Source organism: Commensalibacter papalotli (ex Botero et al. 2024) (genome assembly GCF_947179115.1).
In the GTDB taxonomy this organism is placed as follows: Bacteria; Pseudomonadota; Alphaproteobacteria; order Acetobacterales; family Acetobacteraceae; genus Commensalibacter; species Commensalibacter papalotli.
Map to the genome: position 1 here is coordinate 1 of NZ_CAMXCI010000004.1, position 57,671 is coordinate 57,671.

Genomic DNA, 57,671 nt, shown 5'->3' on the forward strand with positions numbered 1-57,671 from the left:
ATGGATATTCAATCCAATACATTCACAATCCAAGTGAAGCAGTGCAATTAGAGGCTGTGAAGAAAATTGGAGATTCAATCCAATACATTCACAATCCAAGTGAAGCAATAAAATCTGCTTCCAATTCTTTTTACTATTAACCCCACAAGGTAAACCATGACAGTGCCACGGTCTTAATCTTATTTACGGAGGAACTTATGATTAACAATAAAACAACCACAAAAGAAATTATCGAATTTTTGCTAAATAGACATTGTAGAGCTTTTATTGATGATTCAGCATCGATAAACGAACAAAAACTATTTTCCACGTTACAAGACGCTGATATGTACGCAGGACGATTATTGAAAGAATCCGACCCCACACAGGGCAGACCATGACAGAATCAATACAGCCACGGTCTTAATCTTATTTACGGGTCAAAGAACAGTTATTGATTAAATAATACTTAATAAGTATATTACTTGTCAAGTAGGAATTACTTATTGCATCATATTTTTTTTCATAGAAATAAAGGATAATTCATCAGGAGGAATCTTGATGAACAAAAACACAAAAAAAATGCTGGAAAATATTGAAAAATGGCGAAAGAAGAGAGGGTTAACTCAAAAACAAATTGCTGAAGCGATTGGTATAGAAGAGCCTAGCGTTTCAAGATTAATATCAGGTGTAAACAATATAAATCTTAGAAGATTGCAGGAAATAGCTGATCTTTTTAATATAAGCGTTATCAAACTTTTATCTGATCCAGAAGATATTGAAAGAAATTCAGAAATAACCGAATTACTTAAAAACATGGATCAAGAAACGTACAAAGCTTGGCTTCAAGTAGGTAATGTTATGAATAATAAGAAATAAAAATACTTAATAAGTAATATTTTTATTGACATAAAAATACTTAATAAGTAATAATTTAAACAATAAAAAGAGATGGAGCTACAACCTTCCATCCCCTTTTCCCCTCAATAAAGAAGGTATATTTCGCCATGAAATATAAACAACAGATATTCAATCCTCAGGCTTGGAGTCAAGAGGATTTACAAAAGAAAAAGAATTTAGAAGACGAAATCATTATGTTTGATCGTCTTGCTGGCCAAAGATTTGCCTTTGACGCATTAAATGACAATTACCATTATTATCGTCAACGGTCTATGGACGCACGAAATGAACTTAATTCCCTGATCGAATCTAATAACAATCTGGTTATCCCTGTGGAGATATTTCATGGAAGACAAGCAAACTCTCTTTGAAATCAACACTGCAATCATAGAGTTAATGAATATCAGGGATAAACATTTAAATAGCGCCCATGATTTCTCGTTTTTTGCAGGTTTGACAAAGCGTGTCAAGTTCCATCAAGACGAAGCAGAACATCTGCAAAACCGTATTGATAATTTGACAGAACAAAAATTCAAAACAAGCAAAGATACTTGAACAATGTGCATCAGGCCATTCATTTAAAGAATTTTTGAAGAAAAGGAGTAAATAAATGATTAAAATAACATTTTTAAATATCCTAAGAAATAAAGTTAAAGAATTAGGAGAAGACTTAAACACCTTGGTTATAGATGGGGATGTGTCAGAGGTTCAAAAGGAAGTCTGGTATGATACCAATAGTAAATGGTACGACAATGAAATAGATTGGACAAAATTTAAATTATTTACAGAAAATTACGTCTATTGGTTTGAATACTGTAATACAGATAGCTATCAAGTAATAGTGGCCATTCCAAGAAATCCCAACCTAATAACATCTATAAAGTTTGAGGATTTGAAACAATGAGCAACACCATACAAGAAATAACAAACTGGTTCAAAGCTGCTGTTCCAGAGCCAACAGATATTGGTAAGTTTGTGAGGGAATAATGAAAGCAAAAAAACAAAGCAAAAATAAACTAATTGAATTTAAAGAAGAGCTTGAAGCTCTCATAAAAAAATATAAGATTATACCAGACCCCATCATCGGTTTTGATCTGATTGCTTTTATGTCCAATTATAGCGAAAGAGAAATACGCAGGAAAGTTACAAGCGATCCCACCTTTCCGGATATATACGAATTATCTTATCATAATAAAGGTTGTAAACTCAGCGAAGTTGAAAAGTGGATTGAACTGCATAACAAAAAGCCCCTTACGATAAACGTTTTGGAATGTTTGCAAGTTCATCAATAGGCTTTAATTCTTTTGTGATAATTTGTTGCCACTCTATCATTAACTCTTTACGCCTATTAAAATGTGTTGTGCGATTATATGCCCCCTCCACCTGATCTTTGGGGGCATGAGCCAAAACCAAATCAATCACAAACCGATCTTGTGGAAAATGTTCGTTCATAATTGTAGAAAACATTGATCGAAACCCATGAGGAACATGACGTTGATAATAACCTGCACGGTTAATTAAATACCCTAAAGCATTTTCACTCATTGGTTTTCTAAAATGACGACTGTTTGGAAAAACAAATTCTAATCCAGCACTCCACTTACATACATGGCGTATAATATCCACCGCCATCGGACATAAAGGCACGATATGCTCGCGTTTCATTTTCATGCGGGTTGCTGGAATAACCCATACGGGATTATCACCTTCTAGCCCTTCAAACTCTTCCCAACGAGCATAACGCAACTCTCCTGGGCGAACAGCCGTTAATAATAAAAACCGCATTGCAAGCTTTGTTACTGGAAAAGATGGAGTATCATCTACGTGTTGAAGCATTTCAATAGCTTCATCTAACTCTATGATTGCAGGTTGTCGACCTCGTTTTACAGGAGAGAGATTAGACGCGACAATCTCTGCTGGGTTATGTTTACAAATCCCTTTTCCAATTGCAAAAACAAAGATTTCTCCCATCCGTTGACGTACACGATGCGCAGTTTCGATCGCCCCTCTTTGCTCTATTTTATATAAAACACTTAAAATAACATCAGGCTTATCTTCAATTTCATTGATAGGGATACCACCAAGGGCAGGAAATACATCCCGTTCCAAACTGTGAATCACGTCGTTTGCGTGCCGCTCTGTCCAAAATTTCTTTTTAATCTCGTGCCACTGATAAGTTATAATTTCAAAAGTGTTTTGATATTGTGTTGATATAATTTCTTTTCTCAACAACTTATCTGTTGAAGGATTGCGCCCAGCACGAATATTCTTTTTTACCTCAAGCAATGCAATACGAGCATCGCCCAAAGACATATCTGGGTAATGCCCCAAAACAATTTGTGATTCTTTATGATTAAACTTGTAACGAACACGCCAAGTCTTTGTACCAGATGTTGCGACATGAAGAAATAATCCCTTACCGTCTGTTAAGCGATAAGGTTTATCTTTTTTCTTGGCAGAACGAACTTGAGAATCAGTTAACATAACGTATGCGCCTTATGCCCAATCTTTCAAAAATTGTGACCGTTTTTATACCCACTTTTTATGTCATAGCTTGTCTGGATATGGCAAGATAAAAAGATTAAATAGACTAATTTTCGGGGAAATATAAGGGGGATGTCTATATATGGCAACATGATGTATAGATATATGGCGGAGGGGATGGGATTCGAACCCACGGTACGACTTACATCGTACAACGGTTTAGCAAACCGCCGCCTTCAGCCTCTCGGCCACCCCTCCGCAAGAAGAGTTGCTTAGTAACACGGCGTTTGCTCTGATATGGTTCTAATCGTTTATTAAGAAGCTGTCAATTTACTTTTTTACTTTTTTTAAGATAATTGTTTTTTCAAAAGATCATTCACAATGGCAGGGTTGGCTTTGCCTTGCATCACCTTCATGACTTGTCCAACAAAAAAACCAAATAATTTATCTTTACCTGATTTATATTGTTCAACTTTATCAGGATTAGCAGCTAAAATCTCTGTAATAACCTTTTCAATTGCGCCAGTATCGGTCACTTGCTTTAAGCCTTTGCGCTCAACGATATCGCCAGGCATATCCCCTGTTTCAACCATATCTTCAAATACTTCTTTGGCAATTTTACCATTAATGGTGTTGTCAGCAATCAAATCCAACAACGCACCTAGCGCATCTGCACTGATAGGGCTTTCATGAATTGTTAAACCTTGCTTATTTAAAACAGCAAATAACTCACCTGTAACCCAATTGGATGCCATACGACCATCACGTCCTTTGGCAACTTTTTCAAAGAAGTTCGCAATATCTTGCTCAGCAACCAAAACATTAGCATCATAGCGAGGTAATCCATAATCAGACTGGAAACGATTGCGTTTATCATCAGGCAATTCAGCCAAAGTTGATTTTAAATGATCAACATGAGATTGCTCGACAATCAAAGGCAATAAATCTGGATCTGGGAAATAACGATAATCATGCGCATTTTCTTTGCTACGCATCGTACGAGTTTCTCCGCGAGCCACATCAAAAAGACGAGTTTCTTGATCGACTTCACCACCATTTTCATAAATTTCAATATGGCGTTTTGCTTCGATCTCAATCGCTTGCATCACATAACGAATGGAGTTGATATTTTTTAATTCACAACGCGTGCGATAGTCTTCGCCTGGTTTGCGTACAGACACGTTCACGTCTGCACGCATAGAGCCTTCTTCCATATTTCCATCACACGTGCCAAGATAACGCACAATCGCACGGATTTTACGAAGATAAGCTCCAGCTTCTTCAGGTGAGCGCATATCAGGTTCACTGACGATTTCCATCAATGCCACGCCTGAACGGTTTAAATCAACAACGGTTTCTTTGGGGGTTAAATCATGAATGGATTTCCCCGCATCTTGCTCTAAATGCAAACGGGTAATGCCGATATTCTTAACGGAACCATCATCCAATTCAATTTCAATCGTGCCTTCACCTACAATCGGAAACTCGAATTGAGAAATCTGATAGCCTTGAGGCAAATCGGCATAGAAATAATTTTTACGGTCAAAACGGCTCATTAAGTTAATTTTGGCATTTAACCCAAGACCTGTGCGAATGGCTTGATCCACACATTCACGGTTTAATACAGGCAACATTCCTGGAAATGCAGCATCAACCAAGCTAACATGAGTATTTGGATCCGCACCAAAATGTGCTGATGCACCAGAGAATAATTTGGCTTTACTGATGACTTGGGCGTGAACTTCCAGCCCAATGACCACTTCCCAAGCACCCGTTGAACCTTCAATCATATAACTCATAGGGAACCTCCAGCACAAAGAGTGGGTTTATGGGTAAAGTTAGCTGCTTTTTCCATCGCAGAGCCAACCGCAAATAAAGTTTCTTCACCAAAAGGACGGCCTAATAACTGTAATCCCAAAGGCAATCCTTGGCTGCTTAATCCAGCAGGAATGGCAAGGCCAGGCACACCAGCCATGCTGGCGGGAACCGTAAAGATATCGTTCAGATACATTTGCACAGGATCGTCTAGATTTTCACCTTTGGCAAAGGCTGCGGTTGGTGCGGTTGGGGTTAATAACACATCCACTTTATCAAACACATTCATGAAATCTTGATTAATTAATTTACGCACTTTTTGCGCACGCAAATAATACGCATCATAATATCCCGCAGAAAGCACATAAGTTCCCATCAAGATACGACGTTTAACTTCATCACCAAAACCAGCACCACGCGTATTGGCATAAAGCTCATCAAGGCTTGCACCATCTACACGACGACCATAACGAACGCCATCATATCGAGCAAGGTTAGAAGAAGCCTCAGCAGGGGCAATAATATAATAAGTTGCTAACCCATATTTTGTATGAGGCAAAGACACATCAACAATTTCACAGCCTGCTTCTTTAAGCCAGTTAATCCCTTGCTGCCAAACAGCTTCAATTTCTGGGGATAAACCAGGTGCGCGATACTCCATCGGAATACCAACCTTCATCCCCTTTAAGGAACGATTGCACGCTGCACGATAATCAGGAACTTCTTTATCTACAGAAGTGCTGTCTTTTGGATCAAATCCAGCCATAGATTGTAACATAATCGCGCAATCTTCAACAGATTTCCCCATTGGGCCGGCTTGATCCAAAGAACTTGCATAAGCAATAATGCCCCAACGGCTGCAACGACCATAGGTTGGTTTAATCCCAGTAATCCCACAATAAGCCGCAGGCTGACGAATAGAGCCACCCGTATCCGTTCCAGTCGCACCCATTGCCATTTGTGCAGCCACCGCAGCAGCAGAACCACCAGAAGACCCACCAGGGACAAGGAAGGTATCCTCACCTTGACGTTTCCATGGATTTTCCACGGCACCAAAGGCAGAGTTTAAATTGCCAGAACCCATTGCAAATTCGTCAAGGTTCACTTTGCCCAAAAATACTGCACCATCACGCAATAAATTCGCGGTGACTGTGCTTTCATAAGGTGGCACAAAATTTTCCAAAATACGGCTGGCTGCGGTGGTTTTTACACCTTTGGTACAAAATAAATCTTTAATTGCCAAAGGAATACCCGTTAATGCAGGCGCATCCCCAGCTGCCAATTTTTGATCTGCTACTTTGGCTTGTTCAATCGCAGCGTCCGCAGTCACCGTAATATAGGCATTAATACGGTCATTCAGGGTATTAATTGCATTCACATGTGCTTTGGTTAATTCTTCGGCACTGAATTTCTTTTGACGCAATCCATCGACTGCCTCGGTAATTTTTATTCCCGTTAACATTATTCAACCACCTTTGGCACAGCATAAAAATCGGCAATCCGTTCAGGAGCATTGGAAAGAACATCTTCTTTACAATCCCCATCCGTCACCACATCTTCGCGCAAGCGTAATTGCGCAATTTCCGTGCCAACCATTGGCTGAACATTGCTTACGTCAACTTCGTTTAATTGTTCCATCCAATTGATAATTCCACCTAAATCCGTGGCATATATTGTCAATTCTTCTTCTTTGACTGCCAAAGAAGAAAGTTTGGCAACACGTTGGACAATTTTCTTATCCAATATTTTATCCGTCAATTCAGCCCCCATCGTTTCAATAGTGCTTTTGTTATAAGATCAAGAAATTAGTTTTATTCTATACCATATTATAAGATCAAAGAAATACAGGGTTATTTATTTTATTTATATTTTATGAAATAATAATTTCATTCTACGAACAAATCTCTGTCAGTTTTTTAATAACAGTAATTAATCGTTGTTGATATTCGAACAATACGGCTAATAAACTAAATTTATAAAAGAGCTAACCATAAATTCTTTAATTGTGGTAACTAAGAATACAAATTATTAAGACGTATCTTACACAGCTTAATTATTTTGTATTAAGAAATTATATTCTCTACACCCATCTTGACTTTTTAAATCGCAAGCTTGTTTAAAATATAATTTTGCCTTTTCTTTATCTGCAGAAACTCCAACACCCTCTTCATACATAAATCCCGAGTTATAAGCAGCATCCACATGGTTTTTCTTTGCCGCTTTTTTAAATAAATTCAACGCTTCACGATAATCTATAGGCATTCCCTGACCTTTATAATTCATCAATGCCAAATTATATTGTGCCTCAGGAAGACCTTGTTCTGCAGCTCTTTTATACCATAATGCCGCCTTTTGATCATTTTGCGGGACCCCTAAACCACGATCATACATCCGTGCAAGATTAAAATCAGCTTGGGGCATATATTGATAAGCTGCCATTTGAAAATATTGAATCGCCTTGGCATAGTCTTTGGAAACACCTTTGCCGTCAACGTACATTAATCCTAAATTATATTGAGCTTGAGCATCCCCTTGTTGAGCAGCTCTTTGAAAATATTCAACTGCTTTTTTGTCATCTTTTGGAACTTGTTTGCCTTCAAGATACAATACGCCAAGATTAAATTGATCTTTTATACTTCCTTGTTCTGCTTCTTTATGCATCTTTATCAAATCGGTATTAAGCTTATTTGGAAAAACAATAATATCAGTGTCAGCCATCACTGTACTAGCAAAAGAACATCCAGCTATAACAAAAAATAAACCTAAAGAGCGTTGCATACTTTATAAATCCTAACTCACCCACATCAAAAATATTCCAGGTTAAATGTTAACGCAAGTATATTTAATATCTATTTATTTTAAACTTTTCACATCAAAGAAACAAGATTTTACAGACTTTATTATCTTTATACAAAATGTTATAAACGATGACCATAGAACAACTTTAATTTATTTTACGAAACAATTAAGATGAATATTTTTCCTGCTACTGATCATGATCTCAATGCTATCTTAGCTATCCAAGATTTATGCTATCATGAAATAGAACCAGAATCCGCGGAATCAATGATATCTAAAATACATATTAGTCCTGAAACTTGTTTTGTTGCCAAAGATAGTCAAGACGACATTAAAGGTTATTTATTGTCCATTCCTGCGACATTAGGAAACCCTCCACAACTACACAGTGAGACACAAGTCATAGATCAGCATGCTGATTGTTTATATTTACATGATTTGGCCATTCATCCCAAAGCCAGAGGAATGGGTGTTGGTAAATTGTTGTTCCAACATTTCGCCAAAATAGCTTATCAAAAACAATTTCAACATGCTTCTTTAATTTCAATTCAAAATTCAGTATCTTTTTGGAAACAATATGGGTTTTCCCCTATTATTCCAGATAAAGTTTTACAAGAAAAATTGAAAACCTATGGTGATAATGCAACCTATATGGAGTGCTATTTACCTGATTTTTATTCTCATTAATTGATTACTAAATAATGTCTTTTGTATTTTATATCTTAGCCGCTTTTGCCGAAATTGCAGGATGCTTTTCATTTTGGGCTTGGGTCAAATTAGAAAAGTCCCCTTTGTGGTTATTCCCAGGGGCAATATCTCTTCTTTTCTTTGCTTGGATATTAACCAAAGTTGACATCGATATGGCAGGCAGAGCCTATGCTGTTTATGGCGGAATTTATATAATTTGCTCCCTTATCTGGTTATGGGTCATAGAGGATACTCGCCCTGATAAATGGGATATTATTGGTGCCATTATTTGCCTTATCGGTGCTAGTATTATTTTATTTACACCTAGAACATAGTTAAACATAAAGAAAAGCCTTACTTTAGAGTAAGGCTTTTCTAATTAAGCTACCAATTGATTAAGCAAATTGTTTTTGATCTTCGTCTTTACGATCTTCTAAGATATATGGGGCACCTTGTAAAATCTTTATAGATAAATAAATTGGCGTATCAAAATCACCTAATTGATCCAAAGGTAGCAAAGCATCATTTTTGGTCCAAGGATATACCTTTAACCGTTCCCATAGAGCCAATTAAGTTTACAATTCCAGCATTAAATTTTTTAAATCTCCATTTTTCTCTACTAAGATCACACTACTCAACTTAATTATATCTTCATCAGATCTTTCGCTACAACTTCAGCCATTTTAATTCCATCAATAGCCGCTGACATAATCCCCCCCGCATAACCTGCACCTTCACCAGCCGGATAAAGACCTTGAGTATTAATACTATTTCCATCTTCTCCCCTTGGGATACGAATAGGAGAAGAAGTTCTCGTTTCAACACCTGTCATCACTGCGTCTGCAAAACTGAACCCGGATAATTTACGGTTAAACGCTGGTAACGCCTCCTTAATCGCATCTACAACAAAATTAGGCAAAATTTCAATGAGGTTACTTGGAGTAACATCAGGTTTATAAGAGGGGATTACATCACCCAAGGTTTTACTGGCACGTCCTGCCAAAAAATCTTCTACTCTTTGCACGGGTGCTTTGTAATCAGACCCACCCAGCACAAAAGCCTTTCGTTCAAGCTTTCTTTGAAAATCTATCCCAGCCAATGGATCATCTGGATAGTCTTTTTGCGGGTCAACACTCACAACCAAAGCCGCATTAGCATTTCTTTCAGCACGAGAATATTGGCTCATCCCGTTTGTAACCACACCACCTTGCTCTGAAGCAGCAGCAACCACAGTTCCCCCTGGACACATACAGAAAGAATAAACTCCACGATCATTACCTGCGTGATGAACTAGTTTATAATCCGCAGCCCCTAGTTTCTTGTGCCCTGCTTGCGGTCCAAAACGAACTTGGTCAATCATAGACTGAGGATGCTCTATTCGCACACCGACAGAAAATGGCTTGGCTTGAACAGACACACCATCATTATACAAAGAAACCATCATATCTCTGGCGCTATGCCCTGTAGCCAAAATCACATGACGCGTTGCAATCTCTTCACCAGTCTTTAAACGCACCCCAACGACTTGGCGATCTTTATCCATTAAAATAGAGGTAACTTGGGTATTAAAACGATAGCTCCCACCACAGGATTCAATTTCAGAGCGGATATGTTCAACCATACTGACCAAACGAAACGTGCCAATATGTGGTTTGGAAACAAAAAGGATTTCCTCTGGTGCGCCTGCTTTCACAAATTCTGTTAGAACTTTATGCCCATAATGATGAGGATCACTAATCTGCGTATAAAGCTTGCCATCTGAAAACGTTCCAGCGCCACCCTCTCCGTATTGAACATTACTTTCTGGATTAAATTCTGATTTTCGCCAAAATGCAAAAGTATCCGCCGTACGTTCACGAACCTCTTTACCACGCTCTAAAATTAAAGGACGCAGTCCCATTTGGGCTAATAAAAGCCCCGCCATAAAACCACAAGGACCTGAACCAATAATCACAGGACGTTGGTAACTTGACTGACCAGCTAGTTTTTCACCTGTTATACGATCTACAACAAACTGGTACTTCACTTGTGGTGCTTTATGTAAATGCTTATCTTGAGCATGTAAATTTAAACAAACATCATCATCTTCAATTTCACAATCAATTGTATAGACTAGTAAAATATGCCCACGTTTACGTGCATCATATCCTCGCCTTACAATGTGATATTGTTTAATATCCGTTAAAAGACGTTGTTTTAAAGCTTCTTTTAGCTCTTCATCGCTATGATTAAGGGGTAGTTTCAGTTCAGTGATTCGTATCATCGTTTTATATAACTATTAACATATTAAGAGGAAAAATAAGTCTATGATATGCATAGCACATACCTTATTAAAACTATAGAAAACTATATATATTTATAACAAGAATCAGTATACAGTAAACACAAAGCGCATAAATGCGCATTTATCATTATAATTCAATATATACATAACTTAACATGATTGCCAAAGGATTGCCTGACCATGTCCGATCACTCTGCTCATCATCACGAACATGATCACAATCATGATGATCATCACCACGAACAAGAGTGCGGTGGGCACTCTCACAGTCATGGACATCACCATGTTCCGAAATCTTTTGGAAAGGCGTTTGCAATTGGCATCAGCCTTAATCTAATTTATGTTATTGCCGAAGCTGCTTGGGGGTTTTGGGGGAATTCACTGGCACTACTTGCAGATGCTGGTCACAATCTTTCAGATATCTTAGCACTGGCTTGCGCTTGGATCGCTGCAATTTTAAGCAAAAAAAGACCCACAGATAATTTTACCTATGGCTATCGCAGAACTTCTATTCTAGCTTCGTTAACCAATGCTGTTATTTTACTGATAGTAACAGGTGGTATTATATGGGAAGCCATTGAGCGCCTTTTTCATCCAGCCCCTGTTGCCGGATGGACAGTTATCATTGTTGCTGCGATTGGCGTTATTGTAAATGGTTTAACCGCCATGATGTTTGTCTCTGGTCATAAAGAGGATCTTAACATCAAAGGGGCTTTTTTACATATGGCATATGATGCCTTATTATCCTTGGCGGTCGTTATTACTGGTATTATTATCCTATTTACAGGGTTTAATATCCTAGACCCAATTATAAGTTTGGTTGTATCCATTATTATCATTATGGGAACATGGTCCTTATTAAAAGATTCAGTGGCCTTAGCTGTCGATGGCGTGCCAACCAATATTAATCGTAAAGAAGTCGAAAGTTACTTACGTGCTTTACCTAGCATTTTAGATCTGCACGATCTACATATATGGGCAATGAGTACAACTGAGACTGCATTAACCGTGCATTTAGTCAGTAATGTTGATCACCGTTTAGATGATTTTCTGTCGGTAACAGCTCAACAACTGCAAGATAAATTCAAAATCGGACATACAACAATCCAAATTGAATTACAAAACGAAGCTAAATCTTGCGTTTTAGCAAATGCAGAAGCAGTTTGATCTCTTTTTATCAAGACTGATCTTTTAATAATAGAAATTTATATTTATGATTCTTAGAGTTGTTCAGGACAAAAAGATATTGTTCAGTATTGGCAGTATCTTTGTCAGTATTCTTGTTTTATATTTAAAATATTTTGCTTGGTACACCACTAACAGTGTTGCCTTTTATTCTGATATGCTGGAAACACTCATAAATGTTGCAGCTGCAATCTTAGGATGTATTGCGTTAATTTTTGCTGCTCATCCTGCTGACAGACAACACCCTTATGGTCATCAAAAAGCCGAGTATATTTCGGCGGCTATTGAAGGGCTATTGGTTGTAACCACAGCTGGGTTAATCTTTTATGAATCTTTCTTAGCTTGGCAACATCCCAAACTCCCCACTGCTCCTTTTATTGGAATATTATTTAACGGCTCTGCGGGGATCGTTAATCTTATTTGGTGTATTGTTCTAATAAAAGTAGGAAAAAAATATTGCTCTCCTGCCCTTATCGCTGGAGGGCAACATATATTATCTGATGTTTGGACCACTGTTGGGCTGATTTGTGGGTTTATTTTAATCCCTTTCATCCAATGGGCTCTTCTTGATGCAATATTAGGATTTTGTATTGCCCTGAATGTTTTACGTATGGGATTTCAAGTTATAACAGAATCCTTTAACGGATTGATGGATCAGGCTCCACCTAAACAAGTCACAGAGCATATCTACGAGCTTATTAAAAAGAATGCTCCCGAAGCCCTTGATTTTCATATGGTCAGGTTTCGTCAAGTCGGTGCAATAACTTTTATTGATTTTCACTTGGTCGTTCCTGGCACAATGAATGTATATACAGCTCATAAAATCTGTGATCGCATTGAGCTTTCTATAAAAAATGCAATTGGATCTGTTTCAATCAATATTCATGTAGAACCAGAAGATGAATTAAAAAAAAATAATCTTATATGGTAAAAAAGATATAACTAATTTTTTAAAAAAAAAATGTTACCAACTCAAATTAAAAGGTGTTTTTTTTAATATAATTCGCATATTATATGCACAATATTGAATAACATGGTTAATAAAATGCAAATTCCTTCTCGTTGTGCTATTCTTCTTGATGCTGGATATATTGAATATATTACACGGCAAGAATTTCCAAATATACAAATTAACTATGAAAAACTAGTTAAAGAAATTACTGGTGAATATCGTTTATTTAGAACTTTTTACTATAATTGCCTACCTCATCTAGATTTTTCAACTTCAGAAGATGATAAAAATCTTTATGAAGGAAAAATGAATTTTTTTGAGGCTCTTAAATTTTTACCCCGCTTTGAAGTTCGCCTTGGTGCTTTATCACGCTATGAAGATCAAGATAGCAACGCACTTAGCTTTCATCAAAAACGTGTTGATATCCTTATGGTTGTTGACATGATGCAATTATCTATAACCAAACAAATCGATCATCTCATTATCGCCACAGGCGATGGTGATTTAATCCCCGCTGTTCAAGCAGTGAAACAAGCAGGGATTTTAGTTTCTCTGTGGCATGGATCTTTACGTGGGAAATCTGCGCCAAATAGAGAGCTTTTTCAACTTTGTGATGAGCGTCACGAACTTGGGCGCATTATTCATAAAATCCAAAAACAAGGTAGATAATTAATCATTACAGCATCAAAAACTATTCATTTGATGCTGATAAATCAACCAACCCTATGACACCTTTTTCTGTACCGAAAAATAATAAGCTTCCTGCCATATCGAAATTTAAAGCAGTAATTGATCCAAAATCTTTATCCTGCCCTAACGTAATGGGTAAGACCTTTTCACCATCAGGGCTAATCAGTAAAATACTGCCATCAATAAAACCTGCGGCTAATAAGTCTCCATAAACAGGATGAAATTTAACAATGGTGCAATACCCTCCTGGAATACCAGGTAACTCTGTAGGGGGTTTTCCCATTGGGCCACCATCAAAAAATGGCCACATCACCACAGATTCTGCACCACTTGTTGCAAGCCATTTCCCATCATTAGAAAAATTTAAAGATTGCACTTTTACAGGATACCCACTCATACGCATATTATGGGCGTCAGAAATACGCCACCCATGTAAATCATGATCTTGCATCGAAGTGACAATAGCTTCTTCTTTGGGGTGCAACGCAATAACAAGATGGCTGCCTTTCCATACAAAATCTTTAATTTTATCGGCTTTTTGATCTTTTATAGCCCATAATGTGGCGCCATTATAATAAGAAGTTGCCAAATTTTGACCATCTTTACTAAACGTTAAATCACTAACCGTAGAATCATGTTCCAAAACACAGAGTGGTTTATTAAAATGATCTTGATAAATATGAACTTGCTTTCCTTCTACGAAAGCAACCTTAGAAGAGGAACCTTCTTTATCAAACCAAGTAACCATATGCTCTACCCAGCGCTTCGTTTTGACTAATAACTCTGGCTCTTTCCCTGGGATTATTCGCACAATCTGATTATCATCCCCTGCTGTAATAAAACCAGATGGGGTTATATCTTGTGAAAGACATAAAATGCCCCCTTCATGGGGTTGAATTTTCTGCCATAATTCAGGTTGTTGGATGTTTTTGCGCTCAACAAGCCACAAATCTCCATCAGCTGTAGCAAAAGCAACATAGTGGCCGTTTTGTGAAACCACGCAACTAATAATATTCCCATCAGTTTGCTTGTATTTGCCTCGACTATCGATTAATTGTATTGGCGCTTGCATTTTTTTTCCTATATTAGCTTAGCGTGCGACACAATTTTTAAATCCATCGCGCAATTTTTTTTCATCTAAATGGCGACCAATAAAAACCAACCGAGAAGAACGTTTTTCTTGTGGTTTCCAAGAGCGAATAAAATCACCATCTGCCATCATATGAACAGCTTGAAAAGCATAACACTCATCAGAATTTGAAAAATTCAGTATTCCCTTGGTGCGCAATAATTCTGTACCAAATTGCTGTAAAACGGATCCAATCCAAAAATCAAATTTCTTAGCATCCAAAGGTTTATCCTCTAGCAAAGAAATACTTGTCACCCCATCCCCATGATGATGATGAACCGCATGACTATGATGATCGTGATCGTGATCGTGATCGTGATCGTGATCGTGATCGTGATCGTGATCGTGATTATCCTCAAGAAAATCAGGAGACAAAGTCAATGCTTTTTTAAGATCAAATCCACCTCGATCCAATATTTTATCCAAAGCAACCTGCCCTTTTTGTGTGTGATACAAAGCAACATAAGGGTTAATTGCTTTCAGTCGTTGCTCAACTTTTTTTAAAGCCTCTCTATCAACAAGATCAATTTTATTTAGTAAAATAACATCTGCAAAAGCAATTTGATTTACCGCTTCTTTACTCTCATCCAAAGTTTGCATCACATGCTGTGCATCCACCACAGCAATTACCGCATCCAACCTTGTTTTTTGTTTAACATCTTCATCAACAAAGAAAGTCTGAGCCACAGGTGCAGGGTCAGCAAGCCCCGTTGTTTCAACAATAACTCCATCAAATTTGGTGCGGCGTTTCATTAAGGTGCCTAAGATACGCACAAGGTCTCCACGGATGGTGCAACACACACATCCATTATTCATTTCAAAGATTTCTTCATCAGCATCAACAACTAAATCATTATCAATACCCAACTCTCCATATTCATTCACAATCACTGCATATTTTTTTCCATGCTGTTGCGTTAAAATATGATTGAGTAATGTTGTTTTTCCTGCGCCTAAATATCCCGTTAAAACGGTAACCGGAACTGTTTCTTTAATATCTGACATACTGATCTTCTCTTTCTTTTAATTTTATTTGATAATCCCAACTATAAGCTAAACCCATCCCCAGCAATAGGAAAAACCATCCTCCTAATGGCATGTTTACAAAATTACTGGTTGATGCAAAAGGCCATTCATGGATAAAAACTGCCGCAAACAATCCAACACACCAAGCTTTACGTATTGCTTCTGCTTTTGTTGTGACTGTAATATTCAACCCTTTACACAATTCAACAAGCGCACTGATAATTGTTAAGATAAATAAAATTAATCCAAGAATACCCGCATCAATAAACGCTTGTAAATAATGATTATGTGGATGAGTTAAACAAATAATTCCCCCACCTCCATTTCCCGAGTTTATATCCCAAAAAGGCCATCCATGAAAATATATTGCATTACCACATGCATGTTTAAATGCATCGTACCCTAGGCCAGCCCAAGGATTCATTGCTCCCATCACCACAGCTCTGGTATAAACCAACCCATAAGGGCTAGAAGAAAAATGAGACATTTGGTCGATAAAATGTGTAACTAAGTGATTGAAACTTTCAGGCGATATAAATGCTGTGATCAAAATAATAATTGGAACAACTCCAACCGTTACCAAGGCCAAAATACGCAATGGTTTTAACCAAATAACAGCTATTCCTAATCCCATAATAAATAAACCAAAAGGCATTCTTTGGCCCGCCATAACCATCATAGCTACAGCAAACAACAAAGTGAATAACGCATATAATTGCCCTTTATACCCTTTATATTGCCATATTAAATATGCGCAAACCGCCAACATCACTGGCAATAACATTCTAGATAACGGCGCCGCTGCTCTGGGGTGTTCGTAAGGTCCCGTTAAAGTGCCATCAAAATAACGCGGCATTCCCAAAATATTATAACCAATTATGAGTTGTGCCAACATATTCAAAAGAATATATAGAGTACAAAATGCAATTATATAGGCTAACCACCTACGATACTTATTTTCCTTTAAAACCCACTGTTGTAAAGCAATAACGAAAATAGGAAATCTGATGACACCCATTGCTTGCAACAAATTCCCATTCGAGGTTTCTCCAAAAAAAGATCCAAAAGGAATCGTACAAATTACTAACCATCCCCACCAGACCAAAGCAAACATTACCCAAAGTTGTTTACTCCACTCCCACTCTTTTTCAAGGAAACAGTGAAATAAGAAACAAATAGCAACATAGCTGATTAATCCATCCGCTATGCCTCGAAAGTGAGTTAAAAAAATAGGTAAAACCAAGACAGCGCTCAGGGTAGTATAGTGCAGAAATCGACGAATAAAATTCATAAAATTTTCTTACCGTTTTTTATAAATTACCCTGCAATTGAGGACAAATTTGTTTTCTAAAAGAGTTTAACGCTTGTAAAGCCTGCTCTGAATTATAACGAAACGCTTGTTCTTTTGCGTAAAGAGAAAGTTGCTCTCGTAAATCTTGATTTTTCACCAACCGTATTAGCTGTTGAAAAGCCTGCTCTATATTTGTTGGGTCCATTAACAAAGCACCATTTCCAACCACTTTTGGTAATGCACCAACCGCAGATACTAATAAAGGTGTTCCACAAGCCATTGCTTCCAAAGCTGTCATTCCAAACGGCTCAGGCCAACGACTAGGCATAATAACAATTGATGCCTCTGAGATTTTTTGTAATACCTGATCATAAGGTAAATAACCGACCATTTTAATCTGTGTCTGTCGCAATTGATGTCGTAATTTTTGAATAAAGGGCGTTTCTGGACTATTTGACTTAAAACGATCCGCACCAATAATTTCAATATTCCATGAGGGATCAACCTGTAGCAGCTTACAACAGAGTGCCACAAAGATATCTGCCCCTTTATCTGCGACAACTCGACCAACAAATAAAATATTTTTTTTTCGTTCGGGAATAGGGATATATTGAGGAAGCTTTTTACAGTCAATGTAATTAGGCAATATCGTAACGCTTCCTTTGACCTGACCTGATAAAAAGCGATCTTTTACCCACTCTGAGACTGCAACCACATGTAATTTTTCAACGATCTTATGACGTTCTATATTTTTTTTTAATCCCCTCATCGACAAAGGATCATTATGTAATGTCAGACTTACAGGAATATATGGATACTTTTGAGCAATGTATAATGCAATTTCTGGGCGATTATGAATTTCTACTAAACAAGGTCGATATTTTTGAACTAGACGAGAAACACCACAACGATATGCATTGCTTTGAATAAAAAGAGAATACCAACTTTTTGAAATTTCTAAATAATGCAAACCAACAAAAGGCAAACAATCCAGGGCTTTACCAACAATCAAATCTTGAGGTTGGGCCAAACATTGAACTAACAATCCAATTGCACCCACGCATCCAGGTGAAAACCCTTCTTTAGGGGGAAGAACCGTCATTATTCTTGATGTTTTACCCATCATGAGGGAACAGCTCCTCCGTTAATAACTATATAATATAATTATTTAATTTTGGCATCATTAATGAAGCTTGGATAAATATAAATTAAATAATCAGATAACACATTATTCATCACATTTAAACCACGTAAAAACAATCCAATTTGATTTAAGTATCCAGGTAAATGACGTGTAAAAATAAGGGATTGCTCTCTTTGTCCAAAATACTCTTTACCCTTTAATAAAGTCAGCGTGTCTTCTGGTGAAAGTTTTAATAATTGTGCAACACTAATAATATCTTGAGATTTAACCGTTAACTTATCTTTGTTTTGATTATATTCTTTAACCATTTTTAACGTAGCCTCAACAAAAGGCTGTAACCAATAGGGTTTCAACACAATCTCATTATCCATTACTACCCAAAAAGTATAAGTAGGACTTCCCCAATCTGCTACTTGTTGAGAAGTAACTAAAACATGACCATCTTTTTGGAAATGCAATAATGATATCCCATCCGCATAAACCCCATCAATTTCATGCTTTTTCCATGCATCCTCAATTTTATTGGCAGGCATATTTATTATCTGGACTTGATGAAAGTCTATTTTCCAATGCTCTAATGCTTTTAATAAACTATAATGAGCAGACGTTAAGAAAGGAACGGCAATTTTTTTACCAATCAGAGCCTCTGGCTTATCAATACCAGATTTGTTTTGTACAACTAATCCACTACTGTTTCCATATTGAAAGCTGATCGCAATAATACGTACCTGAACTCCTGCAGTAACGGCAGAAGTCAAAGGGATTAACCCTACAGGGGCAATATCTAAAGTCTCAACAGCTAAATCATGAATCATTTTAAATTCATCATCATATTGTTGCCAATCAACACGCTCTCCCAGTGCTTTACGATATGTCCCATTAACTTGAGCAAGTTTAGCCAAGTCTACTTGATCAGTCCAACCAATCCGCACAGCAGCATTAGCATATTGATAGCTAATACACCCAAAGAGTAACGTTAATAAAATTACAATATAAAAAAATTGTAATTTTATTTGTGTTAAAGATGATTTCAAAAACAATTGCGTCATCCAAATCTATAAAATTTAATTACTTACAACTAGAAAAGCTTTTCTAATGTATTTCCTGTAATACAACAGCACCATATAGAAGAAAAGAAAAATTATTACTTTAAAGATTTTAAGCCAAAGTAATAAATCCACCACCAAGCACTCTTGTGTCTTGATAGAATACACAAGCTTGACCTGGTGCTGGATTTGCCGTTTCATCTAACTCTACTTGTACACGTTGATCTGACAATATTCTAACCGTTGCGGAACGTTCTTGTTCACGCGCACGAATTTGCACATTACAACGCATTTCTTGCTCTGGAATAGGCATCAACCAATTTAAATCACGAAGGAAAAAAACTTTACGTCCAGCATCTTGTTTAGCACCAATAATAATCCGTCTTGTTTGCGGATCAATCCGCAACACCATTTGTTTATCCCCTTGGCGCATCGCCAAATTTCCCAAACGTTTGGATTGACCAACTGTATAATGCGCAATGCCTTCATGTTGCCCTAAAACAGCACCTGTTTCATCAACGATTTCGCCTTTTTCAAGACCTTCAGGGGATAATTTTTCTACAATCTGAATGTAAGATTTATCAGTTACGAAACAAATATCTTGGCTATCGGATTTTTGTGCAACCGTTAAACCAAATCGCTCTGCTTCTTGGCGAACAACATCTTTATTCGCCATATCACCCAAAGGAAAACGCAAAAAATCCAATTGATCCGAGGTTGTTGCAAATAAAAACCAAGACTGATCGCGGCTCATATCGACGGGACGATGCAACTCTGCACCATTTATTCCATCAACCCTACGCACATAATGACCTGTTGCCATCGCATCGGCACCAAGCTCTCTGGCCATATTCAAAAGGTCTGTAAATTTGACCCCTTGATTACACTCAATACATGGAACGGGTGTTTCCCCACGCGTGTATGATTGCGCAAAACGATCAATCACCGTTTGGTGGAAACGATCCTCAGCATCAATCACATAATGAGGGATTCCCAGTTGATCGGAAACACGGCGAGCATCACGAATATCTTGCCCTGCACAACAAGACCCTTTTTTAACCACACCACGCGCATCATAAAGTTGTAATGTAGCACCAAAGACATCATGTCCTTGTTCTTTTAAAAGGGCAGCTGTTACAGAACTGTCAACGCCACCAGACATGGCAACCATAATACGCATTGATTTATGACATTCTCGGCAAACGTACAACAAGACCGTCTAATTCTTCGGTCATAATAATTTGGCATCCAAGGCGAGAAGTTTTTTCCAATCCAAATGCCATATCCAACATATCTTCTTCTTCTTCAGCTGCGGTTTTTAATTTATCCCACCATACTTCATCGACAATAACATGACACGTCGCACAAGCCAAAGAGCCCTCACATGCACCTTCTAGATCTATGTCATTTTTATGTGCAATTTCTAAAACAGATAGTCCAACAGGCGCATCAACTTCGTGTGCTGTGCCATCACGTTCAATAAAAGTCATACGAGGCATTTTAATATTTCCTTAAACAAAAATGATTATCTTCCTGCCATAAGTTCACCATAAGCACAAGTCAAAGCATTAATAACTTGCTTTACTTGTGTATTTTTGGTCATACGTCCAAATGACAAACGAAAACTTTGCACAGCTTGTTCTGCCGAAATTCCCATTGCCGTTAAAACATAAGATGGCACCAAAGAAGATATCGTGCAAGCAGATCCTGTTGATAAATAAAGATGTGGAATCCTTTTGAAAAGATCAAGGGCTCTGATCCCAGGAAAATATAAATTTATACTACCTGGCAACGAATTTTCAATGGAACCATTCACTTGTATCCTTGGAAACTCAGACTGTAACGCTTGAAGCAATTGATTCTTATAATGCTGTAACCTTAATGCTTCTTGAGGTCCTTCCCTTTGTACAATTTCACACGCCTTGCCCAAACCAACAATCAAAGGCACGGGCAAAGTCCCTGAACGTAACCCTCTCTCTTGATACCCTCCATAAAATAAAGGAGACACCCTCACCCTTGGTTTTCTGCGGACATATAATGTACCAATCCCTTTGGGACCATAAAACTTGTGCCCTGATATAGAAGCAAGATCGATATATTCCATAGAAAACCGATCAACCGTTTTTCCGATGATCTGTGCCATGTCACAATGAAACAAAGCTCTATATTCATGCGCTAGTTGCGCTAGTCGTGTAATAGGCTGGAGCACACTGGTCTCATTATTCGCTGCCATAACACTGACCAATAATGTAGGGATTTCCAGAGATTTTCTAAGGTTTTCTTGGTCAACTATACCCTCTCGATTAACAGGCAAGGTGACAATTTCAATACCCAATTCAGCAAGGCTATTTACGACTTCCAAAACAGATTTATGCTCTGAAACAATAGTAATGACACGCCTTGCCGTTGCTCCTTGTTTTAGTAAATATCTAACTGTGCCTTGAATAGCAATATTATTCGCTTCTGTTGCACCCGAGGTAAAAACAATCTCTGATGGAGTAACTCCTAACAAATCAGCAACTTGCTGACGTGCATTTTCAACCCCTATACTCGCTTGTTGTCCCAAAGCATGCTCAGAATGTGCATTCCCAAAAAGGTTAGAAAAATATGGAAGCATTTCCTCTACGACTCGTGGGTCACAAGGCGTCGTCGCTTGATAATCAAGATATATCGCATGATCCAACAAGTTAATCCTTTGTCGCACTAGGCTACAATCATACGACAATACGCATCAATAAATTGTTCTGCGTCAGCTTCAGTAATATTCCAAGGCAATGATATACGAATACTATACCCTGCCAAATGCTCCAACCCCATCGCTGTTAAAACAGGTGATTTCCCTACTTTACCTGATGAACATGCAGAGCCTGTTGAAACACAAAAACCAGCCATATCCAACGCCATTAACTGGCGCTGTGCCACTATGCCTTCAAAAGCCAAGCAAGACGTATTATCTAATCGTGGCGCATCTTCACCACAAACCACCGCTCCTTTTTGCTTTGCTGCTGTCTCAATTAAATGACGCAGTTCCCCAATGATACGACGATCTTGTATGTAAGAGGATCTGACCGCCTCTGCCATCCCTGTTATCATTGGCAAAGCTTGAGTTCCTCCTCTACGACCTTGCTCTTGACCACCACCAATAAATAAAGGTTCCAGATGTTTTGCGCCTCGGATATTTCCTGCTGCCAATAACAAAGCACCAACACCTTTAGGGCCACCCATTTTATGAGCAGAAATCGCCAAACTATCCGCCCCTATTGTTGATAAATCGATCTTTATGCGTCCTGCTGCCTGCACAGCATCTATATGAAGCAAAGCCCCATATTCATGACATAGTTGCGCTGCTTGCTCTATAGGGTGGATAACCCCAGTTTCGCTATTGGCTAACATTAAACATACTAACGGTGGCGTTTCAGCTTGTTGTAAAAGCTGCTCTAAAAAGACCAGATCTATAACGCCCTCTTTGGTCACTGGCAAAATCGTTTTAGGCAAATCAACTTGGCTGATTGCGGGATGTTCGGTCGCACCAATCCACAAAGGTCGTTTTTGTATCTGTCCATATATCGCTAAAATATCTGCCTCTGTTCCCCCTGAGGTAAAAATACAATTTTGCACATCTCCCCCAAAATGGTCTGCAACGACTTCTCTTGCATCTTCAATCATATGATAACAACGCCGACCCATCGCATGCACTGAGGAGGGATTACCTGTTATTTGCAACGCTTTAACCATTTCAGATAACACAGAATCCCTGACAGGTTCACTGGCATTAGCGTCTAGATAAACAGGTTGTTTCATTTTAAATCTTTATCATTTCAATTTATTTGTAAAATCCCCTCGGATTTTAACAAAATATAAAGAATTAAAAAAAGATATTTTTATAATATGTTTTAAAATTCTATAATAATTCAATTATTGTGTATTTTTATCATACAGAGAGTATTAAATTCTAGAAAAATGCTTTTCCTTTATATAAAATGGTTTTATAGAGGTAAGTCTCTGTGATTATTTTTGAATACCCTAGATTAATCATTTTTCGTCAAACTAACGGATAACCATATGCCAGAGGTAATGTTTGCAGGTCCTGCAGGTCGTCTTGAAGGGCGGTATCATCATTCTCATGAACCCAATGCCCCTCTTGCGCTAATTCTTCACCCCCATCCTTTACAAGGGGGGACTATGAATAATCGTATTACCTATACGATGTATCAAACTTTTCAAAATTTGGGTTTTTCCGTATTACGTTATAATTCCCGGGGCGTTGGACGTTCTCAGGGAGAGTATGACGGTGGTATTGGCGAAATCTCTGATGCTGCTGCTGCACTGGATTGGTTGCAAATGGCTAATACAAACTCCAGAGAATTATGGATCAGTGGATATTCATTTGGAGCCTTTGTTGGAATGCAGCTTTTGATGCGTCGCCCTGAAATCCAGGGTTGGGTCAGCGTTGCTCCATTAGCTAATCATTATGACTTTAACTTTTTAGCACCCTGCCCTTGTGGTGGATTAATGATTGCTGGTGAGGCTGATACTGTGGTTCCTGTTGGGGAAATTGATAAACTCGTGGAAAAACTGAATGCGCAAAAAGGCATTTCTGTTGATTATCGCGTATTACCCAAAGCCAATCATATCTTTGCCAACGAAGCCGATAAAATTGGCCAAGCTATTGAAGAGCATGTCAAAGAAATCATCGAACGTCGAAAAGAAGCACCTTTAGATTAAGATTATTGAAGAATTTTCAATATCTTCTTTGATTTTATCCTTTTAATATTCTGCAAACCAACTATCAAAAGATAGTTGGTTTCTTTGCTGATTCGATCATTAAGTATGTCTCTTTTTTCAAAACGCAAATCTCTTGAACAAATTACCCAAGAAGCCAATTCACATGGTTTAAAACGTTGCCTGGGTCCTTGGCAATTAACGACTATTGGGGTAGGTGCTACAATTGGGGCTGGGATTTTCGTTATGACGGGAACTGCTGCTGCTAATTATGCGGGGCCTGCGGTTGTTTTATCATTTATTGTTGCGGCCATTGCTTGCCTTTTTACCGCTTTTTCCTATGGCGAGCTTTCTTCCACTATTCCTGTAGCAGGTTCTGCCTACAGTTATGCTTATACATCTTTGGGGGAAAAATTCGCATGGGCTGTTGGGTGGTTACTTTTACTGGAATATGGAGTAACTGCAATTTCTGTTGCCTCTGGTTTTTCCAGTTATAGTGCATCTTTACTTCAAAATTTTCACATTGAAATCCCTTCTTTTTTATACCACCCCATGTTTCAACCCTCACCAGAGGGATATAGCAAAGGGATTATCATCACAAAATCAATTGATCTTATAGGTGCTATTTCTGTTTTAATTGGCTCTGTTGCTTTACTCTTTGGGGTTTCTGAATCTACAACAATCAATGCAATTATTATTACGTTAAAAGTCAGTATTCTAATTCTCTTTATCGTAATTGGCTTTTTTTATATAAACCCAGCCAACTTAACCCCTTTCATCCCTGAATCCACTGGAACGATGAATTTTGGTGTTACGGGCATTTTTCGAGCGGCATCAACGATTTTCTTTGCTTATATTGGTTTTGAGGCCGTCTCTACAGCGGCATCAGAGGCCAAAAATCCCCAAAAAGATATCCCTTTTGGTATTATTGCATCTCTTGTTATTTCGACTTTGATTTATATCGGCGTGGCTTTGGTCTTAGTGGGGGTCGTTCCTTATAAACAGCTGAATGTTTCTGATCCTTTAGCTGTGGCAACTAATTTTATCAATATTCCGTTTTTAACATGGACCTTAAAAATAAGCGCTGTTATTGGTTTATGTTCTGTCATGTTGGTTTTGTTATATGGACAAACCCGTATTTTTTTTATTATGGCCAAAGATGGATTATTACCCCCCGCTTTTTGTAATTTACATCCTCGTTATAAAACACCTTGGCTTGGCACGCTCATTTTGGGAATATGCGTTTCCATTGCTACTGCCATTTTACCCATAGATATTGTCAGTGATTTGGTAAGCCTTGGAACGTCTACAGCCTTTGGCATTGTCTGTTTTACCGTTATTTGGCAGCGTAATGCGCATCCTGATTTACCCCGCCCATTCAAGGTACCCTTTGGTGGATTTAAAATCAAAGGGGTATGGATTGGGTATATTCCATTACTTGGAATTATTTGTTGCATGGCAATGATTGTTCCACTACTTTTTGATATGGTTGCCTCTATTTTTCACCATAACCCTATTCCAATAATTTTATTAATTATTTATGCACTTGTTGGTTTTTTTGGTTATTATTGCTATGGTCGCAAGCACTCTCTTTTAAATCAAACATCAGAAAAATCTGAATAACTCATCAAGAGAACAGCCAAAAGGAATATCTTTACTATGAAAAAAATAATCCCAGCAATAATTGGTATTCTTTTTCCTTTGGCTGCCCAAGCCGTTCCTGCACCTGTTGCGATGTTGCCTTTGACAATAAATACCGCGATTAAGCAATTCTCTCCTCCTTTTTGTCAAAAAGGACTACAGGGATTAGCTAGCGCTGTTGAAAAATGTTATGAAAATACCAAAGATACAAGTGTCACAATGGATATGTGTATTTTGGGTGATATTACGATTGCCAAAATTTTAATCCAAGAAAAAAAGGCTGATCTTTCTATTCTAGATAGAAAACCCTCCGAAATTATAATAGATAAATCTATTCCTGTTAGTGGCTTGGATTCTTACTTAAATTTTGCCTCTATTATCAAGCGCTTGCAAATGCTGGGGGATATGCCACGCTTTTATGTTTATAATGGCCCTCAAATCCTTGCTTATCTTCAACAAGGTGCTGATCCTGTTTATAAAGGCATTACAGAGAGTTGTAAGCAATAAAAATCATTCATTATGACTTTGCCAAAGCCTGAATTTATTCTGAACCGTTTAAACCATTCCTCTTTTCGCTCTCGTTTTACTTTGAAAGAGAAAGAGCTTTCTTATTTTCAACAACAAGGTATGGAAAAAATTATCTCTCATGGCAAGGATTTTATCACCCAACGCCTTGCCCCAGCAGAGCCTAAGAATGATGGTAAACAAACCCCATGGAAAGGCCATCCTATCTTTATCGCTCAGCACGCAACAGCAACTTGTTGTAGAGGATGTTTAGAAAAATGGTATAAAATACCTAAAAAACAACCTTTAACTCAAGAGGAACAAACTTATATCTTATCTGTTATTCAAGCTTGGCTGACACAAGATTTACAAAAACATCAATGATATTATTTATAATTTGAGAGTAATGCTTTTACCGCTTTGCCCAGCTGTTCTTGTTCAGTGAAATAATTTAATCCACGCTCACGACCTGCTTTTCCCATTACTTGACGCTCTTTAGGATTGTTAATCATCCAAAGCATAGCTTTTGCAAGCTCTTTTACAGAGCCCGCTGGCACTAACAAACCCGTTTTTTGATGATCTACCTGCTCTCTTGGACCACGAATATTCGTACTAATAACAGGTAATCCTGATAACATAGCCTCGGCAATTGACATGGGGAGCCCTTCAAAATGGCTGGGCAATACAAACACATCAGCAGCTTTCATCAGCTGATCAATATCCTCTCTATATCCCAAAAACCGTATTTGTTGACCAAGCTTCTCTTTGGCGACATCAAAAGCACGATCTAACGCATGCCCATGATCAGAAGGTAACCTTTCCCCGACAATCCATAATTCTATATTTTTATTACGAGCAGCAATCGCTATAAAAGCCGCTAAAAGCTCTGGATACCCCTTGTGACGTACTAAACGAGATACAATCAAAAAAACAGTCTTTCCTTGATCAATCTGCATAATACTACGCATTGTGGTTCGAATTTCATCATCAGGTGAAAATTTCAAATCATCCCTACCATTACCAATATAAACTGGAAAAGAATGAATTTTTAATCTCTTAGCATCTTTGGCTTCTTCCAAAGATACGGTCATATAAATATCAGTAACCTTACCTGCCGACCATTCCAAAGCAAAAGATAAAGCTCGCCTAACCCAAGATTTAAACCCTTGCCCTGATTGATTAAATAAATATCCATGACATGTATAAGCAATAATCGGAGTTTTGCATAAAAAAGCAGCAATACGCGTTAAAAACCCACTGATTGGCATATGGGCATGCACAATATCAGGCTTTTCCTGTTTGATAATTTTATAAATTGCAAATAAAGCACGTAACTGCCCCACTGGCGCATAAGAGCGCACAAAAGGCACTGTTCTTATTTGAAAACCCTCAGCTCTGACTTTTTGTAATAAGTCACCTTCCGCACAAACACCAATAACCTCGTGCTTTTCTGCCCTTAAGGCACGCATTAACGGTAATAAAAACTGGTATAACGAAAAATCAACATTGGTGACTTCAAGGATTTTCATTGATCAAACTTATAATTTACGGTGTAAAGCCCATCGAATGACTTGAGATTGATTTTCTTGTTGCACAAGATCCTCTTTTGGCTCAATTATATTTTCTTGCTCTTGGGCTTGCTTTACGTCGACTATTTGCGTGTCTTGTTGCACAATTGCTTGAGGCACAGTTTCAGAATATATAGCGCTATCGCTTTCTTCCCCAGATCCTTGACGATTGTCTTTACTATGAAAAATAGCCACATAATCAGAGCTCTCCTGTACTTGTTCACTTAATAACATGGTATCATCAGCCTTATTAGACTGTAACACATCCTCCTCTTTGGTTAGAGGTATTTCTTTTTTTACTTCTGGCAAAGACACATACAAAACTATTTGCTTACTGACAACTCGACTGCCACGACCAAAATAAACACTTTCTTCTATTTTTGCCTGTGCTCCTGAAAAACGAAACCACCAAATTTGCCGCCCTTCATGGGGATTATTAGCCATCAAGGCATATATTTTCTCAGGCTTACCTTTTGTAAATTCTATAAATTCTTCCTCAACACTAATAGAAGGATGCAAATGAAATCTTACTTTAAATGGAAACTGTTGAGGGCCATCAATACGCTCTTCACCTTTTAGATTCTGACCATTAGCAGATAAATACAAAGTGCGTTGATAAATAACACCAAATCGTTTTAACCAACCATTATGACCCATTTCCAGTAAATGAGCCCCTTCCTCACTGTGGCGTCGTGCAACAGCTTCAAAATCAGAACTCACTTTACCCTTAACGAACTCTACAGAGTCCGTGCCGTTTAAATCAAGCACAGAATGTGCTGCTGTACATCCCAAAATAGACTGCCAAGCCTTTGTTTCACCCGCTCCACAATTTACAAAAAGACGCTGTTTTCCAACAGAAAATTCCAAAGATAGGCACCCTGCATGTTTACTTCTGCGCCCAATATCAGCTGGGGTTCCACTATCGACTAGCAACGTCGCTCTGTTTGCGTAACAACGAACATATCCCCCTTTGGTCATATTTGTCATAGCAACCCGTTTTTGTGTTGCATGAAACAAAATACGATCAATCAACTCTGGATCAGATTCATTAGAACCATTAAACAGCGCAAGCCCCCCATCACCATGACGCAAAGCACGCAAAGCACGGCTGATATTATCCAATGCATTAACAAGATCATGAGGTGGACGACGATGTATCAATTGATACATTAATTTTATTTCCACCAAATCTTGTAATACCATCAGTTGGATTTCAGCATTACGTTCGATGTGGACACCGTCATCTAGGATCTGATTGGTCAATTCATCTTTTAAAAAACGTGTTACCTTTAACACTGAATCAAATTGTTCTGGCATGCACAATGAAACGGCCATCACACCTTTAAGCATTGCAAAAGCATAATAAATTTGTGGTTCAGGGGGCAGCATCGCGACGATATACCGTCCCTCTAACATTACACGATGCATAAATTGACGTTTAAATGCCTCATCGGCAGATGCGGCAAAAAAATCATAATGCCCCAACCAGTTTGCCAGCCTGCGACCCAAAACATCTCCTCGATAAGCAACTTTATGTTGTGCTTCGGGTGGGCGGCTAATCCAATCTACCATTAATGCACGAGCCGCTAATCTTGCATTATCTGTGCCCAGCTCTCGCATGTCACGAAGCCAAGAAAAATCATAAATTTTACATAATCCATCAATAGGAAGGCTGCGTTTACCCCATAATCCAGGTTGCAATGGTATAATATAATCCTTGTAGATTAACTCCCCTTTAACCAAATGCATGCCATAAATAGAATTACCTTTCCATAAATCTCGCAAAAAATACGCAGGGGTCAGTGGAAGCTTACCATACCCAACAGCAGGCAGACGTGCCAAAGAAAGCCGCATTTTACGTAGCATGCTTTGTAAAGCCATCCTGATCTGCCCCTTTCTTGCTTAACAGACATCAAATAATTATTTTTTATCTGTTCCACGCAGAGCATTCATTGCTTGACGATAATCTTGTTGGCCATACACAGACGTCCCAGCCACCAAAACATCTGCTCCAGCTTTGATAACTAATGGCGCAGTTTCCTTGGTAATTCCACCATCAACACTGACACGAATATCGCGGCCAGTTGCATCAGCCATTTGACGGATTTGTTTGATTTTTGGTAATTGGCTAGAAATAAATTTCTGTCCACCAAAGCCAGGATTGACCGTCATAATCAAAATCGTATCGACCATATCCAACAATTCAGATATCGCCTGTGCTGGTGTTGCAGGACACAAAACAATGCCTGCTTTGATTCCAAAAGATTTGATCGTTTGTAACGTGCGATGTGCGTGTGGACCTGCTTCTATATGAAATAAAATTTGATCTGCCCCTGCCTTCACAAACGGTTCAATAAACAAATCAACAGGCTCAATCATTAAATGAACATCAAAGCACAGTTTACTGTAAGGGCGCAAAGCTTTTACGATTACTGGTCCAAAAGTTATATTAGGAACAAAATGACCATCCATTACATCAAGATGAATCCAATCCGCACCTTGTTCATCAACCGCCTTGGTTTCTTCACCAAAACGAGCTGCATCTGCAGAAAGAATACTAGGAGCAATTAAAGGAACGGTTAAAGCTGGCATATACACTCCAATTTTATAAAATAAAAGGATCCAAACTATATCATAGTAAAATGACACTAAATCGAAGAAAAAGAAATATGATATTCCTGTAAATATACATTTTAATATGCAATTTATCAATTTTTACAGTAAAATATTACTTATATCACAATATATTCGTTATAATTTTTTAAATCTTGCCACAAAAAAACCATCCAAACCTCCTTTTTCAGACCACATAAAAGGTAATGTGCGGATCCATCCCTCTTCAGTCAGACTTTCTGGTAAAAAAGGAATATCTTCGGAAGTAAACGGTTGGGCAGCAACCCCTGGTAAGGTTGCAATATATCGTGCTTGCTCTTCAGCTTCTTGGGCTTGCAAAGAGCAAACGCTGTACATTAACCGTCCCCCAGGTTTTAAATATTGTAACGCTGCTTCGATAAGCTCACGTTGTATTTTCACCAAAGCGCCAACTTCTTTTAATTTTTTAATGTGTAAAACATCAGGGTGTCGGCGAAAAATACCCGTCGCAGAGCAAGGCGCATCTAATAATATTGCATCAAATTCTGCTTTGTAATTCAATTGTGCTGCATCAGATTGCACAATTTTTGCTTGTAATTGTAGACGATCCAAATTTTCTTTAAGACGTTTAATCCGTTTTGGGTCTTTCTCGACAGCAACGACTTGACCACCTGCAATAATCAGCTGTGCTGTTTTCCCTCCTGGAGCTGCGCATAAATCGGCAACCTTTTCACCGTTTTGAACACGTAATAAAAAAGCAGGTAAAGAGGCTGCCACATCTTGCACCCAAAATTGGCCATCATTAAAACCTGGTAGAGTATTAACTTTGGTACCAACAGGATAACGATAACTGTCCGCACATAAAAACGTTCCCCCTTCAGGAGGCGTTATCCCAGCCTTAACCGATAAATCTAAAGGCACTTCATAAGAAAGACATTGTGCCAGCTTTCTGGGATTAAAACCTGCTTTGTCCCATTCTTGCCAAAGCCAAGTTGGTAGATTAAGGCGTTCTTGGTCCAGCCCTTCCAAAGATTCTTGACCTTTATCAGCGACTTTTCTTAAAACCGCATTCACCAACCCTGTAAAACCAGAAAATCCATTTTTGCGTGTTAAATTAACCGTCGTATTAATCGCTGCATGTCTAGGGGTTTCAAGGAAAATAATTTGTGCCACCCCCAAAAGCAAAATCCACAAAACCTTTTGTGGGGGCGCTCGACGGAGCAAAGGCTCAATAATAGCTTCCAACACACCTTTTTGTCGCAAGCAACACACAATCAATCGATAAGCCGCAGCTTTGTCACGCGCATCAGCATGTCGTGACAGTAATTGGTCTAAAACCACATCCAAAGAGCGATTCTTTTCCAAAACTTGACTAATTGCTTCAAAAGCAATTTGACGTGTGTCATCTTTTTCTTTATTCATTATCTCGAACTTAAACTTAACAATTTATTATTGAACAGGATTTTCTTGTTTTACAATTTATATATTAATTTAAAATCATATATAATCTTAGATATGCCATATTTATGCGTATTATAGTATCTTTATTTTACCATTCTATCACAAGAAACGTTACTTGCTATAATGAAAAACTGGTCAATTATCCTTCCATATTATAATGAAGAAAAATTCCTTCCCGGCACCCTTGAATCAATTTGCGCTCAACATTTAAAAGATTTCACTCTTATTCTAGTTAACAATGCCTCGAATGATCAGTCCGAGGAAATCACAAAAAAAACTTTATCTCGTTATCCAGATATTGACGTTCTTTATCTATATGAGCCTAACCCTGGAAAAACAAATGCATTACAAACTGGGTTAAATGCAGTTACTACCCCGTATGTTGCAACGATTGATGCTGATACATATTATCCCCCTTATTATCTTTATTTTTGCAATTCTATTCTTGAAAAACGCCCAGAAATTCATGGGGTTATGGCGTGTGATATTTATGCACCTTATGAAGATCATAAAAGCCAAAAACGATGCCGAAAAATCTATAGAAAATCTCTTCTTTTCAGCAAACAATGCCATGCTGGTGGTTATGCTCAAACCTTCCGTACTAAAAGTTTGAGACAAGTCGGAGGGTTTGACCAAAATTTATGGCCTTATGTCTTGATGGATCATGAAATTGTTCATCGTTTATTAAGAGTTGGTAAAACTTATTACTCTTCTAAACATTGGTGTATGCCCTCTGAACGCAGAAGCGATAGAACAAAAGTACAGTGGAATAAACTTGAAAAAATACTTTATGAATTTAGTCCATATTTCCTCAAAGACTGGTTTTTTTATCGTTTCCTTAAAAAACGTTTTGAACAACGTAAAGCAACCATTACGCAATTACGTGAGCATAAATGGGAAAAAAACATAGATAAAGATGCTCATCTATCGTAATATAAAATATTCTTTTCATTTTGTACTGATAGCCTTTTATGAATAGTTTAGAAATTCAACAAAATCTATACAATATTAGACAGCGTATTGAAAAAGCAGCCAGTGTTTATGATCGTAATTCCAAAGAAATACAACTTGTTGCTGTTTCTAAATTTCATCCGATCACGGCGGTGCAAGCTGCTTTATCGCATAATCAATTCATATTCGGAGAAAATCGAATACAAGAAGCCAAAGAGAAATTTACACCTCTATTGGAGATAAATCCTGATATTCGTCTGCATATTATCGGCCCAATACAAACCAATAAAATTATTGATGCTGTGAAAATAGCCAACGTCATTGAAACCATTGACCGCGTTGCTTTATTAGATCCTTTGCAAAAAGCAATCGATAAAACAGGACGATGCCCTAAATTATTTATTCAAATCAATGTTGGCCAAGAACCTCAAAAAGCTGGGATAATGCCATCAGAGGCTAATGATTTTATTGAAACTTGCATAAAGAAATTTGGTAAAAAAATTCAAGGGATTATGGGAATCCCCCCTGTTGAACAAAACCCCACCCCTTATTTCCAACAACTGACAAGTTTTGCTCGTCAATATCATTTACCAGAAATCTCAATGGGTATGTCAGCTGATTTTGAGCAAGCTATTGCTTGTGGTGCAACTTTGGTAAGAGTAGGCTCTGCTATTTTTGGAAACCGTCCTCCTAAATTATAAAATAGTTCACCACACAAAAAACTTTTCAAAAATAACAAAAAGCTATATTTGTTTTCTATTTTAAATTAAAGCTGTTTTTGAATAATCAAGCAAAGATTATAAATAAACACGGAGTCCCCCTACATGACTGATTCTTCAAACGAGGAAGATACTCATAAAAAAGACGAACCTTCGTCTGAAAATACAGATACAACCACCTATGTATCCTCTATTCATGATAATACTGAACTTAAAAATGAAGAAGAAATGTTACAAGGCGGTGTTGCAGTTTTACCTTCATTAAGTGAAGAAAGCCCAATCACCGAATTTGGAACTGATCAACCTGAACATAAGATCAAACCTTTAAACGCAGCAATTTTAATGACTGTTCTTGGGGTTGTGTATGGCGATATCGGAACCAGTCCGATCTATGCATTCAAATCCACGATGTGGGTTATTTCTAATCATCATACAGACGTGCAACGCTGGGAAGTTTTCGGTATTGTCAGCCTTATTTTCTGGGCTTTGATATTAGTTGTTACTATTAAATATGTAATGTTAGTCATGCGTGCCGACCATAATGGTGAGGGTGGTATTCTAGCATTAATGTCGTTGGCACAACGTGTTACGAAAAATATCAGAGGCAAAGTCCTCTTAGGGATTGTCGGGATTGCAGGAACTTGCCTTTTCTTTGGCGATGGAATGATTACCCCTGCGGTCTCGGTGCTTTCTGCTATTGAGGGGCTTGAAGTTTCCATCCCTCAAACCCAAGAATTTATCGTGCCAATGGCTTTGATTATCTTGTTTGGCTTATTTAGTATGCAAAGCAAGGGAACAGAACGTATTGGTAAAATATTCGGACCCGTTATGTTTTTGTGGTTCGGCACCATCGGTGCCCTGGGATTATTACAAGTCATCCAACATCCCTTTATTTTGGCAGCCTTGTCTCCATATTATGCAATAACCTTTATTATTCAGCACGAATGGATGGCATTTCTGGCCCTTGGTTCTGTTGTTTTGGCCGTTACAGGTGCCGAAGCGTTATATGCAGATATGGGACATTTCGGCAGAAACCCAATTCGCTATGCGTGGATTTTCTTTGTATTGCCTTGTTTGACCTTAAACTATATGGGACAAGGTGCTTTGGTATTAAGCGATGCTAAGGCGCTAAGTAATCCTTTTTTCTACTTAGCACCTCATTGGTTTAATATTCCTTTGGTTATTTTATCAACCTTTGCCACAGTTATCGCCAGCCAAGCAGGAATCTCTGGTGGTTTTTCTTTAGCCAGACAACTAACATTACTGGGATATTTCCCAAGACTGCGTATATTACATACAAATGCCGAAGAAGAAGGGCAAATCTATGTGCCTGATGTTAATCATGCTTTAATGTTGGGATCTTTATTATTAATTGTAAGCTTTAGATCCTCTGAAGCTTTGGCTGCGGCTTATGGTATCGCAGTGACAGGAACTTTCCTTTGTACCACAACCTTATCCTGTGTTGTATTTAATAAACTTTATAAATGGCCAGTTTATAAAGTGGCTTTAATTTTTGGTATTTTCTTCTGTATCGATATTCCATTCTTTGCCGCAAACGCCTTGAAAATTCCTCAAGGAGGTTGGGTGCCATTACTCCTTGGTATTTGTTTAACGATTATGATGACCTCTTGGAACAAAGGGCGTAATATTATCATAAAAAAACGTGAACAAGGGGCTTTGCCTATTGCTTCTTTCCTAGCTCGTCTACCACAAGGAAAAATTACTCGCGTTTCTGGAACTGCTATTTTCATGACGCCAGACCCTATGTCTATTCCCAATTCTTTGATTCATAATTTGCGTCATAACAAAGTTTTACATGATCATGTGTTATTTGTAACGATTGAGAACTTAAAACAGCCAGAAGCAGAATACGGACATCGTATTGCTATGCGTAAACTTGCACCTAATATTTATCAAGTCATCGTGCGTTATGGCTTTATGGAAATGCCAAACTTACCTAAAGTCTTGGAGCTTTTGAAATCACAACCACAGCTGGGCTTTTTTGATCCTTTACAAGCATCTTATTTTACCACCAGAGAACAAATTGTTCCTGCTGCTATTCCTAAGATGAGCAGATGGAGATTAAATATCTACATGTTTATGAATAGAAACGCCAGTCCTGTCACCGACTTTTTGCGTATTCCCGCAGATCGTGTGGTTGAATTAGCCGTTCGTGTATCTATCTGATTGGTATGGAACCTACAATTGAACATCAACAACAAGGCATTGCACTTTATATTCATTGGCCATTTTGTTTGGCCAAATGCCCTTATTGCGATTTTAATAGCCACGTTGCCCAACAAATTCCTCAAGAGGCATATGCCAATGCCCTTGTTCAGGAATTAATAACTTCACTGACAGATATTCCTAAAAAACCCCTCACCTCTATTTTCTTTGGTGGGGGAACTCCTTCCTTAATGCTTCCCTCAACGGTGCAGACTTTAATTGATACTGCAACCAGCTTGCTTCCTGTATCTAATGACATTGAAATTACCCTTGAGGCCAACCCTACCAGTGTTGAAAACCAAAAATTGAAAGATTTTCAAAAAGCAGGTGTTAACCGTGTATCTTTGGGTATTCAAAGCCTTAACCCCACCGCTTTGAAAGCTTTGGGTCGAGAACATTCTGTTGCTGGGGCGATTGAAGCATTAAGTTTAGCCAAAAAAATATTTAGTCGTATTTCATTTGATCTGATTTATGCTCGTGAAGGACAAAGCGTTTATGAATGGGAAAATGAGTTAAAAGAAGCTCTATCATTGGCAAATGATCATTTATCCTTGTATCAATTAACTATTGAGCCTGGAACCCTGTTTGCCAAACAATATCAACAAGGTAAAATTACTTTACCTAATGAAGAAATCAGTACAACGCTTTTGAATATGACTGAAACCATAACAGGACAATATGGACTGCAAGCTTATGAAGTTTCTAATTATGCCAAAATAGGTGCACAGAGCAGGCATAATTTAACCTATTGGCGTTATCAAGACTATATCGGTATCGGCCCTGGGGCGCATGGGCGCGTAACGATAGATCAAACTTTATATGCCACTGAACGCCATAAAAACCCGCAAAAATGGTTGAAATCTGTACAAGAAAATGGGCATGCTTTATGTGTCAAAGAGGCTTTGACCTCAAAGGACAAAGCCCAAGAAATGTTACTTATGGGATTACGATTAACTGAAGGCGTTCAAGCCGAGGCTTTTGCGCAACGTTGTGGCGTTGATTTGATGGATGCTATTAACCAATCAATGCTCACAGCTTTACTTGAAGAAAATTATCTTTCTTGGGATAATAATTACCTTAAAACAACACCTCAAGGACGTTTACGTCTCAACGCAATACTGGACGTTTTACTTCAATAATATACTCTTAGATATAGAAAAGGATAATCCATGCTTCATATCATGAAAGTTGCAGTTGGTATTACAGATATTGAAGAGTTACAACAAGTAAATCTATTTTATGCCAAAGACAATCAAGGCTATCCGTATGTATACACACGTTATCCACCCAAAGAGGCAGAGAAAATTCTCAATGATGGTGGTTCTTTATACCGTGTAATCAAAGGGTCTTTGTGTTGTCGTCAAATTATCAAAGATTTTACACCCAGTATCCGAGAAAATGGAAACCCCTGCATCAAAATCTCGCTGGAACCTGAAATTATACGCACACAGTCCATTGCAATGCGTCCATTTCAAGGGTGGCGTTACCTTAAACCAGAGAATGCTCCTCAAGATCTAAACACAAGCAACATGCAGTTACTGGACTTACCCATTAAACTTCGTAAAGAACTTGAAGAGCTTGCTTTGCTCTGAGTATATAAAAGCTATTAAAACATAAAAATGATTTGAAGAAATATCTTTCTTTCTGGTATAAATAATAAGTTCAGTTCGTTATTATAAAGAGTCTCATAATGGTTATTATCAATAAAATTTTGACTACACATCCATTATACTTCGTCCGCTTTATTCCAGTGGCTGCTTTATTATTTTTTACCGCATGTGGTGGTGATGATTTTGCAAATAAACCGTTAACCGTCACCCCTAACGAACATGTCATTGCATCACCTGTTGCAAATGAACCCCCTATTATTATCCTCTCCCCCAACACAAGTAGTTCTGACGCTTACACACCAACAAAAAAAACATCAAAACCAATAAGAAAAAAAACTTCTTCCATCGATTATAATGCTTCAAATATAGTTGCTAATTCAGGAAACTATGCTGTACAAATTGGTGCTTTTTCATCTAACTCTATCGCCAACAAAGCAGCTAAACAAGCCCAACAACAAGCATCAAGTTTACTTGCCTCTGCAAAAACAGACATCGATACCATCCAAAAAAATGGGAAACCTTTATATCGCGTTAAACTGACAGGGCTTAGTGCCTATACGGCGGCACAAGCTTGTTCTGAACTAAAACAAAAACAGCTTTCTTGTATTATCACACAATAAACCAATTAAATAATCGCAAACTGTTCCCATTCCCTAGGCTTGTTGGGATAAAAGTTACCATTCCCTTGTAGGTCGACCTGAAAACAAAGCTTACGATCTTTACTGTAAATAATTGCTATATTTTCTTGCTTTTCGACTACAATAATATCTTCTTGTTGATCCTCAAAAACAAAAGGGGTAATCAATATTTCCCCTTTACGATAATGTAATTTAAACAATACATCTTCCCACACGCATACTAACCGATAACCAGACTGATCCCCATATAACCTTACTGGTAGACAATGCGTATTATATATAAAATCACGTACTGGGATAATTTTTTTCTTGGCCTGATCGTAAACTAAAATATAGTAATTATGTGCAATTAAATAAGGTAAGTGGGATAACGAGTTATTATCATCCATATTATGACGTGAATTAATTTGATCAGCCTCGTAAAAACTACATTTTAAATATGCTCTTAAAAAACACAACCTCAATAAATTACGGCTTTGTTGATGATGATTATTTTTGCATAGACTATAAATTAATAGTAAATTATTCTCGTTATCGTCAAATATGATATGATTATTTTTAACTGTTGAAAAAACTTTACTGGCAAGCAGTTTAAAAACAAGTAAAGGATAACGATGTCTTAACAGTTTAATCTTAGAATAAATATTATGAATATGATGTCTACGAATTTTAATAACTTGTTGTATAACATCCTGATCATTTCCTGTGATCAGCATATCAAGAATAGATTTAAATTCTTCAGAACCTTTTAAACTATTAATAACTAGATGATGAGCAAATAAAACAGGAACAAGAACTGTATTAGGCAGATTTTCTCTAATTTTATCAATATGTTCATGATCAGTTGCATTATATCCAACACTCCCTTGATAAGTATCATGAGCAATATATATCTTGCCCGAAACTTCATGAGATTGGATCGTTGTCTGCACGATAGAATGTGGGTCTAATCTATCTACGGTCCTTTGCATAATTCCACTGACCGAAGCAATATTTGCATCCAGCGTATAACGTGCACCCATCGCAAAAACAATATCTGCATTTAGCAATGCCGAGAATTTTAAAGCAGCATATGCAGCCATCGAAAGCCCTGTAACAAGTATCTTCTTATATTTTATGGCAATTTCATTACATAATGGAATAATATGATACATATCAGAATGCTGATAATAATTATCAAATTTGGTTGTAATCCCCAAGCAAGACAAATCATATTTCTCAACAATTGGTTTTAAAAAATAATTATTTTGCGCTTGTTCAGTCTGATCTGCGGATGTGAAAGTAATTAAAATATAATCACTTGTTCCTTCATGATAATGCAGTAACAACTCCTCACCTTCAAAAATAATCATCCTTGATCCTTAACCATACATCATTGCTTTAGATTACAAGTACAATATAGTTCTTTTTATAAAAAACTGTTACCAATATCTTAATAGACAGAATAACTCTTTATAAATATAGAGATTATGCCTTTAACAAAATAATATTCATCTGTTATAAATAAAAAACGCATTTAATCACTTCAGGATAAAAAAGTAATGAAAATCTATAAAAATATGAAAAAAGATTCATTCTTATATTTTTTACGTTTTTCTCCTGTCTTGATTTTATTATGCATGACTGCTTGTGGAGGTGGAGGAAGCAAAAATAAAGGTGGCGCTGTGGTCTCTTCTCGTTACAGTAATTATATGTCCAGCCATCCCAATTGGAAACCACCCGGACCTCCTGCTGATCCTTGGGGGCCTTATATTAATCAATCATCACAACGTTTTAATGTGCCTGACCAATGGATTCGTGCTGTGATGATGCAAGAATCTCGTGGATATCAATATTATAATAAACGTCCCATCACCTCTCCTCATGGGGCAAAAGGATTAATGCAACTTAAAACACCTGCATATAAAGATATGGCCAAACGTTATAAATTGGGTAAAGACCCTTATAATCCTTCGGATAATATCATGGCTGGAACAGCTTACATTCGTATTTTATACAACAAATTCGGAGCCCCAGGATTTGTTGCAGCCTATCATGGAGGGCCTGGAACATTAAGCAATCATTTAAATAAAGGTTCTTCATTACCTAAAGAAACCAAAAAATATCTAGCAGCTGTTTCACAAAAACTTGGTAATGATGTACCAATGAGTGGTCCTTTTGCAAAATATGCTAGTGGCTCTTCCAGACGTTCAAACTCCAAAACCCCTTTACCCTTAGAAGCCTATTATACCCCTAAATCATATGCACCAACGACTATGGTTGCACAAAATACTGCTCAACATAAACAAGTGAAAAATACTGTTGGTAAAAACGCTTATAAACCTATGACGCCTATTTATCCCGCGCAACGCCAAGTAACACCTGATATTGTGCAAGTTGCTTATGTACCTGACACCAATACGGGGGGAAATTGGGGAATACAAGTGGGTGCTTATTCCTCTGCCAGTTTAGCTCAACAAGCAACCTCCAGAGCACAACGTAATGCTGGGGGCTCTTTGTTATCTGCCAGCCAATCTATACAAACTGTTCATAAAAATGGATCAACTTTATACCGAGCACGATTAACTGGCGTTAACCAAATCGCCGCTATACAAGCTTGTCGTCAATTAAAACAAAAAGGAATGAATTGCGTTACAGTCCAATAAAATATGGCAAGTGCTTCATCAAGATTACTATTGTTATTTTGTTATTTTCCCTAACCCAAAGCACTCATATCAACCGTATTTTACCCCAAGAAGTTTATATTTGGCAGAAAAAATGGGTTGCTAGCTTAAAACCTGCAATAGAACAAACCACCCCTTATATTACAGGCTGGAGATTTTTAGCAGGAGAGTACGAACCCGATGGGCAAGTTATTTACTCTGTTATTTCATTTGAGTGGTTACAGCAATCGCACTTGCCTTTAACGGCAGTTTTTCGTTTTGATCGATTGCGTCCATTGCCATCTACTGATGAAATTTTATCTCTGATTCAGAAATCATCTGTTTATCAAAATAATCATATTCGCAATATAGAGCTGGATTTGGACTGGCCAACTGCAAAATTAAATCTTTATATTGCCCTGTTAAAATCACTCAGGGAAAAACTTCCTAAAAATATCCAACTCAACATTACCATGATACCAGATTGGCTGCGTTCACCTCAATTCCCAGAGCTAAGTGAACAGGTTCCTTATCTTGTTCTACAAGTTCACAGTGTAGATAATCCTCAAACAGGTTTATTCAATCCAAAGAATGCCATAGCCTATATTCATAAAATGAATCGTCTCAGTCACCATCCTTTTTATGTTGCTTTACCTACTTATGGTTTGAAAGTTCAAACATCGTCAACAGGAAGAATTTACGCAATAGAAGGAGAAAACAACTTTAAGTCAGGACAATTTGGCAAGGAATTATATAGCGACCCCCAACAGATAAGAAAGTTAATCCAAGAGCTACAACAAAATACCCCTGCGCATTTACAAGGAATAATCTGGTTTCGTTTACCCATAAGCAAAGATCAACGTAACTGGAGCAAAGATACATGGATAGCCATGTTGTGCCATCATCCTTTAAATGGAAAAATTATAACCCAAGAAATCCCTGCCCCCAACAATCCTGGAACCATTCAACTTATCTTGGTTAATAAAGGCAATATAACCTTACCTTTACCTAAAATCGTTCCATTACGATGTCCAACAGCTGATGGTTTTTATCCATACCAATTAACTATAAATGCTCATAATAAATACGAATTATCATTAACCCAACAAACAGCCCCTTTAAATACAAATCAACAACGTGCTATTGGTTGGATGCGCTGCAATTGAAACTTTTCTTTCTCTAAAACTCATCAGAAAGCACGTCTTTTTTATGCAACATCAGTTACAATCTGCCTCTATTGTTATACCCATCATTCTCATTTTAATATTTGGTTTTATTTCAGCCAAAAGAAATATATTTGGAAATAATGCAACAACAATCTCAACTTTAAGCAAGCTGGTTCTTACTATAACACTGCCACCACTTTTATTTGCTGGCACACTTAGTATATCTAAGGATCAATTACATAATGCGCTCTCATTATTTGGCGCATTATTATTTAGCAATATAGGATTATATTTAATTTGTTTTTTTATAGCTCGAATTTTCTTTAAACGAAATATCACCGAAGCCGCACTGGCTGGTTTAGCAGGCAGCTTTTCAGCAGGTCCTTTTTATGGCCCAGCATTGTTAGAGCCCCTTTACGGTAACAGCAGCAGTGTTTCAATCAGTATGATCGCAATTGTTATCAATATGGCCTTAATCCCTTTGGCAACGATCATGATTGAAATTGATCAAGAGAAAAAAAGCACAACTACTAATAAACCTATACATAAACTGTTATTGAGCTCAATATATCACGCGATTATAGATTGTCCTTATGTATGGGCACCTTTGTTGGCTATTATTCTGTTACTTTGTGGGGTTCAACTGCCTCAATTTATCAATAATACATGTTTATTAATCGGCAAAGCAACCTCTGGTATTGCTGTATTCGTGGCAGGAATGACAATTGCTGTAAATCGATTTAAATTGACCAAAGAATGTATCAGCTTTGCTTTAATTAAAGATATTGGTTTGCCTGCCCTGTTTTTTTGCACTGCGTCTTTATTCTTTCTAGAAAAAGGAACCCCTATTTTTAATGAAGGGCTTTTATTATGCGCTATGCCCTCGGGCCCTATGATTATTTTGTTCAGTAATCAATATAAACAATATCAGCAAGAAGCAGCTTCTATCTTAGCCATTTCAACTTTTTCAATGATTATCACTGTCACTATATTAATTGGATTATTGGGTTTATAAAGTGAAATAACTTTCCTCCCAGCATCTTTATTTAATCCGTAACCAATAAGCTGAATACCCAATCATTTCCCTTGGGACAGAGAAAAAATCTCGCCAAGAGGCATAAGATGGAGACGCCTGTCCAATCTCATTGATCCCTACTGCATGAAAAGCCAAGCGAATACGAGGAATATGATAGTATTGAGAAACAACAATAACTGATTTAAAATGATTGCTAACCATATATTGCCAAGTGTTTTTTGCTGTTGCCCTTGTATTAACACCCAACTCATCTTGAATAATTACTTGTTTAGGAATGCCATGCACAATTAAATAATCTGCCATAATTTGGGGTTCACTATACCCCTCTTTTCCCGTGCCACCACTCACCAAAATTAAAGGCGCATAACCCTGTCTATATACATTAATAGCTTCATTTAAACGTGCAGCCAAACCTACACTAGGGGTACCGTCCAGTTCCACTTTGGTTCCTAACACAACAATCAAATCTGCTTGAAATAAATGATTTTTTATTCCTCCTAAAACAATCATAAACATGACCATAAAATACAAAATAAATAGAAAAAACACCAACTTGATTTTATGAATATAAAAAAATTTCATCATTAAACTATTAAAACTCAACTATTTAAAAGCTATTTATTCGTAAAATACTCACTACTTCTTATATTTCTAAATATTAAGATAACCATGTAATATTTTACAGATCTTATGCTTACTCTTTAATTTTAGAATATTCAAATTAATCAATACATCAATCAATGGTGGTTTATCGCGTCTGTTGAATTTTACGAAATTATAATTTTTATGAAAAATTTATTCATTTAAAACGTATGCAGATTTATACATAAACAAAGTCAAAGGATTACAGTTTATATTTATAGTTTTATTCCATTGCTTTTTACTGTGAACATACCCATATCAGTGCTGTTTATATAGGAGATCAAAGATGGCACAGACAATTGTTACTGAAATCAGAACCATACATTTCAATACACAAAAACGACTTATTCCCTTTGTCGATGTCAATGTATGTGCTGGATTTCCATCCCCTGCATCTGATTATTTAGAGAAGCCACTGGATCTTACAGAACATCTGGTTGCCCATCCAGCAGCCACCTATTATATCCGAGTATCAGGGGATTCAATGATTGGTCATGGGATATATAACGGTGATTTACTTATCGTGGATCGATCCTTAGAGCCCCATCAAGGAGATATCGTTATCGTTGCGCTAGACGGGGAATTAACCTGCAAGCAGTTAGCTTTTAAAAACAATATCCCTTATCTAAAATCTGGTAACCCAGATTATCCCCCCATAGAAATGAAAGATAAAGAAACTTATATATGGGGTATCGTAATCCACAGGATACACTCTTTTAGAAAAAGATAGTCTTTGTCGCGCTCTGAGAAAATACTACAATATATCACTGCCCTTTTTTCTCAATATAATTCAAGCATAGAAACGACCTTGAATATCTCGCATCGTTTGCTACATCGACTTAAAAATAAATGTAACTACTCAAATTTAAAACTCTAAATTTATACCAAAAATAACGTATAACAGATTTGCATTTATATGGTTAAAACTTGATCACAATCAAATAACCTATTGACTATATTGCATAGTTAGGCATTAATATTTCTATATAAGAATTTTTACATAATCGAAAGGAATACTATATGTCTAAAAATATTAAAATCCCTTCTATGCCTAAAATTCGTGAACTTACGTTAATAGAAATCAAAAATGTGTCTGGTGGGCGAGTTAGCCTTGTTAGCGTCGGAAAAAATCCAAATATATCATACATATACCCTGGAAAAAAACAAAATAAACCCGTCCTCAGATCTTAATTTTAAAATTTTTTATATAAAAGGCGAGTAAGACTCATTCTTCCTCGCCAAATCCTCATTAACATATAAACAAATCCAACTAATCATAAATTATAATTTCATAGATTAGCTAAGAAGAATGTAAGAAACATTTGTTATAAGTTCATCAAGTTTCTCTATTATATTCAATAATTTTTCTCCACAAGCCATAAAGACGTATGGCAACAGTTAGAGAATGACCATTTCAGAACAAGAAAAGCTATATTTAAAAACGCTTATATATAATCTTTCTTACAAAAAGAAAATACTAAGCGGATATAAACGTCTTTCTTTCACTCAAAAATTATTGGACGCAAAGGCCATAGGACAATTAATCGTCAAATTAATTTTATTAAAATCCAATTCGAATTTAAAAACCTTTTCGCTTTACAAACCATCCAACTCGTCCAATAATCATAACCTCATTATTGACTTACAACATGCAAAGTTATTCTCTTATAACTCTTGTGCTAAGGGTTGAATAACGATATCTCTGATTGCAACATGACGTGGTCGTGTTAACATAAACAAAACAGCTTCTGCAACTTCAGATGGCTCCATAAGGCTGCCAAGCTCTTTTGCTTTTTTCAAGTTTTCTTCTGGCCAGTCTGCTAATAAGGCACTAATTACAGGACCAGGAGAAACAGAACCAATACGAATACCATGTTGACTGACTTGACGACGCATTGTCTGAACAAAAGAATTGGTTGCCCATTTTGATGCACAATAAACAGGTTCCCAGTGTATTGGTAAATGTCCCGCAATAGAACTGGTTACAATAATATCCCCTGTTTTTTGTTTAATCATATGGGGTATGACATCACGAATATTTTTCATAACAACAGATACGTTAAGGTCAATTAACCGATCAATATCATTATGATCTGAATCAATTAAATCACCCCCGATATAACATCCAGCATTGGCATGAAATATATCAATTTTACCTGTTTTTTCGATGATACTAGGAACCATTTGTGCACAACTAGCTGGATCGATAAGATTTGTAACACAAGGTATAATTTTATCTTTATATTTTGCTTGTATTTTTTCCATTGTTGCAACATCACGATCAACCATGACAACGGTCGCACCATTGGCAACTAAGATTTCTGTAGAAGCAAGTCCAATACCTGATGCTGCACCTGTGATGACAGCAACTTTATTTTGTAATGAGTTAGACATTTTATTAATCCTTTTAAAAATAAAAGAGGGAAACTTAATCGAGATGGCATGCTTTATGATAAGATTTCAGAACTTTTTGAACATACCAAATTATAACTTCTTCAGGATCAAAGCTTTTTTTAGAAAAATGTTCTGCTCCTGGTAAATATTGCATCATTAAAGGTGCTGGAACGGTTGCACCTTTAATTTTTGATAGTAATGTTTGAACATACTCGTTGGCTTTGGGATCTGCCCAATAATAACGAATACGATCAGATAAAGAATAATGACGCAATAAATAACATTCATGTGCGTTACCATGATAATGGCTATTCCAATAATTGGGTTTCGCTAGCATTAAATTTTCGAGACCATTTTGTAAATAACGGTACGAATAATCAGAAAAAACTTCACTTGCTATATGATCCAGAGCAAACAAACATTCTCTAACTGCAAAAGTTAATTCAGGGCCAACTTTTAAAATCGCATAGCCATCTTCAACTAATTGAGATAAATAATGCACCCCTTGATAATCCGTTGAATGCGCTTCAAAAACAAGATTAGACTCAGTATCTAATGAATTGGATAAAGATCTTGCTTTTTCTCGATCATAATAAACGATATCCCAATTTCCATATTCTACACCAGGTTGAACAACCAATCCAAGCAATCGATGCGTTACGTCTTCCAATCCTATTGCACATAAAGCATCTTGATGAATTTTTAATGTTTGTGCTGCTGCTTCTGCTTTTGTTGGTTCAAGAGAGGTAATCACATGATCTGCTCCACCTGGGGGGGGAACTTCTGTGCCTATAATATAAAGTGGTTTCTTTTTATCACTATCAGCCGCGACTTTTTCTGCTGCTTGAATTAAACGCACGGCACGTTGTGAAACAATCTGATCGTCCAATGCAGGTGGCTCACCTTTACATCCCATAGACGTATCAATATGAATTTTACGAAAACCTGCTTTGATATAAGCAATAACCATTTTTTCAGCCTCATCCATGGCCTCATTTGCAGATAAATGCTTCCAAGGATTTGGCCCTAAATGATCCCCACCAAGAGTAATTAAATCTTCGGGGCATTGTTCAGTTTTTGCTAGAGAGAATACCAAATGAGCAAAATCATCTGGTTTCATCCCAGTATATCCACCTTGATGGTTAACCTGATTACAAGTTGCCTCGATTAAGACACTACTTTGATGATCGCGCCCTAATCTTAACGCTGCTTTTAAAACCAGAGGATGGGCGGAACAGACGGACGTAATTCCTTTTGGATTTCCTTGCGTTCTATATTTCTTTAGTTCTTCAAGGGTTACTTTCATTATATTTTCCTAGGAGTGTTTTGAATAAACTTGTGAAGTTCTTTTAAGGTTGATGTTCCTTCCATAGGGCCAGTAAACTGCACGTTTCGAGCACCTGCTGCGTTTGCGAGTGTTAAAGACTCATTTAAACTCATTCCTAGCCGTCTACAGCTTACATAAGTTGCTCCAAAACAATCGCCAGCACCTGTAGGATCAATTTCTTTAATTTGAAAAGCTTGACCAGAGACAGTTTTACCATTGCGATGATAAGAGGTTGCCCCTTCTTTTCCTTGTTTTAAAACAATTTCAATGACACCTGCTGCAAATGTTTTTTTAACCGCATCCGTTAAATTAGAACTTTCGGTGATGGTTAGGATCTCTTCACCAGAAGGAAGAAGTAAGTCTGTTTTCCCTAATAAATATGCAAGACGTTGTGTAAACACATCATCTGTTATTAACTCTTTGCGAATATTAGGATCAAAGGAGAGAGTACCTCCTCGACTTTTAATTACATCTATTGCATATTCTGCCATTTCCCAAGCTCCAGGAATGGATAATAACGTGCCCATAATATGAATATGACCTGCTTTTGCAATTAATGTATCTGTATTTTGGTTTTTAACAATTTTTCCTGCAGCAGAGGCAACAATATTAAAGACAAAATCACGTTCACCATCATCTCGATATCTTACAAACGCACTTCCAGTGGGTAAATGCGTATCTACGGAGATAGCAGAGATATCCACGCCATCTTGTTGTAAACGACGTATATTAATTTCCCCAAAAGCATCTTTTCCAACGGTTGCAATGATCCCTGCATTATTTGTTAATTTTGCACATTGATCAATAAATATAGCTGGAGCACCACTTGGATATGGTCCTGTAAAAGTTAATGGTGGGGAAAACCCGTTTCCCGTTTCAGTCGCCATGATTTCAACCAAAATTTCACCAATCGTGATGGTGGGTCCTAAGTCATTAGATGCTAAAATATGATCAATAGACATAAAATATACTCCGAATAAGATGGATAGGCATATGACAAATGTTTATTAAGTTATAGACATAAATTTTTGATGTAATATACAAGCGGCTCCATATGCTGAACCTAACTCTGGATTTTGATTTAAAATAATCTCTGGAACTGGAAATGGTGTATCTCTATACAACTCGATATATGTATTAACCCGAGTAGAAATTAAGTCATATAATTTTGCCATTGATCCTCCTAAAATAACTTTATTAGGGTCAATCATGCGACAAGCTTGAACCAAAGCAAAACCCAAATATTTTGCCCATTCATCAGCCAAACTTACGGCCATTGGTTCACGATCATTTACATATTGAATGAACATATCAATGGTTATATTATCTTTGCCTGATAAATCATGATAACGAGACAATAGTTGTTCTAAACTAATAACCGCCTCTAGTGTTTTATGTTCTTTATGGTGATCTTGAATGGTCAAATGCCCGATTTCTCCAGCAAGTCCATTTCCACCACGAAATAACTTACCATCAATCACAATACCACCTCCAACACCGCTTTCTAGGACTAAAAAAAGAGTAACCCCTTCTGAGATATTTGATTGATAAATAGCGCCAATTGCAAAAGCATTTGCGTCATTTTCTATGGCTATTGGTAAGCTTGATAATAATTTACTTTTGGCGATCTCTAAGAAATCAACATTCGACCATTTAAGTAATGCTGCATCAAAAATATACCCTTTATCATTCATTTGTGCAGGAATTGAAAAACCAATTCCTTCAAGCTTATTCATGATGTCTTCATTACACATAGAATATGCTAATTTAATAGATTCATCTATTGCATTTTCAACACCCATTTCACTGCATGTAAATGCTTGATGGCGCATATCGACAATTGATGCAGTCAGATCAATAAGAATGGTCGTAATATATGTAACCCCGATTTCAATACCAAGAAAATACACAGCCTCAGGAACAAGCTCTAGTAATATCCCAGGACGCCCACGATTACTATTTTCAGCTATTTGATCATCAGATTTTCTAATTTCTCTAACAAAGCCACTATTAACTAAATTAACAATAATATGACCCGAAGACGAACGATTTAATCCCATTTGTCTGGCTATGTCCGCACGGCTAAGCGCACCAAACTGGTATAAAACCTGAAGGGCTATCTGACCATTACTTTGCCTGACTTGTTTATGAATATTAGAATATAAATTTAAATCGTTCATTAAATTGCTTTGATAGTTGATACACAACGTTAATATATTATAATTACACGCAACAAAATACCATTAATTTTATAGTTTTATACAGTTTATATAAAATTATCATATCTTAATTTTCAATTATTAATATAATTTGTTTTTCATTGCAACAAATTTATTATTGATTAATAATCACGAATATTTTACTGTATTTGTGATAAATTACTGTTTTTAATTTCGAATAAATAAATTATTTCTATACATAATATCAGTATATTCAGATAAAAAGTATTCTTTAATATAATTTTGTACAAAAGATTCGTTTTATCTAGAATATGTAATTTTTAAGATTATATTTAGTCAGTTATTTTCTGTATGAATATAAAATCAGGAGTGAGTTATGAAGTTTGGAACACTATATTCTTATTGGGGGAATGAATGGGATTGCAATTTAGAAGCATATATAAAGCTTATCCAAAAAGTATCTTCAATCGGTTTTGATATTCTTGAAGTAAGTGCTGATCATATTTATCAAATGTCTGAAACAGATCTGCAAACATTAAATGATGTTCGCAAACAAAATGGATTGGTTTTTACTTTAAATAGTGGTCCAACCAAAGAGTTCGATTTGGCATCTGCTGATGAATATATTCGTCAACAAGGCATTCACTATTACACTAAAATTATAGAGAAAATGCCTCTTGTAGAATCAAATATGCTGATTGGCGCGTTATATTCATACTGGCCAAGTGATTTTATCAGTATTAATAAAAAAAATGCATGGGAACGTAGTATAAATTGTTTAAAACAAATAGGAAAAGTTGCCGAATCCTTAAATATAACCATTGCTTTAGAAGTTTTAAATCGTAATGAAACTTATATCCTTACTAACTGTGAAGAAGCAGTAGAATATTGTAAAAAAATAAACAGCAGTGCTGTTAAAATTCTACTTGATACATATCACATGAATATTGAAGAGGATAATATTCCTGACGCCATTCGGTATGCTGGAGATTGGCTGGCTCATCTTCATGTTGGGGAGAACAATCGCAAACTTCCTGGGATGAATAATACAATAAATTGGCCAGCTATTGGTCAAGCTTTGCATGATATTGGATATGACAAAGGTGTTGTTATGGAACCATTTTTATTAAAGGGTGGTTCTGTTGGTAATGCCATTCGCGTGTGGCGAGATCTAAGCAATAATGCATCTCCTGCACAAATGGATGAGTATATTTCTCAATCTTTATCCTTTTTAAGAAATACGTTCTCTATCCAAAACTAGCCAATAAAAGATATTAAGCAATCAGACCCAAATCTCCGCATGCTTAATTCTATTAAACGCTTAATAAAATCATAATTATTCTGACAGAATAGGTTTTTTTTATGAAATCACAAAAACTATTATTTGGTTTTATGCCCTCTTCGTTGATTTGGGGATATATAGCTATTGCTATCTTTATGGCTGGTGACGGTTTTGAAGCTGCTTTTTTATCTAAATATATAACCGATATGGGTTATACAGAAGCTCAATCGGCTTTTATATTCACTGCATATGGATTGCTGGTCGCAATTTCGGCTTGGTGTTCGGGAGTAGTCGCAGAAATCATTACACCGCAAAAGGCAATGTGTATAGGATTCATATTATGGTCAGTTATGCATGTTTGCTTCATGATCTTTGGTATTGGAATGCATAATTATCCATTAATGGTTATTTGCTATGGTATTCGTGGGCTTGGCTATCCATTATTTTTATATTCTTTTGTAATCCTGATTATTCAAAATGTTTCTGAAAGTAAAGTCTCAACAGCAATGGGATGGTTTTGGGCAGCTTACTCCATTGGTTTCGGGGTATTAGGAGGTTATTTGCCAGGGTATATTAACCCAATTATTGGTGAATATCATACTTTATGGATGTCATTAATTTGGGTTATTGTGGGTGGTTTGATTTCGTTAATTACTTTACGCAATGTGAAAACAGACAGATCAAAGGCAAATCTTTCTTTTAGAGAAAAAACAGAAGAACTTACCAAAGCAGTTACTATTTTATTTTCAAATAAAAATATTTTTATGTCAGCTTTAGTACGTATTATTAACACAACACCAATTTTTGGATTTGCTGTAATTATGCCTTGGTTACTTGTTGGTACGAATGTCACAGATCAGGGTTTAGGGTTTTCAAAAACTGAATGGCAAAACATTTGGACCGTATTCATGGTGGTTACAATCTTTACCAATATTATGTGGGGAATCTTAGGGGACCATATTGGTTGGTTACGCCAAGCACGTTGGTTCGGCTGTATTGGTGGTGCAATTGCTTGTTTTGCTTTTTATTATATACCTGTATCTTTTGGTCATAACTATTTAATGGCAATGATCCCTGCTGTTATGTTTGGATTTACTGTTGCTGCATTTGTGCCAATGACTGCTGTTTTTGCTGCATTAGAGCCTAACCATAAAGGGGCTGCGATTTCTATTTATAACTTGTCTGCGGGTTTAAGTAATTTCGTTGGTCCAGCTATAGCAACAATTATGGTGCCTTTATTTGGTATTGTTGGGGCAATTTGGGCATATATTGCGTTATATATATTTGCTGCTATCTTAACTTTATTTATCAAAGTGGATCAAAAATAAAAATATACTCATTATTAAAACAATATTTGAAACATCAGATCTTGGATTTTATTATAATAACGAAAAATAAAATTTATAATCTTAACTTTTTAAATATTGTTTTCTTAATAGTTAAATCTATAAGCATTTTTAAAATACCCCACGGTTTTTTAAATATACCCTCAACTATCCCCCACTTTTCTTTTATTTAAATTGATTCTATTTAATACTATTTGAGTAGCAATCGTTATTTTCAGCTATTTATGGGTATTTTTAAAGTTTGTTTAACACTATTTTGATTGTTAATGGTGTCTACGGCGTCCACCAATATAGTGTTTCTTAATGTCTCATATTATATAATTTATACTATATAAATCAATAAGTTAAAAGTCTTTATTGTCTCTTGACGTTTCTATTGAACTCATATAATCTCATGATATAAGATGGGTTTTATGGTGGGTTATGATATGAGTCGCATGCCAGCTGGTCAATTGAATGTTCGTAAGATTGATGGTCTTTGTGATGGCGTTCATGGCGACGGTGGGAATCTTTATTTAACCATCAAAGGGCAAGCACGTCACTGGACTGTGCGTTATTTCAGTCCAACCACGAATAAACGTCGTGAGATCGGTATAGGATCAGCTTATATCCTTACTTTGGCCAAAGCACGTCAAATAGCCATTGATATAAGAAGGCAAGTTGCAGATGGTATTGACCCTTTGGAACTCAAAACCAAAGCAAAGAAACAAAAACAAATTCCAAATTTTGCAGAACTTGCCGAACGCTATATTGAGGAACAACAAGCAGGCTGGAAAGATCCTAGATCCGCACCGATTTGGAGAAGCTCTTTATCACGCATTGCTTATCCTACCATTGGTAGTAAAATCATCTCATCCATTGATACAGATGATATTCTAGCAATATTAAAGCCTATTTGGACAACCAAGACAGAAACCGCCGATCGTGTTCGTGGACGAATAGAACGTATTTTAGATTATGCAACAACGCACCATTATCGTGAAGGCGATAATCCTGCACGTTGGAAAGGGCATTTATCCAATATTCTCCCTAAGCCCTCCTCAGTAGCTAAAGTCCAGCATCACGCAGCCATTGAATGGCAAAAGATCCAACCTGTGATTGCTAACTTGCAAAAGTCTAATGGGATCAGTGCGCTGGCTGTGCAGTTTTTATGCCTATGTGCTTCGCGTTCCAGTGAAGTGCGTTTCGCACGATGGGAGGAGATTGATTGTGATCAAGCCATTTGGACAATTCCAGCCAATCGTATGAAGACAGGTAAAGAACATCGCGTGCCTTTATCAACTCCAACCATAACAATTTTAAAGAAAGTTGAAGCGTTTAAAAAAGATCATCATAGCTTTATCTTTCCCAGTATTAAAACAGGCAAAGCTTTATCTGATGTTGCCTTATCCAAAGCCTTACATCACGCAGCCAACACCAAAGAAGTGACCATTCATGGATTAAGATCGACTTTTCGGGATTGGTGTGGAGAAGCGACCAGCTGGCCAAGAGATGTCACAGAAATGGCATTGGCTCATACGATTGCTAATAAAGTAGAAGCTGCCTATCGTCGTGGGGATCTATTTGTCAAAAGATGTGACATGATGCAACAATGGGCTGAGTATTGTTATCAGGGAAACGAAAATGAAAAATAATAATGAGGATGTTTTTGAATTAAAAGTTCCCATTCGGGAGTATATATTATGCTCATCTGCTCAAAATGAGGATATTCTTACGGGAATAGAAGTAAAGACTTATATTCCAACAGGAGAGAAAGATACCAATCGCTTGATTTTAGAAGGAAATGTCATTCCTTCAGAAAAAGTTGCAACTCTTTTTAAATCATTACTTTTTGAACTAACTGAAGAAGAAGTAGAAGAATATACACGTTATTTAAATATAATGCGTGTTACTAAAGGTATGGATGCCGCTCCAAAACATAGAGATACTGAAATTGTATTGGATAGTTTTTATACATTAAAAAAACACTTACCCAGTGCTATTGCATTAGTTCAGAAAACTTTAAATTCAAACAATCCACATTTACGGAATGTTGATATAATAGAAGAACAAACAAAATTAGATGTATTTACAAATATACAAAAAAATATTGATGAAATTGATAAAATGTTTCCTCTCCAATGGGATATAAATAAGGTTCGTTTTTGGCATCATGATGCAATTTTTTTAATGTATATGATTGTTTGTTTTGGAAATTACCGCCTGCATAAACAAAGTATAAAATGGATAGATTCACCCATTATTACTTTGATCCAAAAATCCCTTGAACTCGCAAATGTTATTAACGTAAGTAATGATGCTATTATTAAGGCAATTAAAAGATATCCTAAGCTATCGGCTTTTGAAAATTTTATACAGAATAATACAAAATAATATAGTTTAGTTTCCACTAACAATATAGTGTAACTCATCATCACTCATCTCTTGTATTTTCTTCATTTGATGGATATTGGCATTCACCTCATTTAATCGTGCATGCAGATAAGGAGCAGCCCCTTTGGCAGCTTCCAAAGCAAGTTTATAATCTTCGCTCTTATAAGCTTGGTTCATAATATTCAGAATGATTTCTAAAGGACTTTGAAAATCTTCTTTTTGCATGATCTCTTGAATAGTTGATAAAGAAACCTTATGACTAGATCCTTTTTTACGTCCTGATCCCTCTCTATACCCACCACGCATCTTTATACGCTCCATTCTTTATTTTGGTTTATTTGATTATTTTTCAAATTAAGTTCTGGAGTAACTTCTATTTTAACGATTCGCTTACAAATACAATCCATAAGTTCTTTTGTGCAGATAGAAGGTCGTGCCATTATAATAATCCATTAATATCGTTTATTATCAATAGTTTATTATAATTTATTTTTCCAAAAAGTAAAATCATAAAATTAGAGACAAAAAATCAAAAAATTTGTCTCTAAAATTCAAATCAGCAATTTTTTATAGTTTGTTCAACTTTAATTGACACATTTCATCTCAGAAAGGTTCATAATGTCAAAACAAACTTATTATCATCCGATGTCTTTACTGAGCATCAAAGATACTTGTGCATATTTAAGCACTTCACGGGCAAATCTGTATCGCTTATTACAAGCTGGCAAGTTAGAAGCCATCAAAATTGGACGCAATACCCGCATCCCTTATGCCTCTATTGAAGCCTATATTCATAGTCTCCCTAAACTTCATGATCATTCCTCAACTCAGCGTAAAGGAGTGTAATGATGAGTGTTCATATCAAAACTAATTCTTTTAATGCTCGTTTTAAATCTAAATCAAGAGCTGCGTTAAAAGCCAAGGCTTACACACCTTTGATTGATTATAAAGAGATCAAAGAACAGGCACGAGTACACAGTTACTCTCTATTAAAATTATGGCTCCCCAATGGGATTGTTAGACAGCATGAATATATTGCCTTAAATCCGACAAGGCATGATCAGCATTTAGGATCTTTTCGGATTAACATGCATTCAGGGCAATGGGCAGATTTTGCAACCTCTGATCGTGGTGGGGATTTAATTGCACTCTTGGCTTATCTAGACCAGTCCACACAAAGCAAAGCAGCACGTAAGATCTCGGCTCTTCTTGGATTGAAGGAGCATCGTCATGTTGGATAAAGTCAACTCACCCTCAATTTGTGCAGAGCAAGAACTCATCTGGGAACCGATCATTCCAGCATCACACGAACCCAAGAAACCATCATTTGCGTCAAAGATGTGGGTTTATCGTGATGCAAATAACAAGCCATTAATGGCAAGGCTACGTATAGAGAAAAAGGACGGTAAGAAAGACTTCTTACCCATGACATATGGTCACCGCGTATGGATTGATAAGCATGGAAATAAACAAGATCAAACCCAATGGCATTTTAAAGAACCTAATTCAGTGTTGCCTTTATATGGCTTGGAGATCCTTGCACAGCGTCCAACTGATCCCATCCTTATCGTTGAAGGGGAAAAGACAACCAATACCGCACTGATTTTATTCCCTGATTATGTCGTGATGACCTCACAAGGAGGTAGCCAAGGAGCCAATCGCAATGAGTGGTCAGTCTTAAAAGATAAATCCATCATCATATGGCCAGATCACGATCAAGCAGGAGAAGAATATGCAAGCGATCTTATTGAGATTTTATATGGGATTGGCATTCAATCCCTTCGTAAAGTTATTTTACCAACAAATTTACCCAATGGATGGGATTTGGCTGATCCTGTTCCTCAGGAATGTTTGAAAGAAAAACAAGACAAGGCAGCCAATAATGAGCAACCATTCACAGCAAACGAATATCTCAACCGTTTATTGAACAATGCTCACACGATCGAAAAACCCATCAAGATCATGATGCCCAGTGGCTATCAAATGGATAAAGATGGGTTATATTATACTAACCCTTATAAAGAAGATGCCTTACCTATAAAGATTTGTGATCCTTTTACGATCTTAGGTGCTACAGAGGATGAGTATGGGGCTAATTGTGGGTTATATATTGCTTGGACAAATCAAAATTCTTGTACAAAGCATCATTATTCTATTCCACGCAGTTTAATTCATTCGAATGGCAATGAGATTGCTGCCACGCTGGAAGGCAAAGGACTGGCATGCCTCATTGCTGGGCGTAAGTTGTTATTGAATTTTATCAGCCAAGTAAAGATTAATATCCTGTTACGCAGCACGCATAAAACAGGCTGGCATCATCTAAACAACCAAGCTTTGTTCATGATGCCGAATGGGAAAGTCATCGGATCAACAAATAATAACCTAATCTTACAAACTGGGAATATCCATCAAGGGCAACTCTTTACCCAATCTGGCAGCTTATCAGACTGGCAGAAACAAATTGGGAAATATTTGGTTGGTAATTCAAGATTGATCTTCTTTGCCTGTGCATCCTTGGCTGGATGTTTACTGGAACTTACCAATATCACTGGAGGTGGATTGCATCTTATTGGTAAAAGCCAATCAGGCAAAAGCACAGCGTTATTTGTTGCAGCCTCCATTTGGGGGAAAGGTGCCAGAGATGGGCAAGTCAGGAGCTGGCGACATACAGGCAATGGATTGGAAGGGATTGCCAATGAAACCTCTGATTTATGTTTGATCTTGGATGAATTCGGAGAAGCCTCAGCCAAAGAAATCGGGGATATTATCTATATGCTGGCCAATGGGATTGGTAAAGGCAGAGCCAATCAATTGGGGAATGCACGTTCTGTGAAAACATGGCGGTCACTATTCTTATCCTCTGGAGAAGTTACGTTAGATCAAAAGATGGCTGAGGATCAGCGATCCAGCAAAATGGGACAGAAAGTCAGGTTTATGGAAATCCCAGCCGATGCTGGTGCTAATATGGGGTTATTTGAGAATATCCATGCGTTTAAAGAAGCTGGGTTATTTGCATCATATTTACAAACACAATCCTCTAAATGCTATGGCACGGTTGGACTGGCTTTTATCGAGGCCTTGTGTAAAGTAAGTCAACGCAATGAGGAACACTTCAAACGAGAATTAACCAATAGTATCGAACAACGCACGCAAGAGCTCTTATCCAGCCATACAACCAGCAAAGATGGTACGATCAGAACCATTGCCCAGCGTTGTGCTTTGATTGAACAAGCAGGATTG

60 protein-coding genes and 1 tRNA gene (1 of these 61 running past the window's edge) are annotated in these 57,671 nt (G+C 37.0%); 32 read left to right on the plus strand and 29 right to left on the minus strand.

Annotated features, from left to right (window positions below):
- Window positions 1–540: 540 nt before the first annotated feature.
- The 5 genes from QMN76_RS07910 (at window position 541) to QMN76_RS07930 (ending at window position 2,171) form a co-directional block, all read left to right on the plus strand.
- Entirely contained in the window at window positions 541–858 is a 318-nt protein-coding gene (locus QMN76_RS07910) for a helix-turn-helix domain-containing protein (protein ID WP_282065955.1), read from the plus strand.
- A 128-nt stretch (window positions 859–986) separates the two neighbouring features.
- On the plus strand, window positions 987–1,250 hold the full coding sequence (locus tag QMN76_RS07915) for a hypothetical protein (RefSeq protein WP_282065957.1): 264 nt from the start codon (window positions 987–989) through the stop codon (window positions 1,248–1,250).
- On the plus strand, window positions 1,225–1,434 hold the full coding sequence (locus QMN76_RS07920; protein WP_282065958.1) for a hypothetical protein: 210 nt from the start codon (window positions 1,225–1,227) through the stop codon (window positions 1,432–1,434). Before QMN76_RS07915 ends, QMN76_RS07920 begins: the two co-directional genes overlap by 26 nt.
- Before the next feature lie 55 nt (window positions 1,435–1,489).
- Complete coding sequence (locus QMN76_RS07925; RefSeq protein WP_282065959.1) at window positions 1,490–1,783, plus strand: hypothetical protein; 294 nt, start codon at window positions 1,490–1,492, stop codon at window positions 1,781–1,783.
- Between the two features lie 82 nt (window positions 1,784–1,865).
- A complete protein-coding gene (locus tag QMN76_RS07930) occupies window positions 1,866–2,171 on the plus strand; it encodes a hypothetical protein (protein ID WP_282065960.1) in 306 nt (101 codons plus the stop codon).
- Here QMN76_RS07930 and QMN76_RS07935 read toward each other — a convergent pair.
- The 6 genes from QMN76_RS07935 to QMN76_RS07960 all read right to left on the minus strand — a co-directional run bounded on the left by QMN76_RS07935 (window position 2,131) and on the right by QMN76_RS07960 (window position 7,956).
- On the minus strand, window positions 2,131–3,363 hold the full coding sequence (locus tag QMN76_RS07935; protein WP_282065961.1) for a tyrosine-type recombinase/integrase: 1,233 nt from the start codon (window positions 3,361–3,363) through the stop codon (window positions 2,131–2,133). The two genes, QMN76_RS07930 and QMN76_RS07935, sit on opposite strands and share 41 nt — an antisense overlap.
- A gap of 166 nt (window positions 3,364–3,529) precedes the next feature.
- Window positions 3,530–3,621 (minus strand) — tRNA-Ser (locus QMN76_RS07940).
- An 89-nt stretch (window positions 3,622–3,710) separates the two neighbouring features.
- The gene (gene gatB / locus QMN76_RS07945) at window positions 3,711–5,162 is read right to left on the minus strand and encodes an Asp-tRNA(Asn)/Glu-tRNA(Gln) amidotransferase subunit GatB (RefSeq protein WP_282023450.1); all 1,452 of its coding nucleotides are present in this window, start codon (window positions 5,160–5,162) and stop codon (window positions 3,711–3,713) included.
- Window positions 5,159–6,640, minus strand: a complete 1,482-nt coding sequence (gatA, locus tag QMN76_RS07950) for an Asp-tRNA(Asn)/Glu-tRNA(Gln) amidotransferase subunit GatA (protein ID WP_282023451.1) — start codon at window positions 6,638–6,640, stop codon at window positions 5,159–5,161. Before gatA ends, gatB begins: the two co-directional genes overlap by 4 nt.
- Window positions 6,640–6,948, minus strand: a complete 309-nt coding sequence (gene gatC, locus QMN76_RS07955) for an Asp-tRNA(Asn)/Glu-tRNA(Gln) amidotransferase subunit GatC (protein WP_034338178.1) — start codon at window positions 6,946–6,948, stop codon at window positions 6,640–6,642. The genes gatA and gatC overlap by 1 nt, the downstream gene beginning before the upstream one ends.
- Window positions 6,949–7,227: 279 nt before the next feature.
- Window positions 7,228–7,956, minus strand: a complete 729-nt coding sequence (locus QMN76_RS07960; protein ID WP_282023452.1) for a tetratricopeptide repeat protein — start codon at window positions 7,954–7,956, stop codon at window positions 7,228–7,230.
- Window positions 7,957–8,148: 192 nt separating this feature from the next.
- On the opposite strand from QMN76_RS07960, the gene QMN76_RS07965 reads away from it, so the two are divergent.
- Window positions 8,149–8,664, plus strand: coding sequence for a GNAT family N-acetyltransferase (locus QMN76_RS07965; protein ID WP_034338181.1), 516 nt, complete (start codon window positions 8,149–8,151; stop codon window positions 8,662–8,664).
- A gap of 14 nt (window positions 8,665–8,678) precedes the next feature.
- Window positions 8,679–8,999 (plus strand): YnfA family protein, encoded by a 321-nt coding sequence (locus tag QMN76_RS07970; RefSeq protein ID WP_034338183.1) that lies wholly within the window; start codon window positions 8,679–8,681, stop codon window positions 8,997–8,999.
- Between the two features lie 60 nt (window positions 9,000–9,059).
- Here the strand turns inward: QMN76_RS07970 and QMN76_RS07975 are convergent, their stop codons facing one another.
- Together QMN76_RS07975 and QMN76_RS07980 are read right to left on the minus strand one after the other, a co-directional pair.
- Window positions 9,060–9,233: a hypothetical protein gene (locus tag QMN76_RS07975; RefSeq protein ID WP_282023453.1), complete on the minus strand. Its 174-nt coding sequence runs from the start codon at window positions 9,231–9,233 to the stop codon at window positions 9,060–9,062.
- Between the two features lie 74 nt (window positions 9,234–9,307).
- Window positions 9,308–10,927, minus strand: a complete 1,620-nt coding sequence (locus tag QMN76_RS07980) for an NAD(P)/FAD-dependent oxidoreductase (RefSeq protein WP_282023454.1) — start codon at window positions 10,925–10,927, stop codon at window positions 9,308–9,310.
- 201 nt (window positions 10,928–11,128) lie between these two features.
- Between QMN76_RS07980 and QMN76_RS07985 the strand changes: the two genes are divergently transcribed.
- The 3 genes from QMN76_RS07985 to QMN76_RS07995 all read left to right on the plus strand — a co-directional run bounded on the left by QMN76_RS07985 (window position 11,129) and on the right by QMN76_RS07995 (window position 13,754).
- Window positions 11,129–12,115: a cation diffusion facilitator family transporter gene (locus QMN76_RS07985; RefSeq protein ID WP_282023455.1), complete on the plus strand. Its 987-nt coding sequence runs from the start codon at window positions 11,129–11,131 to the stop codon at window positions 12,113–12,115.
- Between the two features lie 46 nt (window positions 12,116–12,161).
- The gene (locus QMN76_RS07990) at window positions 12,162–13,064 is read left to right on the plus strand and encodes a cation diffusion facilitator family transporter (protein ID WP_282023456.1); all 903 of its coding nucleotides are present in this window, start codon (window positions 12,162–12,164) and stop codon (window positions 13,062–13,064) included.
- A gap of 114 nt (window positions 13,065–13,178) precedes the next feature.
- Entirely contained in the window at window positions 13,179–13,754 is a 576-nt protein-coding gene (locus QMN76_RS07995) for an NYN domain-containing protein (protein ID WP_034338195.1), read from the plus strand.
- Window positions 13,755–13,776: 22 nt separating this feature from the next.
- Here the strand turns inward: QMN76_RS07995 and QMN76_RS08000 are convergent, their stop codons facing one another.
- The 9 genes from QMN76_RS08000 to QMN76_RS08040 all read right to left on the minus strand — a co-directional run bounded on the left by QMN76_RS08000 (window position 13,777) and on the right by QMN76_RS08040 (window position 23,212).
- Window positions 13,777–14,847, minus strand: coding sequence for a WD40 repeat domain-containing protein (locus tag QMN76_RS08000; protein ID WP_282023457.1), 1,071 nt, complete (start codon window positions 14,845–14,847; stop codon window positions 13,777–13,779).
- 18 nt (window positions 14,848–14,865) lie between these two features.
- Complete coding sequence (locus QMN76_RS08005) at window positions 14,866–15,909, minus strand: CobW family GTP-binding protein (protein ID WP_282065962.1); 1,044 nt, start codon at window positions 15,907–15,909, stop codon at window positions 14,866–14,868.
- On the minus strand, window positions 15,896–17,221 hold the full coding sequence (locus tag QMN76_RS08010) for an O-antigen ligase family protein (RefSeq protein WP_282023459.1): 1,326 nt from the start codon (window positions 17,219–17,221) through the stop codon (window positions 15,896–15,898). The genes QMN76_RS08005 and QMN76_RS08010 overlap by 14 nt, the downstream gene beginning before the upstream one ends.
- A gap of 19 nt (window positions 17,222–17,240) precedes the next feature.
- Window positions 17,241–18,347, minus strand: coding sequence for a glycosyltransferase family 4 protein (locus tag QMN76_RS08015; RefSeq protein WP_282023460.1), 1,107 nt, complete (start codon window positions 18,345–18,347; stop codon window positions 17,241–17,243).
- 38 nt (window positions 18,348–18,385) lie between these two features.
- Window positions 18,386–19,414 carry a taurine ABC transporter substrate-binding protein gene (locus tag QMN76_RS08020; protein ID WP_282065963.1) on the minus strand — a complete coding sequence of 343 codons (1,029 nt, stop codon included), beginning with the start codon at window positions 19,412–19,414 and terminating at the stop codon, window positions 18,386–18,388.
- Between the two features lie 109 nt (window positions 19,415–19,523).
- Complete coding sequence (gene mnmA / locus QMN76_RS08025) at window positions 19,524–20,591, minus strand: tRNA 2-thiouridine(34) synthase MnmA (RefSeq protein WP_282023462.1); 1,068 nt, start codon at window positions 20,589–20,591, stop codon at window positions 19,524–19,526.
- Window positions 20,592–20,595: 4 nt separating this feature from the next.
- Window positions 20,596–20,910, minus strand: a complete 315-nt coding sequence (locus QMN76_RS08030; protein ID WP_034338213.1) for a ferredoxin family 2Fe-2S iron-sulfur cluster binding protein — start codon at window positions 20,908–20,910, stop codon at window positions 20,596–20,598.
- Window positions 20,911–20,936: 26 nt separating this feature from the next.
- Window positions 20,937–22,094 (minus strand): cysteine desulfurase family protein, encoded by a 1,158-nt coding sequence (locus tag QMN76_RS08035; RefSeq protein WP_282023463.1) that lies wholly within the window; start codon window positions 22,092–22,094, stop codon window positions 20,937–20,939.
- A 20-nt stretch (window positions 22,095–22,114) separates the two neighbouring features.
- Window positions 22,115–23,212, minus strand: a complete 1,098-nt coding sequence (locus QMN76_RS08040; protein WP_282023464.1) for a cysteine desulfurase family protein — start codon at window positions 23,210–23,212, stop codon at window positions 22,115–22,117.
- 261 nt (window positions 23,213–23,473) lie between these two features.
- Between QMN76_RS08040 and QMN76_RS08045 the strand changes: the two genes are divergently transcribed.
- The 4 genes from QMN76_RS08045 (at window position 23,474) to QMN76_RS08060 (ending at window position 26,662) form a co-directional block, all read left to right on the plus strand.
- Complete coding sequence (locus QMN76_RS08045) at window positions 23,474–24,136, plus strand: alpha/beta hydrolase (RefSeq protein WP_034338219.1); 663 nt, start codon at window positions 23,474–23,476, stop codon at window positions 24,134–24,136.
- Window positions 24,137–24,241: 105 nt separating this feature from the next.
- Window positions 24,242–25,756, plus strand: a complete 1,515-nt coding sequence (locus tag QMN76_RS08050) for an APC family permease (RefSeq protein ID WP_282023465.1) — start codon at window positions 24,242–24,244, stop codon at window positions 25,754–25,756.
- 36 nt (window positions 25,757–25,792) lie between these two features.
- A complete protein-coding gene (locus QMN76_RS08055; RefSeq protein WP_034338225.1) occupies window positions 25,793–26,281 on the plus strand; it encodes a hypothetical protein in 489 nt (162 codons plus the stop codon).
- 12 nt (window positions 26,282–26,293) lie between these two features.
- Window positions 26,294–26,662, plus strand: coding sequence for a DUF4186 domain-containing protein (locus QMN76_RS08060; RefSeq protein ID WP_282023466.1), 369 nt, complete (start codon window positions 26,294–26,296; stop codon window positions 26,660–26,662).
- A gap of 2 nt (window positions 26,663–26,664) precedes the next feature.
- Here the strand turns inward: QMN76_RS08060 and QMN76_RS08065 are convergent, their stop codons facing one another.
- The 4 genes from QMN76_RS08065 to QMN76_RS08080 form a co-directional block, all read right to left on the minus strand.
- Window positions 26,665–27,807 carry a glycosyltransferase family 4 protein gene (locus QMN76_RS08065; protein WP_282023467.1) on the minus strand — a complete coding sequence of 381 codons (1,143 nt, stop codon included), beginning with the start codon at window positions 27,805–27,807 and terminating at the stop codon, window positions 26,665–26,667.
- 9 nt (window positions 27,808–27,816) lie between these two features.
- Window positions 27,817–29,727, minus strand: a complete 1,911-nt coding sequence (locus QMN76_RS08070; protein WP_282023468.1) for a heparinase II/III family protein — start codon at window positions 29,725–29,727, stop codon at window positions 27,817–27,819.
- Window positions 29,728–29,766: 39 nt separating this feature from the next.
- Window positions 29,767–30,438, minus strand: coding sequence for a ribulose-phosphate 3-epimerase (gene rpe, locus QMN76_RS08075; RefSeq protein WP_282023469.1), 672 nt, complete (start codon window positions 30,436–30,438; stop codon window positions 29,767–29,769).
- A gap of 159 nt (window positions 30,439–30,597) precedes the next feature.
- Window positions 30,598–31,860 carry an RsmB/NOP family class I SAM-dependent RNA methyltransferase gene (locus tag QMN76_RS08080; RefSeq protein WP_282023470.1) on the minus strand — a complete coding sequence of 421 codons (1,263 nt, stop codon included), beginning with the start codon at window positions 31,858–31,860 and terminating at the stop codon, window positions 30,598–30,600.
- A gap of 162 nt (window positions 31,861–32,022) precedes the next feature.
- On the opposite strand from QMN76_RS08080, the gene QMN76_RS08085 reads away from it, so the two are divergent.
- The 6 genes from QMN76_RS08085 (at window position 32,023) to QMN76_RS08110 (ending at window position 38,025) form a co-directional block, all read left to right on the plus strand.
- Complete coding sequence (locus tag QMN76_RS08085; RefSeq protein WP_051461923.1) at window positions 32,023–32,832, plus strand: glycosyltransferase family 2 protein; 810 nt, start codon at window positions 32,023–32,025, stop codon at window positions 32,830–32,832.
- 38 nt (window positions 32,833–32,870) lie between these two features.
- Window positions 32,871–33,551, plus strand: coding sequence for a YggS family pyridoxal phosphate-dependent enzyme (locus QMN76_RS08090; protein WP_282023471.1), 681 nt, complete (start codon window positions 32,871–32,873; stop codon window positions 33,549–33,551).
- Between the two features lie 246 nt (window positions 33,552–33,797).
- The gene (locus tag QMN76_RS08095; protein WP_051461994.1) at window positions 33,798–35,756 is read left to right on the plus strand and encodes a potassium transporter Kup; all 1,959 of its coding nucleotides are present in this window, start codon (window positions 33,798–33,800) and stop codon (window positions 35,754–35,756) included.
- Window positions 35,757–35,761: 5 nt separating this feature from the next.
- Window positions 35,762–36,934 (plus strand): radical SAM family heme chaperone HemW, encoded by a 1,173-nt coding sequence (gene hemW / locus QMN76_RS08100; RefSeq protein WP_034338241.1) that lies wholly within the window; start codon window positions 35,762–35,764, stop codon window positions 36,932–36,934.
- A gap of 30 nt (window positions 36,935–36,964) precedes the next feature.
- Window positions 36,965–37,387 carry a DUF1489 family protein gene (locus tag QMN76_RS08105; RefSeq protein WP_034338243.1) on the plus strand — a complete coding sequence of 141 codons (423 nt, stop codon included), beginning with the start codon at window positions 36,965–36,967 and terminating at the stop codon, window positions 37,385–37,387.
- 98 nt (window positions 37,388–37,485) lie between these two features.
- The gene (locus QMN76_RS08110; protein ID WP_034338245.1) at window positions 37,486–38,025 is read left to right on the plus strand and encodes an SPOR domain-containing protein; all 540 of its coding nucleotides are present in this window, start codon (window positions 37,486–37,488) and stop codon (window positions 38,023–38,025) included.
- A 5-nt stretch (window positions 38,026–38,030) separates the two neighbouring features.
- Here QMN76_RS08110 and QMN76_RS08115 read toward each other — a convergent pair whose 3' ends face one another.
- Window positions 38,031–39,395 (minus strand): hypothetical protein, encoded by a 1,365-nt coding sequence (locus tag QMN76_RS08115; RefSeq protein WP_282023472.1) that lies wholly within the window; start codon window positions 39,393–39,395, stop codon window positions 38,031–38,033.
- A gap of 189 nt (window positions 39,396–39,584) precedes the next feature.
- Between QMN76_RS08115 and QMN76_RS08120 the strand changes: the two genes are divergently transcribed.
- The 3 genes from QMN76_RS08120 to QMN76_RS08130 are packed head-to-tail and all read left to right on the plus strand — an operon-like array spanning window position 39,585 to window position 42,866.
- Entirely contained in the window at window positions 39,585–40,688 is a 1,104-nt protein-coding gene (locus tag QMN76_RS08120) for a lytic transglycosylase domain-containing protein (protein WP_282023473.1), read from the plus strand.
- 38 nt (window positions 40,689–40,726) lie between these two features.
- Window positions 40,727–41,851 (plus strand): DUF3142 domain-containing protein, encoded by a 1,125-nt coding sequence (locus QMN76_RS08125; RefSeq protein WP_282023474.1) that lies wholly within the window; start codon window positions 40,727–40,729, stop codon window positions 41,849–41,851.
- Between the two features lie 43 nt (window positions 41,852–41,894).
- On the plus strand, window positions 41,895–42,866 hold the full coding sequence (locus QMN76_RS08130; protein WP_034338257.1) for an AEC family transporter: 972 nt from the start codon (window positions 41,895–41,897) through the stop codon (window positions 42,864–42,866).
- Between the two features lie 27 nt (window positions 42,867–42,893).
- On the opposite strand, the gene QMN76_RS08135 is transcribed toward QMN76_RS08130, so the two are convergent.
- Window positions 42,894–43,397: a YdcF family protein gene (locus tag QMN76_RS08135; protein WP_235176783.1), complete on the minus strand. Its 504-nt coding sequence runs from the start codon at window positions 43,395–43,397 to the stop codon at window positions 42,894–42,896.
- A 418-nt stretch (window positions 43,398–43,815) separates the two neighbouring features.
- Between QMN76_RS08135 and QMN76_RS08140 the strand changes: the two genes are divergently transcribed.
- Window positions 43,816–44,259: a LexA family protein gene (locus QMN76_RS08140; RefSeq protein ID WP_034338260.1), complete on the plus strand. Its 444-nt coding sequence runs from the start codon at window positions 43,816–43,818 to the stop codon at window positions 44,257–44,259.
- Between the two features lie 290 nt (window positions 44,260–44,549).
- On the plus strand, window positions 44,550–44,720 hold the full coding sequence (locus QMN76_RS08145; protein ID WP_161631854.1) for a hypothetical protein: 171 nt from the start codon (window positions 44,550–44,552) through the stop codon (window positions 44,718–44,720).
- A gap of 474 nt (window positions 44,721–45,194) precedes the next feature.
- On the opposite strand, the gene QMN76_RS08150 is transcribed toward QMN76_RS08145, so the two are convergent.
- From QMN76_RS08150 to QMN76_RS08165, 4 genes are read right to left on the minus strand one after another with little or no spacing between them, the layout of a single operon-like run.
- Window positions 45,195–45,923 carry an SDR family oxidoreductase gene (locus tag QMN76_RS08150; protein WP_282023475.1) on the minus strand — a complete coding sequence of 243 codons (729 nt, stop codon included), beginning with the start codon at window positions 45,921–45,923 and terminating at the stop codon, window positions 45,195–45,197.
- Between the two features lie 34 nt (window positions 45,924–45,957).
- The gene (locus tag QMN76_RS08155; protein ID WP_034338267.1) at window positions 45,958–47,229 is read right to left on the minus strand and encodes a class II D-tagatose-bisphosphate aldolase, non-catalytic subunit; all 1,272 of its coding nucleotides are present in this window, start codon (window positions 47,227–47,229) and stop codon (window positions 45,958–45,960) included.
- Window positions 47,229–48,212, minus strand: a complete 984-nt coding sequence (locus QMN76_RS08160) for a tagatose kinase (protein ID WP_282023476.1) — start codon at window positions 48,210–48,212, stop codon at window positions 47,229–47,231. The genes QMN76_RS08155 and QMN76_RS08160 overlap by 1 nt, the downstream gene beginning before the upstream one ends.
- A gap of 45 nt (window positions 48,213–48,257) precedes the next feature.
- Complete coding sequence (locus QMN76_RS08165; protein ID WP_282023477.1) at window positions 48,258–49,430, minus strand: ROK family transcriptional regulator; 1,173 nt, start codon at window positions 49,428–49,430, stop codon at window positions 48,258–48,260.
- Between the two features lie 376 nt (window positions 49,431–49,806).
- Here QMN76_RS08165 and QMN76_RS08170 point away from each other — a divergent pair, with 376 nt between their 5' ends.
- The 4 genes from QMN76_RS08170 to QMN76_RS08185 all read left to right on the plus strand — a co-directional run bounded on the left by QMN76_RS08170 (window position 49,807) and on the right by QMN76_RS08185 (window position 54,431).
- Window positions 49,807–50,691 (plus strand): D-psicose 3-epimerase, encoded by an 885-nt coding sequence (locus QMN76_RS08170; RefSeq protein WP_282023478.1) that lies wholly within the window; start codon window positions 49,807–49,809, stop codon window positions 50,689–50,691.
- 101 nt (window positions 50,692–50,792) lie between these two features.
- Window positions 50,793–52,040: an MFS transporter gene (locus QMN76_RS08175; protein ID WP_282023479.1), complete on the plus strand. Its 1,248-nt coding sequence runs from the start codon at window positions 50,793–50,795 to the stop codon at window positions 52,038–52,040.
- Window positions 52,041–52,486: 446 nt separating this feature from the next.
- Window positions 52,487–53,692, plus strand: coding sequence for a tyrosine-type recombinase/integrase (locus QMN76_RS08180; protein ID WP_282023480.1), 1,206 nt, complete (start codon window positions 52,487–52,489; stop codon window positions 53,690–53,692).
- On the plus strand, window positions 53,682–54,431 hold the full coding sequence (locus tag QMN76_RS08185) for a hypothetical protein (RefSeq protein ID WP_282023481.1): 750 nt from the start codon (window positions 53,682–53,684) through the stop codon (window positions 54,429–54,431). Before QMN76_RS08180 ends, QMN76_RS08185 begins: the two co-directional genes overlap by 11 nt.
- Window positions 54,432–54,437: 6 nt before the next feature.
- Here QMN76_RS08185 and QMN76_RS08190 read toward each other — a convergent pair whose 3' ends face one another.
- Entirely contained in the window at window positions 54,438–54,737 is a 300-nt protein-coding gene (locus QMN76_RS08190; protein ID WP_282023482.1) for a hypothetical protein, read from the minus strand.
- A gap of 2 nt (window positions 54,738–54,739) precedes the next feature.
- The gene (locus QMN76_RS08195) at window positions 54,740–54,871 is read right to left on the minus strand and encodes a hypothetical protein (protein ID WP_282023483.1); all 132 of its coding nucleotides are present in this window, start codon (window positions 54,869–54,871) and stop codon (window positions 54,740–54,742) included.
- A gap of 178 nt (window positions 54,872–55,049) precedes the next feature.
- On the opposite strand from QMN76_RS08195, the gene QMN76_RS08200 reads away from it, so the two are divergent.
- The 3 genes in view from QMN76_RS08200 to QMN76_RS08210 are tightly spaced (at most 2 nt apart) and all read left to right on the plus strand, a layout consistent with a single transcriptional unit that may run on beyond the window.
- A complete protein-coding gene (locus QMN76_RS08200) occupies window positions 55,050–55,277 on the plus strand; it encodes a helix-turn-helix domain-containing protein (RefSeq protein WP_282023484.1) in 228 nt (75 codons plus the stop codon).
- A 2-nt stretch (window positions 55,278–55,279) separates the two neighbouring features.
- The gene (locus tag QMN76_RS08205) at window positions 55,280–55,672 is read left to right on the plus strand and encodes a hypothetical protein (protein ID WP_282065964.1); all 393 of its coding nucleotides are present in this window, start codon (window positions 55,280–55,282) and stop codon (window positions 55,670–55,672) included.
- A protein-coding gene (locus QMN76_RS08210) for a DUF927 domain-containing protein (protein WP_282023486.1) crosses the window boundary here: on the plus strand, window positions 55,662–57,671 show its 5' portion. The gene runs 447 nt beyond the window's last position; 2,010 of the gene's 2,457 nt are visible here — the first part of the coding sequence; its start codon is at window positions 55,662–55,664; the stop codon falls past the right edge of the window. The genes QMN76_RS08205 and QMN76_RS08210 overlap by 11 nt, the downstream gene beginning before the upstream one ends.

Bases quoted from the DNA above. Each gene is read 5' to 3' on its own strand.
- QMN76_RS07910 (WP_282065955.1), top strand. From the start codon at position 541: ATGAACAAAAACACAAAAAAAATGCTGGAAAATATTGAAAAATGGCGA.
- QMN76_RS07915 (WP_282065957.1), top strand. From the start codon at position 987: ATGAAATATAAACAACAGATATTCAATCCTCAGGCTTGGAGTCAAGAG.
- QMN76_RS07920 (WP_282065958.1), top strand. From the start codon at position 1,225: ATGGAAGACAAGCAAACTCTCTTTGAAATCAACACTGCAATCATAGAG.
- QMN76_RS07925 (WP_282065959.1), top strand. From the start codon at position 1,490: ATGATTAAAATAACATTTTTAAATATCCTAAGAAATAAAGTTAAAGAA.
- QMN76_RS07930 (WP_282065960.1), top strand. From the start codon at position 1,866: ATGAAAGCAAAAAAACAAAGCAAAAATAAACTAATTGAATTTAAAGAA.
- QMN76_RS07935 (WP_282065961.1), bottom strand. From the start codon at position 3,363: ATGTTAACTGATTCTCAAGTTCGTTCTGCCAAGAAAAAAGATAAACCT.
- gatB (WP_282023450.1), bottom strand. From the start codon at position 5,162: ATGAGTTATATGATTGAAGGTTCAACGGGTGCTTGGGAAGTGGTCATT.
- gatA (WP_282023451.1), bottom strand. From the start codon at position 6,640: ATGTTAACGGGAATAAAAATTACCGAGGCAGTCGATGGATTGCGTCAA.
- gatC (WP_034338178.1), bottom strand. From the start codon at position 6,948: ATGGGGGCTGAATTGACGGATAAAATATTGGATAAGAAAATTGTCCAA.
- QMN76_RS07960 (WP_282023452.1), bottom strand. From the start codon at position 7,956: ATGCAACGCTCTTTAGGTTTATTTTTTGTTATAGCTGGATGTTCTTTT.
- QMN76_RS07965 (WP_034338181.1), top strand. From the start codon at position 8,149: ATGAATATTTTTCCTGCTACTGATCATGATCTCAATGCTATCTTAGCT.
- QMN76_RS07970 (WP_034338183.1), top strand. From the start codon at position 8,679: ATGTCTTTTGTATTTTATATCTTAGCCGCTTTTGCCGAAATTGCAGGA.
- QMN76_RS07980 (WP_282023454.1), bottom strand. From the start codon at position 10,927: ATGATACGAATCACTGAACTGAAACTACCCCTTAATCATAGCGATGAA.
- QMN76_RS07985 (WP_282023455.1), top strand. From the start codon at position 11,129: ATGTCCGATCACTCTGCTCATCATCACGAACATGATCACAATCATGAT.
- QMN76_RS07990 (WP_282023456.1), top strand. From the start codon at position 12,162: ATGATTCTTAGAGTTGTTCAGGACAAAAAGATATTGTTCAGTATTGGC.
- QMN76_RS07995 (WP_034338195.1), top strand. From the start codon at position 13,179: ATGCAAATTCCTTCTCGTTGTGCTATTCTTCTTGATGCTGGATATATT.
- QMN76_RS08000 (WP_282023457.1), bottom strand. From the start codon at position 14,847: ATGCAAGCGCCAATACAATTAATCGATAGTCGAGGCAAATACAAGCAA.
- QMN76_RS08005 (WP_282065962.1), bottom strand. From the start codon at position 15,909: ATGTCAGATATTAAAGAAACAGTTCCGGTTACCGTTTTAACGGGATAT.
- QMN76_RS08010 (WP_282023459.1), bottom strand. From the start codon at position 17,221: ATGAATTTTATTCGTCGATTTCTGCACTATACTACCCTGAGCGCTGTC.
- QMN76_RS08015 (WP_282023460.1), bottom strand. From the start codon at position 18,347: ATGATGGGTAAAACATCAAGAATAATGACGGTTCTTCCCCCTAAAGAA.
- QMN76_RS08020 (WP_282065963.1), bottom strand. From the start codon at position 19,414: ATGACGCAATTGTTTTTGAAATCATCTTTAACACAAATAAAATTACAA.
- mnmA (WP_282023462.1), bottom strand. From the start codon at position 20,591: ATGCGTATTATGGTTGCCATGTCTGGTGGCGTTGACAGTTCTGTAACA.
- QMN76_RS08030 (WP_034338213.1), bottom strand. From the start codon at position 20,910: ATGCCTCGTATGACTTTTATTGAACGTGATGGCACAGCACACGAAGTT.
- QMN76_RS08040 (WP_282023464.1), bottom strand. From the start codon at position 23,212: ATGAAACAACCTGTTTATCTAGACGCTAATGCCAGTGAACCTGTCAGG.
- QMN76_RS08045 (WP_034338219.1), top strand. From the start codon at position 23,474: ATGCCAGAGGTAATGTTTGCAGGTCCTGCAGGTCGTCTTGAAGGGCGG.
- QMN76_RS08050 (WP_282023465.1), top strand. From the start codon at position 24,242: ATGTCTCTTTTTTCAAAACGCAAATCTCTTGAACAAATTACCCAAGAA.
- QMN76_RS08055 (WP_034338225.1), top strand. From the start codon at position 25,793: ATGAAAAAAATAATCCCAGCAATAATTGGTATTCTTTTTCCTTTGGCT.
- QMN76_RS08060 (WP_282023466.1), top strand. From the start codon at position 26,294: ATGACTTTGCCAAAGCCTGAATTTATTCTGAACCGTTTAAACCATTCC.
- QMN76_RS08065 (WP_282023467.1), bottom strand. From the start codon at position 27,807: ATGAAAATCCTTGAAGTCACCAATGTTGATTTTTCGTTATACCAGTTT.
- QMN76_RS08070 (WP_282023468.1), bottom strand. From the start codon at position 29,727: ATGGCTTTACAAAGCATGCTACGTAAAATGCGGCTTTCTTTGGCACGT.
- rpe (WP_282023469.1), bottom strand. From the start codon at position 30,438: ATGCCAGCTTTAACCGTTCCTTTAATTGCTCCTAGTATTCTTTCTGCA.
- QMN76_RS08080 (WP_282023470.1), bottom strand. From the start codon at position 31,860: ATGAATAAAGAAAAAGATGACACACGTCAAATTGCTTTTGAAGCAATT.
- QMN76_RS08085 (WP_051461923.1), top strand. From the start codon at position 32,023: ATGAAAAACTGGTCAATTATCCTTCCATATTATAATGAAGAAAAATTC.
- QMN76_RS08090 (WP_282023471.1), top strand. From the start codon at position 32,871: ATGAATAGTTTAGAAATTCAACAAAATCTATACAATATTAGACAGCGT.
- QMN76_RS08095 (WP_051461994.1), top strand. From the start codon at position 33,798: ATGTTACAAGGCGGTGTTGCAGTTTTACCTTCATTAAGTGAAGAAAGC.
- hemW (WP_034338241.1), top strand. From the start codon at position 35,762: ATGGAACCTACAATTGAACATCAACAACAAGGCATTGCACTTTATATT.
- QMN76_RS08105 (WP_034338243.1), top strand. From the start codon at position 36,965: ATGCTTCATATCATGAAAGTTGCAGTTGGTATTACAGATATTGAAGAG.
- QMN76_RS08110 (WP_034338245.1), top strand. From the start codon at position 37,486: ATGGTTATTATCAATAAAATTTTGACTACACATCCATTATACTTCGTC.
- QMN76_RS08115 (WP_282023472.1), bottom strand. From the start codon at position 39,395: ATGATTATTTTTGAAGGTGAGGAGTTGTTACTGCATTATCATGAAGGA.
- QMN76_RS08120 (WP_282023473.1), top strand. From the start codon at position 39,585: ATGAAAATCTATAAAAATATGAAAAAAGATTCATTCTTATATTTTTTA.
- QMN76_RS08130 (WP_034338257.1), top strand. From the start codon at position 41,895: ATGCAACATCAGTTACAATCTGCCTCTATTGTTATACCCATCATTCTC.
- QMN76_RS08135 (WP_235176783.1), bottom strand. From the start codon at position 43,397: ATGATTGTTTTAGGAGGAATAAAAAATCATTTATTTCAAGCAGATTTG.
- QMN76_RS08140 (WP_034338260.1), top strand. From the start codon at position 43,816: ATGGCACAGACAATTGTTACTGAAATCAGAACCATACATTTCAATACA.
- QMN76_RS08145 (WP_161631854.1), top strand. From the start codon at position 44,550: ATGTCTAAAAATATTAAAATCCCTTCTATGCCTAAAATTCGTGAACTT.
- QMN76_RS08150 (WP_282023475.1), bottom strand. From the start codon at position 45,923: ATGTCTAACTCATTACAAAATAAAGTTGCTGTCATCACAGGTGCAGCA.
- QMN76_RS08155 (WP_034338267.1), bottom strand. From the start codon at position 47,229: ATGAAAGTAACCCTTGAAGAACTAAAGAAATATAGAACGCAAGGAAAT.
- QMN76_RS08160 (WP_282023476.1), bottom strand. From the start codon at position 48,212: ATGTCTATTGATCATATTTTAGCATCTAATGACTTAGGACCCACCATC.
- QMN76_RS08165 (WP_282023477.1), bottom strand. From the start codon at position 49,430: ATGAACGATTTAAATTTATATTCTAATATTCATAAACAAGTCAGGCAA.
- QMN76_RS08170 (WP_282023478.1), top strand. From the start codon at position 49,807: ATGAAGTTTGGAACACTATATTCTTATTGGGGGAATGAATGGGATTGC.
- QMN76_RS08175 (WP_282023479.1), top strand. From the start codon at position 50,793: ATGAAATCACAAAAACTATTATTTGGTTTTATGCCCTCTTCGTTGATT.
- QMN76_RS08180 (WP_282023480.1), top strand. From the start codon at position 52,487: ATGAGTCGCATGCCAGCTGGTCAATTGAATGTTCGTAAGATTGATGGT.
- QMN76_RS08185 (WP_282023481.1), top strand. From the start codon at position 53,682: ATGAAAAATAATAATGAGGATGTTTTTGAATTAAAAGTTCCCATTCGG.
- QMN76_RS08190 (WP_282023482.1), bottom strand. From the start codon at position 54,737: ATGCGTGGTGGGTATAGAGAGGGATCAGGACGTAAAAAAGGATCTAGT.
- QMN76_RS08195 (WP_282023483.1), bottom strand. From the start codon at position 54,871: ATGGCACGACCTTCTATCTGCACAAAAGAACTTATGGATTGTATTTGT.
- QMN76_RS08200 (WP_282023484.1), top strand. From the start codon at position 55,050: ATGTCAAAACAAACTTATTATCATCCGATGTCTTTACTGAGCATCAAA.
- QMN76_RS08205 (WP_282065964.1), top strand. From the start codon at position 55,280: ATGAGTGTTCATATCAAAACTAATTCTTTTAATGCTCGTTTTAAATCT.